The sequence below is a fragment of the Roseateles sp. P5_E8 genome, from assembly GCF_054177665.1.
The window spans coordinates 56,270-112,183 of sequence record NZ_JBGCUM010000008.1; the positions used below are offsets into that span (position 1 = coordinate 56,270).

Sequence of the window (55,914 nt, forward strand, 5' to 3'; positions counted from 1 at the left end):
CAGGCCGGCCTGCTTGCCCTCGCCCTTGATGAGCTGCAGCGTGCGGTCCACGTGCGTGCTGGCGTCGGGGTGGAAGGTCACCAGGTCGGCGCCTGCGCGGCAGAAGGCCTGGGCCAGGCTGTCGACCGGCTGCACCATCAGGTGCACATCCAACAGGGCCGGCGTGCCATCGGGCTTGACCGCATGCTTGCGCAGCGCCTCGCAGATCATGGGCCCGAAGGTCAGGTTGGGCACGTAATGGTTGTCCATCACGTCGAAGTGGATCCAGTCGGCGCCGGCGGCCAGCACGTTCTTCACTTCCTCGCCCAGGCGGGCGAAGTCGGCGGACAGGATGCTGGGGGCGATGCGGTATTGCGTAGCGGCGGGCATAGCCGCCGAGTTTAAGTTCCCGGTCGGTTGAAACTGTCGCGCGCCTGCTGCGCCAAGGCCCAGTGGTGGCAGCCGGGCTGGTGGTCGTTGATCAGGCCCATGGCCTGTATCAGCGCGTGCATGGTGGTGGGGCCGACGAACTTCCAGCCGCGCTTCTTCAGGTCCTTGGACAGCGCCTCGGACGGTGCCGACGTCGCCAGGTTGTGCGCGATGGAATTCTTCGGTGGCTCGAAGCGCCACAGGTAGGCGGCTAGCGAGCCGTTCTCGCCCACCAGTTCCACGCAGCGCCCGGCGTTGTGAATGGCCGCCTCGATCTTGCCGCGGTGGCGGACGATGCCGGCGTCAAGCAGCAGGCGGTTCACGTCCGCCTCGCCGAAGCGGGCAACCTTGTTGTAGTCGAACCCCGCGAAGGCCGCGCGGAAGGCCTCGCGCTTGTTCAGGATGGTCCGCCACGACAGGCCGCTCTGGAAGCCTTCCAGGCAGAGCTTCTCGAACAGGCGGAAGTCGTCGGCCACCGGCCGGCCCCATTCCTCGTCGTGATAGTGCAGATAGGTCGCATCGCCGGGTGCTGCGGCGCACCAGGCACAGCGCGGCCGGCCGTCGGGTGGCAGGTACAAAGGCTTCATCGGTATTTGTCGGCCAGCTGCCGCAGCACGCCATCGCGCTCCAGCTTGCGCAGCGCCTGCGTCAGCTTCTCCTCCACGGCGCCGGGCAGGTCGGCGCGCAGGGCCAGGTATTGCGGTTCTTCCTGGAAGACGGTGCGGCCGATCTTCATCCTGTCGCCCAGCCGGTTGTCGGCAATGTGGTGGCGCAGGTTGATGTCCTGGCCGTAGATGATGTCGGCCCGGCCCATCGTCAGCATCTGAAGGGCCTCACGCTCGGAGCTGACCTCGGCAATGGTCACGTCGGCCTGCAGCAGGTGGCGCGCGATGGCCGTGCCGCGCATGACCAGCACACGCTTGGCGCGACTGGCGGCGGCCAGTTCGGCCAGCGTGTCGAACTGACGCGCATCGTCGGCGCGCTGCACGACGACATGGCGGATGACGTAGAGCGGCACGGGCGAGTAGCGCCACTGCTTCTCCCGCTCGGGCGACTTCAGCAGGCAGAAAAAGGCATCGACCTGGCCCTCGGCCAGCAGGCGCTCGACGCGCTTGAGCGGCACATGCTGCTCAAGCCCCGTGAAGTGCAGCGTCGGCTCGGCCTTCTCGACGGCGCGCAGGATCTCCACGCACAGCCCTGGCTTCTGCGGGCGCCCATCGGGGTCGTACTTGACAGCCGAGCCGGCTTGCTGGACGGTGCGAAGGCTGGCCTCCTGTGCCGGCGCGGCCAGGCTCAGGAGGGCAGCCAACAGCCCGAGCCAACGCTGCATTTGGGGTCCGCGCACCAACATGCAATCAGCATAGCGACAATCACACCATGCCCAACCCCAGTTTCAGCTGCAGCGTCGCCGTGCAGACCCTGCCCGAGCAGACCCATCTCGAGCAAGGCCTCTACGCCTTCAGCTACACCCTCACCATCGAGAACACCGGCGACGTGCTGGCCCAGCTCATCGGGCGGCATTGGGAAATCACCGACGCGCGCGGCCAGGTGCAGATCGTCGACGGCCTCGCCGTCGTCGGCCACCAGCCGGTGCTGGCGCCGGGCCAGAGCTTCCAGTACAGCTCCTGGGCCCAGATCGGCACGCCGCAGGGCACGATGCGCGGCCGCTTCCTGTGCGTGACCGAGGGCTGCGAGATCTTCCACGCCGACGTCGCCGAGTTCCTGCTGGCCGACAGCGCTTCTTTGCATTGACCTGGGACCTCACCGCGCTGCTGAACGCAGCCGACCCGCAGGCGGCGCTGGCCGAGCGCAACCTGTGGCTGGTGCGCCTGCTTGAATGGCTGCGCCACGCGCCGCGTGAAGAAACCGCTGCAGGCACGCCGCTGCCCCTGGTGCGCCTCAAGCACCTGCTCAATGTGCTGGAGCGCCACCCCGAGCACGCACAAGCGTTCGCTGGCGTCATCGCCGGCGTCTGGAACGATGTCGACGCGGTCAGCCTATTCGCCGAGGTTGGTTTCGCGCCGCGCATGGCGCTGTGGGGCGAGTTCCTCGCCCGCCTGCACCGCCGCCTGCTGCCGGCCACGACCGACACGCGCGAACTCGCGGCGCTGTTCGAGCTGCTGTTCGGCGCCGAGACGGACGAGGACTGGATCGCTGCCATCGACGACGAGCTGCTGGGCCGGCTGAGCCTGCTGTTTGCCGCGGCGCCCGATGGCGGCTGGCGCGTCGAGGCGCGCGCGGCCATCACCGTGCTCATCAGCCATGTGCACGCCGCCGGCCTGGCCGGGCCGCTGCGCCTGCGCATGGACGAGCTGCTGCTGCAGGACAAGCCCTTCCACCAGTTGCCCGCTGCCTGGGCGGCCGTCGAGCGAGCCCAGGCCGGCCTGGACGGCCTGGATGGCGGCAGCGCCACGCTGGCATCGGCGATGCAGTACCTGCACGCCCTCCTGGATGGCTGCCGCACGGCGGCATTGACGGTGCCCGAGCACCTCGAAGCCCACGGTGTGTCGGTCGACCTGATGTTCTCGGTGGAGCAGCTCACCGCGCGGCTGGAGCGCATCGAGGCACTGCTGGCCTGCCTGCTGTCGCAGGAGCCCCGGCGTGAGCTGCTGCGCCTCGTGGCCGGCCTAGTGCGCGTGGTGCACGAGCGGCGCAGCCTGCACACGCTGTTCGCGCGCCACTACTCGCTGCTGGCGCGCAAGGTGGCCGAGCGCAGCGCCGAGACCGGCGAGCACTACATCACCCGCACCCGCGCCGAGTACCGCGACATGCTCAGGCGCGCGGCCGGCGGCGGTGCCGTCATCGCCGGCACCACCTTCGCCAAGTTCCTCATCGCCCTGCTGGGCTTCACTGCCTTCTGGGGCGGCTTCTGGGCCGGCGTGAACTACGCGCTGAGCTTCGTCCTCATCCACTTGCTGCACTGGACAGTGGCGACCAAGCAGCCCGCCATGACGGCACCCGTCATGGCCGACAAGCTGCTCTACATCGACAGGGACGACGGCCTGCAGGGCTTCGTCGACGAGGTCACCCACCTCGTGCGCTCGCAGGTGGCCGGCATCATCGGCAATCTCGCGCTGGCCGCCCCCCTGGTGCTGGCCGTGCAGGGCCTGTGCTGGCTGGCCTTCGGGGCGCCGCTGGTGGGTGAGAAGGACGCCCACTACGTGCTGCATTCGCTGAGCCTCTTCGGGCCCTCGCTGCTGTTCGCCGCCTTCACCGGCACGCTGCTGTTCGCCTCCAGCCTGATTGCCGGCTGGGTGGAGAACTGGTTCGTCTTCTACCGCCTGGACAGTGCCATTGCCTGGAACCCGCGCATCGTCGCGACCCTGGGCCAGGCGCGCGCGCAGCGCTGGTCGCACTGGTGGCGGGCCAACATCTCGGGCCTGGCGGCCAACATCAGCCTGGGCCTGATGCTGGGCCTGGCGCCCGCGCTGCTGGCCTTCGTCGGCCTGCCCATCGAGGTGCGCCATGTGACGCTGTCCACCGGCCAGCTCGCCGCTGCCGTCGGCGCGCTGGGCCTGGGCGTCATGGGCAGCTGGGCGTTCTGGTCCTGCGTGATCTGCATCGCCGGCATCGGCGCGCTCAATGTCGGCGTCAGCTTCTTCTGCGCCTTCAAGGTGGCCATGCGCTCACGTGGCGTGCGGCTGGCGGACCGCAAGCGCGTCTACGCGGCCATCCGCACGCGACTGCGGCGCGAGCCGCTCAGTTTCCTTATTCCTCCGCGCTAATCCTCTTTGCGCTCGCCCTTCTTGCGGCCCGAGAACATGGTCCACCAGATGATGAAGACGAAGATCAGCAGCGCGCCGAAGGCTTCGAGGATCAGGAGCAGCATGGGATGGTGGGCGCGTGGGGGTCTGGCCGCGATTCTAGGAATGCTGGCCGCCTGCTCATCCCCACCGCTGCTGCCACCGCCGCCCGTGACGCGGCCGACCCCGCAAGCACCGGCGCCGGCCCCGACCCAACGCTGGGTGGCGGCCGACTGGAAGGACCTGCCCGGCTGGGGCAGCGACGACCTGCTCGCGGCCTGGCCGGCGCTGCTCGGCAACTGCCAGCGCCCGGCCGCCGGCTGGGCCGAGTTCTGCGCCCGCGCCGCGCTGCAGACACCCGCCGACAGCATGGAGGCCGCGCTGCTGCTGATGAAGCACCTGCGGCCCTGGCGCATTGCCACCGACGGCGGCGAGGCGACTGGCCTGCTGACCGGCTACTTCGAGCCCCAGCTCGCCGCCAGCCGCACGCGGCAGGGCGCTTTCCAGTGGCCGCTGCACATGCTGCCGGCCGACCCCACCCTGCGCCGCCTGCCGCGCCGCGACATCGACGCCCACCCGCGCTTCACGGCGCTGGAGCTGGCCTTCGTCGACGACCCCTTTGCGCTGCTGCAGCTGCAGATCCAGGGCTCCGGCCGACTGGTGATGCGCGACGCTGGCGGCACCGAGCGACTCAGCCGCGTCGCCTTTGCCGGCCACAACGACCAGCCCTTCGAGTCCGTCGCCAAGGCGCTATTGGCGCGAGGCGAGGTGCGTGATGCGAGCTGGAAGGGCCTGAGTGATTGGGCGCGCAGCAACCCGGCCAAGGTGCGCGACGCGCTGGCCGTCAACCCGCGCGTCGTCTACTTCCGCGAGGAGCCGCTGGCGGATGCAGGCCAGGGCCCGCGTGGTGCCCAGGGCGTGGCGCTCGTGCCTGGCCGCTCGGTCGCCATCGACCGCTCGTTCATCGCATTAGGCACGCCGCTGTGGCTGGACAGCACCGAGCCGCTGTCCACCACACCGCTGCGCCGCCTCGTGTTGGCGCAGGACACCGGCGGCGCCATCACCGGCGCCGTGCGCGCCGACCTGTTCTGGGGCTGGGGCGAGGACGCCGCGCTGCAGGCCGGCCGCACAAAGCAACCGCTGCGGCTGTGGGCGCTGCTGCCCCAGGGCGTCACTCCGTGACCTTCACGCCCTTCCAGAAGGCATAACGCCCCTTGATCTCGGCCGCAGCGGGCAGCGGGTCGGCGTAATACCAGACCGCATCTGCGTTCATCTCGCCGTTGACGAACAGGCTGAGGTACTGCGCCTGGCCCTTCCAGTGGCAGCCGGTGCGGTGGTTGGAGAAGGTCGTGTACTCCTTCTTCAGCGACTCGGGCGGGAAGTAATGATTGCCCTCGACCACCACCGTGTCGTCGCTCTCGGCGAGGGTCACGCCGTTCCACACTGCCTTCATCGTCTGCTCCGGGAGAATCGAGGGATGCGACGCTACCACTCTCACCTCGGCCGCGACATCGTCCTCACCGGCGGCAGCGCCCGGGATCTCGACCCCGGCCAGTTCGGCGTGCTCGCCATCGACGGCGGCGGGGGCGGTTGGTCGGTCGTGCACAAGGGGCCCGGTGGCGAGGTGGTCGACCTCAACAACGAGATGCATTTCGAGACGCCGGAGGTCGCGCTGGCCTTCGTCAAGGAGTTGATCGGGATGCTCGATGCCTGAGCCTCTGCGGGGCGACGTGTTGACCGGGCGCGTGCGTTACGCGCCAGTCAAGTCGCTCTGGCTGGCAAGCATGGTGCTGGGTGCTGTGGTGGGTGGGGCGCTGACGTTCAGCGTAGCGGCCTTGACGCTGTTTGTCGGGCTCTCGCTGCTGACGCTGCTGCTCGGCCACACGCTGGGCAGCCATCGCAAGCTGATCCACGACAGCTTTGCCTGCCCGCGCTGGATGGAGATCGCGCTCGTCTGGTGGGGCGTGCAGGTCGGCCTCGCCGGGCCGCTGGGCTTGAAGCGCCAACACGATCTCCGCGATCTGGCCCAACGCCGCCCGCGTTGCCACCCGTATCTGCGGCATGGCCAGTCGTTCTGGAAGGACGCCTGGTGGCAGCTGCACTGCGAGCTCACGCTCGATGACTCGCCGCCTCTGCCCGACCCACGCCACCTGGAGCGCGATGCCGTGCTGCGGTGGCTGGAGCGCACCTGGATGCTGCAGGTGCTGTTGACCGCAGGGCCGCTGTGGGCGCTGGGCGGATGGGCTTTCATCTGGTGGGGCGTCTGCGCGCGCGTGGCGGCTTGCGTGACCGGGCATTGGTTGATTGGCTATTTCGCCCACAACCATGGCCACCAGCCGGTGCTGCTGCCGGGTGCGGCGGTGCAGGGGCGCAACCTGCCCTGGCTGTCGCTGCTCACGATGGGCGAGAGCTGGCACAACAACCACCATGCCCACCCGGGTTCGGCGCGTCTGGGCACGCGCCCGGGCGAATGGGACCCGGGCTGGTGGCTGTTGCGCGGGCTGGCGTCGTGCGGGCTGGCCTGGCATCTGCAGCGCCCCGACCTGCATCCGGAGCCAGCGGCTCCATCACCTGAGGAAACGCCCGGCGATGACATGGCCTCCTTTGCCTGAACCTGAATCCACGGAGCGCAAGCTGCCGTTCTCGCGCGCATGGCCCGTCGTGGCGGGCGTCTTGTTCGGGTTGGCGGTGCGTGCCCTGGCCGAGGCGAGGCTGCCATTCGGGCTCTATCCGATGATGTTCAGCTTCATCGTCCTCGTGCCCTTTGCGGTGGGCGCGGTGACGGTCTACGTCGCCGAGCGCAGCGAACCCCGCACGGCGGGCTATCACTTTCGCGCCGGCTTCATGGCCAATGTCTTCCTCGTGCTGGGCACGCTGGTCATCCTGCTGGAAGGCTTGATCTGCGCCATCCTGATCGTGCCGCTGCTGGCCCTGATCGGTGGTGTGGGCGGGTTGGTGATGGGAGGGATTTGTCACGCCACGAACTGGCCCAGGTCGGGCGTCGGCGTGGTGGCGGCCCTGCCCCTGCTGATGGCCGGCGTCGAGGCGCCACTGGCACTGCCGGATCGCTTTGGCAGCCTGCAACGCGAGTGCTTGATCGCGGCGTCACCCGAGCAGGTCTGGGCGCAGCTGATGAGCATGCCGGCGATCCGGCCCGAGGAGATGGAAGACGGCTGGATGTACCGCATCGGCGTGCCGCTGCCGCTCTCCGGCGTGACCCGGCAGGACGGTGCGGCGTTGCTGCGTCACGTGGAAATGGGTCGGGGCATCCAGTTCGATCAGGTGTCGACCGACTGGCAGCCGGCCCGGCGCGTGCGTTGGACTTATCGCTTCACCGCCGAGTCCTTCCCGCCGCGCGCCATGGACGACCACGTCCGCATCGGCGGGCGCCACTTCGACCTGCTCGACACTGTCTACACGCTTCAGCCTGAAGGTGCCGGCACGCGGCTGAAGGTGTCGATGAGTTACCGCGTCAGCACCCAGTTCAACTGGTACGCCGAGCCGCTGGCGCGCTGGCTCATCGGCAATTTCGAGGAGGTCGCCTTGCGGCTGTACGCGCTGCGCGCGGAAGGCGATGCGCGCGGAGACAACGCCGGCCTGACGCGTTAGGCTGGCGGGGGAGCATCAGACCGGACCTGCGTATGACCGCCTCGCCCCACTCGCTGACCCTCTACGGCGCCGAAGCCTCCGGCGCCGTCGCCGTGGAAGCCGCGCTGACCCTGCTGGGCCTGCCCTACACGCTGATCGAAGGCGCCACCTGGGCCGAAGAAGCCGCGCGGGACCGCGTCGCCACCAGCAACCCGATGCGCCAGATCCCGACGCTGGTTATGCCCGACGGCGAGGTCATGACCGAGAGTGCGGCCATCCTGATCTACCTGGCCGACCTGGACCCGGCTGCCACGCTGGCCCCGGCGCCCAACGACCCGAAGCGGCGCCAGTTCCTGCGCTGGATGCTCTATGTGTCGTCGGCCATCTACGCGCTGCACTGGATCAAGCCCGACGTGAAGCGCATCGGCGCGCCCGAGGCTGCGCGCGAGTCGGTCGTCGAGGCCGTGCACGAGCGCATCGCCTTTTGCTGGGCCAATATGGACGAGCAGCTCTCGCCGGGCGACTACCTGCTGGGTGATGAGTTGACGGTGCTGGACCTGTATGTGGCCGTCGTCTCGCGCTTCGGACCCTGGCGCGAGCGCTTCTGCGAGGTGGCGCCGCGCATGGTGCCGGCCGTCCATCGTGTCGACGCCGATCCGCGGCTGGCGGCGTTGTGGCGGGAGAGGTTTCCGGAGGACTGAAAGGAGCGCCAATTGAGCCACGACCCCATGTCCCCATTCGATGTCTTCATCGGTACCTGGAACACCACGGGCGAGGTGTTGGAGACGGCCACCAACCCGGCCTGCCAGCTGGTGGCGACGGACACCTACCGCTGGCTGCCGGGCCGGCACTTCATCGTGCACGACGTGGACGCGCGCTTTGACGGCCAGCCGACGCGGTCCATGGAGGTCATGGGTTATGACGCGGCCAAGCGGCAGCACTTCGCGCGCTCCTTCGACGACCAGGGTGCGACCGAGGTGTTCGTCGTCGAGCTCGACGGGCGGCGCTGGCGTATCCACGGCAAGACGGTGCGCTTCGACGGCAGCTTCAACGCCCGCAAGAGCCGGCTCGGCGGGCAGTGGGAGCTGAAGAGCCCCAGGGTAGGCTGGCAGCCATGGATACGGCTGGAACTGGAGCGCGCCTGACAGGCTGGCCGGCTCTACGCATTGAGGATCGACGCGATGATTTCCGAACGCTTCAACATCTTTGGCGGCCTGTTCGACATTGAGCGCACCGGCGGCGGCTGGTCTGTGCTGGCCGTGGGCAACGATGGCAAGCGGTCACCGGCCCACTTCGTCATCCCGGAGTTCGTGGCCGACGAGGAACTGGAGCAGTTCCTGTTCGACCTGTTCCACGAGCAGGCGGGCTACAAGAAGGGCGGGATCTTTCGCGTCCAGCGCTAGATCAAACCTGCCCACCCGCCTTCGCCCCTTTGCCTTGCAGTACCGGTGCATCCGGCATGCCGAGCAAGTCCGCCGCCAGCGCCTCGGCTACTTCGATGCCGTCGACACCGGCGCTCATGATCCCGCCCGCGTACCCCGCGCCTTCGCCGGCCGGGAAAAGCCCGCGCACGTTGACGCTCTGGTAGTCCCGCCCGCGGTTGATGCGCAGCGGCGATGACGTGCGCGTCTCCACGCCGGTCAGCACTGCGTCCGGCCGGTCATAGCCGCGGATCTGGCGGGAGAAGGCGGGTAATGCTTCGCGGATCGCCTCCAGGCAGTAGGGCGGCAGCGAGCCATTGCCCTTCTGCTGCAGGTCGGTCAGCGTGACGCCCGGCTTGTAGCTGGGCGCCACGTCGCCGAATTCCTTGCTTACCTGGCGCTTGACGAAGTCGCCCACCAGCGAGCCCGGCGCCAGGTAGCCGCCGCCGCCCAGCTCGTAAGCGCGGCTTTCCCAGATGCGCTGGAAGGCCATGCCGTCCAGCGGGTTCACCGCGCTGCCGTCGCGCTTGCCGTCCTGCCGGTAGTCCTCGGGCGTCAGGCCCACGACGATGCCGGCGTTGGCGTTGCGCTCGTTGCGCGAGTACTGGCTCATGCCGTTGGTGACGACGCGGTTCTCTTCGCTCGTTGCAGCCACCACGGTGCCACCCGGGCACATGCAGAAGCTGTAGACCGCGCGACCGTTCTTGGCATGGTGGACGAGCTTGTAGTCGGCCGCGCCGAGGATCTCGTTGCCGGCGTGGGCGCCGAAGCGGGCCGCGTCGATCAGGCTCTGCGGGTGCTCGATGCGGTAGCCGATGGAGAAGGGCTTGGCCTCCATGTGCACGCCGCGCGCATGCAGCATCTGGAAGGTGTCGCGCGCGCTGTGGCCCAGTGCGATGACGACGTGGGTCGTGTCAATCTGCTCGCCGGATTCCAGCGTCACGCCGCGCACCGCGCCGTCCTCGATCAGCAGGTCGCTCATCTTCTGCTGGAAGCGGATCTCGCCGCCCAGCGCCTCGATGTCGGCGCGCATCTTGATGATCATGCTGACCAGCCGGAAGGTGCCGATGTGAGGCTTGCTCACAAACAGGATCTCGTCCGGCGCGCCCGCCTTGACGAACTCGGTCAGCACCTTTCGCGTCAGGTGGCGCGGGTCGGTGATCTGGCTCCACAGCTTGCCGTCGGAGAAGGTGCCCGCGCCGCCCTCGCCGAACTGCACATTGCTCTCGGGGTCGAGCTTCTGCTCGCGCCACAGGCCCCAGGTGTCCTGCGTGCGCTCGCGCACCGCCTTGCCGCGTTCCAGCACGATGGGCTTCAAGCCCATCTGCGCCAGGATCAGCGCGGCGAACAGGCCGCAGGGGCCGAAGCCGACGACGACGGGTCGCAGGCCGGTGTGCTCACCCACCTGGGCCAGGAAGTGGTAGCCGGTGTCGGGCGTGGGGCGGATCTGGTGGTCGCCGGCAAAGCGCGCCAGCACGGCGGCTTCATCGAGGCCGTCGGCCAGCGTGCAGTCCAGCGTGTAGACGAGCTGGATATCGCTGCGCTTGCGCGCGTCGTAGCCGCGCCGGAAGACGTGAATGGCGGCCAGCTCGGCGTCGGCCAGCTTGAGCCGCGCCAGCACGGCGGGGCGCAGGGCCTCCGGGGCATGGGCCAGCGGCAGGCGGAGTTCGGTGATGCGGATCATGGTTTGGTCGATATCTAGCCGACAAAAACAAACAGGCCCCGAGGGGCCTGTGTGGTGGTGAGCGTCAGGCGTGAGCCCGAAAGATCAGCCCGAATGCGGGCGCTTGCCCGGGTTCTTCTTGGAGCGGGTGTGGGCACCGCGCTCCAGGCTGCTCAGCTGGCCCTTGCCGGCGGTGAAGGTCACGCCCTTGGGGGCTTCGGGACGGGGGGAGGCGCGGCGGTCCGCTTCGGTAACGATCTTGTTGCCCATGATGGCTCCAGTAAAACTAGCCCACAACAGGGGCAAAACGACGAAAGGGGCGCATTTTAGCCTTGTCGGCGGGGAGGCGCCTTCTGCTCAGCAAAACTGCGGATGTGCAGGCAGCCCGACTTGGGAAACAGTGGGGTGCTGGAGCTCAGGGAGAAGACCGTGGCGGAATCACAGAACAAGCAGCCGCCGCAGGGGGCCGCCCGCTTGGCTGCCTTTGTCCGCAGCATGGCGCGCGGCCTGGAAACCTGGATGAGCGGCGCTGCCGCCGAGGGCAAGCCGCCCGACGAGGCCAGGCTGCTGCGGGACCGCCGCGCCGCCATAGCTCTGCCGGCCACCGAGCGCTTCGACGCGCTGGCCTTGTCGGGCGGCGGCATCCGCAGCGCGACCTTCTCGCTGGGCGTGCTGCAGGCCCTGGCCGAGACCGGGCGCAAGCGCACGGAGTCGGGGCCGAACCAGCCGCCCGACGACTTCAAGGCGTCGATGCTGGCGCGTTTCGACTACCTGTCCACCGTCAGCGGCGGCGGCTTCATCGGCGCCTTCCTCGTCGGGCTGTTCGTGCCCGGGCGCCTGCGCAAGGCCGCACAGACGCCAGGAGATGCCGAAGCTGCCGCCAACGACGCCCGGGCGGTGCTGGGCAGCGGCCCGCCCGAGCGCATCCGCGCGGCGACCATGGGCGGCGAGAAATCGCTGCTGAAGGCGCCGCTGGCCTGGCTGCGCGAGAACGGCCGCTACCTGACGCCCACCGGCTCGGGCGATCTGGTCTACGCCGCCGGCATGGGCCTGCGCAACTGGATCTCGCTGCACGTCGTCATCGGCGTCGCGCTGCTGCTGGCCCTGACCTTGCTCGCGGCGCTGCGCAGCGTGGTCGCGCAGCCGTGGAGCGGGCCGCTTGCCGATCTGGAGACCCAGTTGCTGGGAGAGGCGCTGAAGGCTGCGGATGCGCTGAGCGAATCAGCCCCGGCCTGCACCGCCAAATGTCCAGCCACGCCGCTGTCCGGCCTCATCTGGTGGAGTTCGCTGTTCGCGCTGGCCCTGGCGCCGCTGCTGTTGTGGGTGCTGCCCATGGGCATCGCCTTCTGGACGACCAGCCGTCGGCCGGACGGCAAGAGCCTGCCCATCAGAAACCGCAGCGTGCTGGGCATGACGCTGGCGGCCGTCGTCTTTGCGGCGCTGGCCTGGTTCGGCGCGGGTGGTTCGCAGGGCCTGCAGTGGGTCTGGTGGGGCCTGGCGGCGTTGACGCTGCTGGGCGTGCTGGTGCATGTGGTGCTGGCCTTCTTCGAGGAGAGTGCGCGCATGCAGGCCGTGCTGCTGACGCGCTGGCTGGGCACGGGCCTGATCGCCACCGGCGCGCTGCTGCTGCTGGGCGTCATCGAGACGCTGGGCCACACGCTCTACCTGCTGACGATCACCCAAAGTGCCTGGCTGCCCAGCGTGCCGGCGGCGCTGGGCGCGGCGCTGGCCTGGATGGCCAAGAAGATCGGTGCCTCGGGCAAGGGCAGCGCTCCGGGCTGGCTGCAGAAGATACCGCTGACGACGCTGGGCGGCTTTGCCGGGCTGGCCGTGTTGCTGCTCATCGCCACCGTGTGGGCCTGCGGCGTGCAGTGGCTGGCCTGGCAGGGCGAGAGGCCGTCCATGGCCGGCATGACCAGCGCCGCGCATCTGCAGCTGCTGCTGATTCACGCGCTGGCCTGGCTGCTGCTGGCCGCCGGCGTGGGCCAGTTCCCGGCGTTCATCAACCTGTCCAGCCTGCAGAGCTTCTACGCCGCGCGGCTGATCCGCACCTATCTCGGCGCCAGCAATGGCGAACGCTTCAACGGCGATGCCAAGCATCTGTCGGCCGCCGAGCCGCTGCCCGGCGACAACCTGCCGTTCGCCGACCTCTATGCCGCAGACAAGTTGAAGACATGGGCGCCGCTGCACCTCGTCAACGTGACGCTCAACAAGACCATCGACCCCGCCGAGCAACTGGTGCAGCGCGACCGCAAGGGCCAGCCCATGGCCGTCATGCCCTATGGCTTCGGCATCGACGGCAGCAAGCCCAACCTCTTCAAGCCCCAGGGCGGCAAGCTGCCGCTGAACCCCGCCATGCACCTGGGCGACTGGGTGGGCACCTCGGGCGCCGCCTTCTCGACCGGCATCGGCCGCGAGACGACGCTGGGCATGTCGCTGCTGATGGGGTCGGCCAATGTGCGCCTGGGCGTCTGGTGGGCCTCGGGCGTTCACGAGCACGAGCCGCCGCCCTGGTGGAATCTGCTGGCCTGGGCGGGCCGTGGCCTGGGCATCGTGTTCCGCACGCAGACCTATCTCGGCTACGAGTTCACGGCCCGCTTCTACGGCCTGCGGCGGCGCTGGCAGTACCTGTCGGACGGCGGGCATTTCGAGAACACGGCGCTGTACGAGCTGCTGCGCCGCGAGCGCAAGGTGGGCTTCATCCTGGCCAGCGACAACGGCGCCGACCCTGGCTACCGCTTCGACGACCTCGCCAACCTGATCCGCCTGGCGCGCATCGACCTGCGCACCGAGGTCAGCGTCGTGAGCGACTTCCGCAGCGCGAAGCTGCTGCCCAGGGTCTTCGGCACGACGGCGCAGTTCAGCGCCGACGGCAGCCAGCCCAACCCGGCCGCGCTGCTGCTGCGCGCCCAGGCCTTGCCGGGCGACGACGGCATCTCGCCGCCGCCCTGCTGGATCGTGCTGCTCAAGCCGAGCAAGCAGTCCGGCGCGGCCGCCGACGTGCTGCAGTACGCCAAGACGCACCCGGACTTTCCGCAGGAGCCCACGGCCGACCAGTTCTTCGACGAGGCGCAGTGGGAGAGCTACCGCAGCCTGGGCCAGCACATCGCCGGGCGCGTGCTGGCGCCGGACGTCTGGGCGGAGCTGGAGCAGCTGATGGCCGGCCAGACGCCGACCGGCGTCAGCCCGTCGCCTTGAGCCAGCTCTCGAAGGCCGCCAGGTCCATGGGCTTGGCCAGCAGATAGCCCTGCAGCAGGTCGCAGCCGCAGGCCTTGACGACGGCCAGCTCGGCCTCGTTCTCGACGCCCTCGGCCGTCACCGTCAGGCCCAGGCCCTGGCCCACACCGACGATGGAGCGCAGCAGCGCCTCGCGGCGCGGGTCGGTGTTGACGTCCTGCACGAAGCTGCGGTCGATCTTCAACTCGTCCACCGGCAGGTGCTGCAGATAGGCGAGCGAGGACTGGCCCGTGCCGAAGTCGTCGATGGCCAGGCGCACGCCCCAGCTCCTCAGCGCATGCAGCACGGCGATGGGGTCGGTGCCGCTGGACATCAGGCCCGTCTCGGTCACCTCCAGCTGCAGCTGGCCGGGGTCGACGCGGTACTCGGCCAACATCGCCGCCAGCCGTGCGGGCAGGGTCTGGTCCTGGAGGTCCAGCGTCGAGATGTTGACGGCGATGTAGATGGGCGGCAGACCGGCGGCCTCGCGTTCGGCCAGCGTGTGCACCGCGCGGTCCAGCATCCAGTCGGTGATCTGGCGGATGCGGCCGCTGCGCTCGGCAAAGGGGATGAAGTCGCCCGGTGGCAGCCAGCCGCGCTGCGGGTGGTGCCAGCGCACCAGGGCCTCGGCGCCGAGGATGCGGCCGGTCTTCAGGCAGCGCTTGGGCTGCAGGAACTGGCGCAGCTGGTTCTGCTGGATGGCGACGGCCAGGTCGGACAGCAGGCTCAGGTGCAGGGCGCGTGCGGCCTCGGCGCCGGGGTTGTAGATGGACACCGGCTGGCGCAGCCGCTTGGCCTCGAACATGGCCTGCTCGGCACGGCGCAGCAGCGTCTCGGTGCCGTCGGCGTGCTCGGGCCAGTGGGCCACGCCCAGCGACACCGACAGGTCCAGCGACTGGCCCTGCCAGCTCAGCTTGTGCTCCACCTCCTCGCGCAGCTGGGCGGCCAGCGCGGCGCCATGGTCCAGCCGCAGCACGGGCGCCAGCGCCGCGAAGGTGCCGCCCGCCAGGCGCCCGTAGGCGGCCACGCCCTCGAACAGCGAGGCCAGCTTGTCGGCGGCGCCGCGCAGCAGCGCGTCGCCGGCGTCGAAGCCCAGCACGCCGTTGACGGCCTTCAGCCGGTCGACGTCGATGCAGATCAGCACCGCCAGCTGCTCGCGCTCGGGCAGGTTGGCCAGCAGGCGGTCGCCGTCGGCGATGAAGCGGGCGCGCTGCGGCAGCCCGGTCAGCAGGTCGATGTCGGCCATGCGGCGCAGCTCGGCCTCGCGCTCGCCCACGGCCATGGCCATGGTGTTCATGGCGCTGGCCATGTGGCCCAGCTCGTCGGCGGAGTCGACCTCGATGCGGTGGCCGTACTGGCCCTGGGCGATCAGCTCGGCGCCGTCCTCGGCGCGCTTGAGCGGGTTGACGATGGAGCGCGTGACGCCCACGGCCAGCCCCGCAGCGGCCACCAGCGCGCCGATGCAGATGGCCAGCACGCCGGTGCGGTCGCTGTCGATCTGCTCGCGCAGCTCACGCGCCTTGGCCGTGCCGGCGCGCTCCTCGCTGGACGCGAGCTGGTAGATGGCGCCGACGAACAGCGACAGCGTCGATTCCGTGTCGCTGCCCAACTTTGCGCGGGCGGCGTGGAAGTCGTCGCTCTCGATGAGGTCGCGCGCGGCGATGTAGCTGGCGCGGTAGTCGGCCAGGCTCTGGCGCACGTCGTCCAGGCGCGCGCTGCGCGGGCCTGGTGGCAACAGCAGGCTCAGGCGCTGCATGGCGTCGTCCAGCCGGGCGTTGGCCGAGTTGATCTCGGGGTAGGCCGCCAGGCGCAGCTCGTCGTCGGGGCTCATCAGCACCAACAGCTTGCGGGCGACGGCCTCGGCGTTGCGGTTGATCTCGTTGACCGAGTCGCGCACGGCGGCCTGCTCGTCGACGATCTGGTTCAGCGCGTCGGACAGGCCCGCGAGCCGCACCACCGTCAGCGCCGCCAGCCCGAGCAGCAACAGCAGCAGCAGCCCGAAGGCCAGGCCCAGCCGCGTGCGGATGCGCAGCCGCCTGGACAGGCTGTGCGCGGGCGGCGGGGCCGGGTCCGGCGTGTTCATGCCAGCGTCAAGCGCTGCTCCAGCGCGTCAGCAGCAGGCGTGCGGTGGCGACATTGGTGGCGCAGGGCACGTCGTGCACGTCGCAGGCGCGCACCAGGGCGTTGATGTCGGGCTCGTGGGGCTGCGGCGTCATCGGATCGCGCAGGAAGATGATGCCGTCCAGCCCGCCCACCGCCAGCCGGGCGCCGATCTGCAGGTCGCCGCCCATCGGGCCGCTGAGCACGCGCTCCACGGTCAGGCCGTGGGCTGCGGCGAGGCGGGTGCCGGTGGTGCCGGTGGCCATCAGCTCGCAGCGGCGCAGCAGCGGCAGAAACTCGGCAGCGAGGGCGATCATGGCGTCCTTCTTGCCGTCATGGGCGATCAAGGCGAGTCTCATCGGGCAGGCTGGCTGTCAAAAACGGGCACGTTACACGCAGTCGGGGCGCCTCGGTGCGAAGAACTTGGCAGTTCCCTGGCTTGATTGGTACCGCTCACTTCGCTGCTGGAATGGCCTGCCTTCATCGACGCCGCTGCCATGCGCTGGCAGCAAGTGCAGGCAGCATGGCGTCCTGTTCACGCTTTCCCTGACCGCCATGAACTTCCGCGAACTTCACCAAGGCTCCGAACTCCTGCAGATCGCCAACGTCTGGGACGCCGGCAGCGCCGTCCTCGTGCAGGCCCTGGGCGTGCCTGCACTGGCCACCACCAGCGCCGGCCTGGCCTGGGCGCTGGGCTATGCCGACGGCAACCACCTGCCCATCGCCGAGCACGCCGCCGCCATCCGCCGCATTGCCCGCGTGGCGCGCGTGCCGCTAAGCGCCGACAGCGAGGCCGGCTACAGCGACGACCCGGCCACGGCGGCCGGCCACGTCATGCAGCTCGTCGAGGCCGGTGCGGTGGGCATCAACCTGGAAGACGGCGCGGGCGAGCCGGCCCTGCTGGCGCGCAAGATCGAGGCCATCAAGGCGGCGGCGGCGCGGGCCGGCGTGGACGTCTTCATCAACGCGCGCTGCGACGTCTACCTGCGCAACCTCGCGCCCGGCCGTGCCGCCGAAGAAGTGCTGCTGCGGGCGCGTGACTACGCGGCGGCCGGTGCTGATGGCCTGTTCGCGGCCGGCGTGACGGCGGTGGCCGACATCGAGGCCCTGGTGGCCGGCCAGCCTTTGCCGCTGAACGTGATGGCGCGGCCGGCGCTGCCGGGGCTGGGCGAGTTGAAGCGCCTGGGCGTGCGGCGCATCTCGGCCGGCAGCGCCATTGCCGAGGCCGCCTGGGGCCGGGCGCAGCGGGCGGCGGCGGGATTTCTGGCCCAGGGTGGCGGCGCCGAGCTGTTCGACGGCGCGGCGCCCTATCCGGAGATCAACAGGCAGTTAGCTCAGGGCTGAACTGACACGCGCAGCTGCAGCTCGCGCTCCGGCTGGCCGGCCGCGTCGCGGCTGTTGACGGTGCCGCGCGGCGGCGGCGAGCTGGTGCCGCCCGTGCGGGCGACGGTCTGCCAGCGCTCCAGCGGCAGGTCCAGCGTGGACTGGAAGGCGCTGTCGCCGTCCTCCACATCGAAGGCCACGCGCACCGGCGCCCGCCCGCCCGGCCAGGTCGGCGTGACGGCGAAGCTCTGCGTGGCGCGGCGTTCGCCCTGGCGCGGCTGCGCGTAGAGGCGGCGCGCGGCGCTGGCGGCTGTCGTGGCGGCGGGGTCCAGCTCGACGACGGTGTCCACCCACTGCAGCGGCTCGCGCGTCGTCAGCCGCAGGCTGGCGCGCTGGCCGTTCAGCACCAGCAGGCGCTGTGCGGGCTGAGGCGCTGCGGGGGCTGTCGAGGTGACGACGCCGGGCCCGCGCGGCGACACGGTGCCCGCCGTGCCGACGACGACGGCGTCATCGCGCACGCCGGCCTGGGCCGATGGCGGCAGTTGGCTGTCCACCCAGCGCAGTTCGACGGTCAGTTGGACCGCAGGCGGCGCGGCCTGGGCCAGGCCGGCCAGCAAGGCGAGGATGGAGAGTGCCAGCGTCCGCATCGGGCCAGCATAGTCCCGTCAGACCCTGCGGTTCTGCAGGCGGCGCCGGCCGACACCGCCCAGCCACAGCAGGCCGCCGGCCATCATCAGCCAGCCACCGGGCTCGGGCACGGCCGTGACCGAGCCTTGCAGATGCAGCTCGACATTGCCGAGCGCGCGGCCCAGCGGGTCGCTAGCGTTGGTGCTCAACGTCGAGAGCGTCAGGACCTGGTCGAAGCTGCCCAGGCTGGCGGTGTCGAAGCGGATCTTCAGGCCGCTCAGGGCCTCGCCGGCCTGCAGGTTGGCGAAGTCCGCCGCGCCGCTCAGCGTGAAGGCGCCACCCGGCACCAGGCTGGAGAACGAACCGGCCAGCGCGTCGGCCGTGCCCTGCGCGGCGTTGGACAGCGACAAGGCCGTGACGATGCCGTTGCTGCCCAGCGTCAGCGTGCCGAAGTTCAGCACGTAGTGGCCATCGACGACACCGAAGCTGCCGCCGCCGCCGGTCTTGGCCAGGGCGGCCACGGCCAGGTTGTTGACCTGGGCGATGAAGGAGACCTCCTCGCCGCTCAGCGCCAGATCGCTCATCTCACCGTTGCGGCTGGCGAGACCCAGTGAGCCGACGCCCGTGAACAGCCCGGCCGTCGCGGTGTCCAGCGTCACGCCGAGATCGGCGCTGGCGCCGGCGGCGACCAGGGCCGTCGTGCCGGTGCTGAAGTGCGCGCCGCCGCCACTCAGCGTGGCGTGGAGTTGGTCCGTCAGCTCGCCCGTAGCCGTGTTGCTGACCGACACCATGCGCGTCGCCGCGTCGCCCACCCGCACGATGCCGAAGTCCAGCTTGGCTGGCGTGTTGAGCTTCGCGACGGCGGGCGCGTAGGCATTGCCCACGATCTCAAAAGCCATGGAGATCTTGTTTTGGAAATTGGTTTGGATCCAGAGCGACTGGCTTTTCATGGCCTGGGAGTACGTTGGGTTGAAGTTGAGGGAGAAGGTCTGCCCGGGCCCATTGAGCGGCAGCGGCGCAATGGCTTGATCCAAGGTGGCGCCGCTGCCCGTCAGTGCGGGATTGGTGAGGCTGCTGGCGCTGAAGTAGGGGCGCTGGGTCGGGCCACTGGTGCCGACGTTCGAGAGTGTGTAGGTGGCGGTGGCAGCGCCATGGCCCACACGCATGGCGGGCAGGACCAGCCTGCCGGATTCCCAGTGGTAGTCATCGCTGGTGATCATCAACTGCGAGTCGCCTGACCCCACGACGCCGTGTGAGGTGCGGGCCCAAGGGTTGCTGCCGCCGGAGTTGGCGTAGATGTAGTCGGTGGACACCTCGATGCTGTGGGTCAGCTGGAGATACCCCGTCGAGTTGATGGTCAGCGTGCCCACCTTGCTGGGGGCGCCCAGGAACAGCGTCGCCCCCGAGTCCACCACGATGGACGCGTTGGCGGCCTGCAGGCCGCCTGGCAGGCTCAGCGTGCCGCCCTTGGCCTGGATGATGCCGCTGCCGATGTTGTTGCTCTGCGCCAGCTGGATCGTGCCGTAGCCACTCAAGGTGCCGGAGTTGTTCAGGCTGTTGGCGATCAGGCTGCCGCCGGACAGCTCCACGGTCCTGGTGGCCGAGTTGGTGAAGACCCTGGCAGAGAAGCTGCTGCCCGTATCCGCGATGGCCAGCGCGCCCGAGTTGGTGAAATCGCCAGCCAACGAGAAGACCGCCCCATTCTTGACGCTGAAGCTGCCCTGGTTCGTTGCGAAATTCTGCAAGGCGCTGGTGACGCTGCTGCTTCGAATGTCGCTACCCAAGCCGTCGAGCGTGACGTTGGCGAGGTTGGTGACGATGCTGGCGCCCGGGATCAGCAGCCGGCCACCGCCGGAAACGACGTAGCGGCCGTAGCTGTTGAGCGTGGTGCCGGAGAGATTGCCCAGCCCACCGGACAGCTCCAACGTGCCGCCGATGGCTTGCAGCAGGCCTGTGCTCGTGTTGTTCACCGGTAGGGCGATGGTGCCGAAGCCGCTCGTCGTGCCCTGATTGCTCAGGGGCCAAAGGAAGGTGGAGTTGAGCTTGCCACCCGCCAACGTCAATTGCCCGGAGACGGCATTCGTGAATCCAAGGGAGGTGGTGAAACTGCTGGCCTCACCGTTGATGGCCATCACACCCTGGTTGCTGAACCCGTTTCCTCCCCCCGCCACGCTGGCCCCACCCGCCAGGGTGAGGCGACCCGAGGCCTGGTTCTGCGACAGGGACCGCAAGTCGATTCCGCCGCCGAAAATGCTCGCCCCCAGGCCATTGAGCTGGATGTCGGCATTGCTCTTGCTGATGGAGCCGCCTGAGCCAAAGACGAGCTTGGCCCCTGCATCAACCACATAGCTGCCGCCGGTCAGGGTGCCGTTGGAGAACTGCATCACGTTGCCCAGCTCCAGCGTGCCGCCGCTGGCCCGCACGGTCCCGCCGCCGTTGTCCAGCGACGAGGCGATCAAGCCGAAACCCAAGATCGTGCCTTGGTTGACCAGGAAGCTGCCGTTCAGGTGCCCACCCGACAACTGCACTTGGGCGCCGGCGAGGTTCTTGAAGCTGCTGGCTGAAAAGCTGGAATTCAGGTCTGCGGTGACCAAGCCCGAGTTGCTGAAGACGGGTGCCGCCGTGCCGAAGATCGCCCCGTCTTTCAGGCTGAAGCTGGCGCCCGCCGCGTTGGTGGCGAGACCTTGCAGCGCGCTGTAGCCGGCGCCGACGGCCTGGATATCCGAACCCGGGCCTGAGAGCGTGATGCTGGCCGCATTGGTGACGATCTTGCTGTTCTGGGGGATGAGCAGCTTGCCGCCGCCGCTGGCGAGATAGCTGCCGCCGGTCAGGGTCAGGGTGGCCAGGGCGCCCGACAGGTTGTTCAGCCCCGCAGTCAGCGTGAGCGTGCCGCCGGCAGTGGCTTGCAGGCTGCCGGTGTTGTTCAGCTTCGGAATGATCGTGCCGAAGCCGCTGACGGTGCCGGCGTTGCTCTGCCAGTTCCCCTTGAAGCTGCCGCCGGCCATGACCACCTGCCCGCTGCCGGTATTGCTGAAGCTGTTGGTGGCGGTGAAGCTGCTGCTGGCACCGCTGATCGAGAGCAGGCCCGAGTTGCTGAAGGTGGACGTGCTGAAGCTGGCGCCGTTCAGCAGCGCGAAGCTGCCGCCCGCCGCGTTCGTGGCGAGGTTGCGCAGCGCGCTCTGCGTAGCGTCGTCGCTGCGAATGGCCGAGGTGCTGCCGTCGAACTGGATGCTGGCGGCGTTGGCGCGGATGTCGGCACCGGGCAGCTTGAGGATGCCCGCGCCGGAGAGCTGGTAGCTGCCGCCGCTGAGGGTATTCGTCGCCGCGTTGTAGTTGCTCAACGCCTTGAGCTCCAGGATGCTGCCATTGGCCAGCACGATGCCGGCATTGCTCACGGGCGCGTTGACCGTTCCGAAGCCGCTCAGCGTGCCGGTGTTGTTCAGGGTCGTGGTGCCGCCGACGCTGCCGCCGGACATTTGCACCTGCCCTGCGACGAGGTTGCTGAAAGAGGAGGTGGCCACGAGGTTGCTGCCCGTTGCGATGCCGACCACACCCGAGTTGCTGAGGGCCTCCACGGTCAGTGTGCCGCTGCCTGGGAGCAGGGTGCCGGTGTTGGTCAGCAGCCCGTTGATCTGGCCGAAGCCGCTCAACTTGCCGGCGTTGCTCAAGCCCGTGGTGCCGGTGAGGCTGCCGCCGGACATTTGCACCAGCCCTAGGGCGGAATTGCTGAAGGAGTTGGCCACGAGGCCGCCGTCCGCCGCGATGCCGACCACACAGGCGTCGACCACCACACATGAGTTGCTCAGCGCATCCAGTGTGAGCGTGCCGCCGCTCGCGACCAGGTTGCTGGCGTTGGTCAGTGGCCCGCTGATCTGGCCGAAGCCGCTGATCGAGCCGGCGTTGTTCAAGCCCGTGGTGCTGGTGAGGCTGCCGCCGTGCATCAGCACTTGGGCGCCGGCCAGATTGCTGATGCGGCCAATGGCCTTGAAGCTGCCACCCGTGCGGAGGTCGGCGATGCCTGCGTTGCTGAAAGTCCCGCTGACCGGCGTGCTGACCAGGGTCGTGTTGCCCAGGCTGAGGTTGCCGGTCGCCGTGTTGCTGGCCAGACTAGCCAGCGCATTGGCGCTGTTGCTGCTGTTGCGGATGAGCGCGTTGGGACCGTCGAGAGTCAGGCTGGTGGCATTCGTCGTGATGGCGCCTGCGAACTGCAGCACGCCGGTGACGCTGTAGCTGCCCTTGTTGAGCAGGGTCAGGGTGGCTGGGTTGTAGTTGGTCGCGTCCAGGCCGCCGGCCAGGATCAGCGTGCCGGCGCTGGCCTGCAGCGCGCCGAAGTTGACGAATTTCCGGTTCACGGTCGTGGTGCCGCTGCCCGACTTGGTGTAGCTGCCGTTGTTGATGAAGTTCCCGCTGCCGCTGGGGATGCTGGCGTTGCCGGTGTTCTGGTCCAGGAAGCTGCCGTTGTTGGTCAGGACGGCGCTGCTGCCGACGGCGAAGCTGCCGCCCGACCAGGTGGTGGTGCCGCCAAGGGTCAGCGTGCCGCCCGAGCTTGCAAGAGTGCTGCCGACGGTGCCGCCGCTCAGCTTCAGATGGTTGGTGGTGAGTGCACCGCCGGCCTTGAAGCTGCCCGCGCTGACCTCCAGCGTGCCGGCCAGCGTCCGTGCGTCGGTGGTGGTGACCCCAGCGCCGGAGACCTTCACGGTCCCCGAGTTGTTGAGCTGCGTGTTGTTCAGTGCAAAGGCCGCGCTGCCGCCGAAGTTCAAGGTGGCGGCAGCACCCACATTGAAGGCGCCGGTCGTGCTCTGGCCGCCGCCGTCCAGGCTCAAGGTACCGGCGCTGAGTTCTAGCGTGCTGGTGCTGCCGCCACCGGTGGTGTTGTCGAAAGCGCCGGTGATGTGGGTGGTGCCGGCACCAGATTTCGCGTAGGCCGTCCCAATGTTGCGAAAGGCGCTGGCGATGAGTGCGTCGCTCGCGTTTTGGTCCTGGAAGCCATTGCCGGCGTTGATCACAGTGCCCGTAGCGCCGGCGACCAAGCTGCCACCCGTCCAGGTGACGCGATTGCTGATGCTCACGTCGCCCGTGCTGCTGAGCGTGCCGCCGCTCAGGATCAAGTTCCCCAGCGTCAGGCCATTGCCGGCATTGAAGCTGCCGCTGCTCACGCTCAAGGTGCCGTCCGCGAAGACAGTCGGTTCAAGCTTGTTGACCGTGGCACCCGTCACCTGGACAACCCCGCCGTTGACGACGTTGAACGTGCTGGAGGTCATCGTATAGATGCCGCCGCTGAAGTTCAGCGTCGCACCGGAGGCCACGTTGAAGCTGGCATGGTCGCTGCTGCCGCCTGCGGCCAGCTTCAGCGTCCCGGCGCTGACGTTGAGCACGCCGCCGGTACCGACCGGCTTGTCGTTCTGCATGAACACGCCGATGGTCGTGGTTGTCGCACCCGACTTGGTGAACGTGCCCGTGTTGACGAACTTGCTGAGCGCGCCGCCCTGGCCGTTGTTGATGCTGGCGGCGGCGGCTGTCTGGTCCAGGAAGCTGCCGCTGTTGGTCAGCGTGGCCCCGCCGCCCATCGAGAAGTCACCGGCGGTCCATGTGCTGGTGCCGGCAAGGCCGATGCTGCGCTGGGTGACGACGCGCGTGCCGCTGCCGTTCAGCGTCAGTGCGCCATTGAAAACCGTCGAGCCCGTCGATGTCATGCCGCTGCCGGCCCACGTGCTGGCGCCATTGGCGATCAGCGCGCCCGTACCGCCGATGGTGCCGCCGTTCAAGGACAGGGCACTGCCCACGGCAACCGTGCCGGTGATATCGGCAGAGGAGATTTGCGTCAGCCCCGCGCCCGTGAAGCTGGCGCTGTTCAACGCAAAGCCGCCGTTGAGGTTCAGCGTTGTGCCGCTGGCGACGTTGAAATGGCCGTTCGTGCTGCTGCCACCGCCTGCCAGGGTCAGCGTGCCGGCATCGACGTAGACCCAGCCGCTGTTGTTGAAGACGGCGTCCAGGTTGGTGGTGGTCGCGCTCGACTTGCGGAACGTGCCGTTGTTGTTGAACGTGGCACGAGCGCCATGCGTAGAGTTGTAGGTGATGCCGGCGCTGGAGGACGTCTGGTCCAGGAACGCGCCCGTGTTGTTCAGCGTGGCGCCGTACTCCGCTACGAGTGCGCCGCCACCGCCCACATTGGTCCAGGTGGTGACGCCGTTCAGGTTGAGGGTGCCCGTGCTCAGCGAGTGACTGGCGCTGCCGCTCAGCGTCAGGTCGTCCTCGAAGGTGACCGAACCGCTGCCGGTGATCAATGTGCTCGTCCAGCTGCTGGGCCCTTTGGCGCTCAGGCTGCCCGCCACGACCAGTTGGGCTCCTTTCAGCTGCAGGCCGCCGATCGATGAGATGCCGCCGACATTCAGCACGCCAAACGGGCTGCCTGACAGCGTCAGCGTCCCGCTCCCGGACATCGACGCCAGAGTCCAGTAGCCCGACCTCAGCTCCGTATTGAAGCCGCCCAGGTCCAGGACGCTCCCGGAAGCAAGGGGCGCGCTCCAGTTGCTGCCGATGTCCCAGTAGCCGTTGTTCGCGCCCACCCAGGTCACCGGCACGGGCCGTGCCGGGCCGGCGAAAGCCGCCATGGCCGCGGCGAGGGCGATGACGCGCAGCGTCGGACGGGTGGAGCGAAAGTTCTGGCGCATGGAAATCCCCCTGGCACGCCAGTCGGCTGGCGATATGAATCGCCGCATGTTCCGGATTCCGCGCCGGCCCACCTTTGCTCAACTGCAGAAAACTTGTGCTGGTTCGCAGCCCCCCCTTGAAGCGGGGGGGCGAAAGATCCATCCTTAGCGGCGCATTCGCCGTCGCAGCAGCAGCAACTGCGGCCCGAACAGGTTGATCGCCAGACCGGCCAGCACCAGCGCGGCGGCGACGAGCTTCCAGCCCGGCAGCGGCTCGGCCAGCAGGAGGCTGCTGGCGCCCATGCCGAAGACGGGCACCAGCAAGGCCATGGGCACGATGCGCCCGGCCGGGTGGCGCGCCAGCAGCCAGGCCCAGCAGCCATAGCCGAACAGCGTGTTGGCAAAGCTCTGCCACAGCACGGCGGCCCAGGGGCCGACGTCGGTGATGGTCAAGGCGGCGGCAATGCGCTCCGGCCCATCCACCACCACGGCCAGCACCAGCAGCGGCGGCACCGCCAGGCCGCTGCTCCAGACGACGTAGGCCAGCATGTTCACCCGGCCGGCGCGCTTGCCGACGATGTTGCCGCAGGCCCAGGAGAAGGCCGCGCCCAGCATCATCGCCAGGCCCAGCGGCGTGGTCGTGCCGTCGGTGTGGGCGACGATGACCGCGATGCCGGCCGCTGCGAGCGCCAGGCCCAGCCACTGCGCGGCCAGCACGCGCTCGCCCGCCAGGCGCACGGCCAGCAGCAGCGTGAAGAAGACCTGGGTCTGGATGACCAGCGAGGCCAGGCCGGGCGAGATCTCGCTGCGCATGGCGAGATACAGCAGCGTGAACTGCCCCACCAGCACGAACAGGCCGTAGCCCGCGATGTAGCGCCAGGCCACCCGCGGCCGCGGCAGGAAGAAGCAGGCCGGCACGAAGGCGATGGCAAAGCGCAGCACGGCCAGCGTCATGGGCGGCATCACGTCCAGCGCGTACTTGGTGACGACGAAATTGGTGCCCCAGATGGCGACGATGGCGAGGGCGAGCAGGAAGTGCCGCAGTGGCAGTGACTGCGGGGAGGGCGAGGACATGCGCCCAGTCTAGGTTGCAGGCCCTCCTACAATTTTTCGCATGGAATTCCTTGTCACCGCCTCAGCGCTGACCGACCTCGAAGCGGCCGCGCTGGGCGGAGCGGCTGCGGCGCTCACCGAGCTGGCCTGGCAGCTGCGCCAGCGCGAGAGCGCCCGCGCGGCGCGGCTGTGTGCCCAGGTGCAGGCGCTGCCCCCACAGCCGCCCGCGTTGCAGGCGCGGCTGGCGCTGACGCTTTGCGAGATCGCCGCGCTCGAGGGGCGCGTCGACGCTGCCGAGACGCTGCTCGCCTCGGCCCGCCGTCACGCGGCCGACGCGTTGCTGGAGGGCGACGCGCTGCTCGCGGAGGCCATCGTCGCCAAGGCCAGCGGCCAGCGCGAGCGTGAGCTGGAGGCCTATGTGCGCGCGGCGGCCAGCCACGCGCGCGGGCCGGACCCCCGCCGTCGGGCCGTCGCGCAGGCCTGGCTGGCCTATGAGCAGAGCTTTGCCGCCCCGGCCGACACCGTCAACGCGGCGGACCCGGCCGCTGCCACCTTTGCCGATGCGGCACAGGCGCTGCTGCTGTCGCGCCGCGACCCGGCGCGTGCGGCCGAACTGTTCCTGCGGGCGGCCGACACGGCCCGGCACTGGGGCCTGCTGCGCCATGCGCTGGTCTGCACGATCAATGCCGGCACGGCGCTGCAGGGCCTGGGCGAGTTCGATCGCGCCGCCGCCTGCTACGACCAGGCCACGCTGGACTCGCGCGCGGCCTGCTGGCCGGCGCTGATCGGTGCCTGCGAGACGCGGCTGGGCGCCTTCCTGAAGGAGATCGGCCGGCTCGACGAAGCGCTGGTGCTACTGGGCGACGCGCTGTCCTCGCTGGCGGTCGTGCCGTCCGGTATCAACAAGGCCAATGCCTGCGCGGAGCTGGCGCAGACGCTGCTGATGTTGGGCCGCGGCGTGGAGGCCGTGGGGCCGATGGCCGAGGCGGTCGCGATGTACCGCGCGGTGCGCTCCACCGACAACCTGACCGTCAACCTGCTGGGCCTGGCGCGGGCCTTGTCGGCGGCGGGGCAGGTCGAGGCGGCGCAGGCGGCGCTGGCCGAGGCCCAGGTGTTGATCGCGCAGCATGGCTTCAGCGCGCTGGTGGTGGGCGTGCACGAGGTGTTGACCGAGATGCACCGCCGCCATCCGCGCCTGCCGCCGCCGGCCGGGCTGGCACTGCCCAACGCGGCGCTGCATCACGGCGAGGCGATGCTCGCCGAGGGGCTGAAGATCGTTGGCTGGAAGGCGCCCGCGTCGCTGTACGTGGCCTTGGCCGAGGACTGGGCCGCCGTGGGTGACATGGGGCGGGCCTATGCGCATGCACGCAGCGCGCTGGCCGTGAAGGAGCAGGAGGCTCAGCGCATGCGGCTCAGCCATCCGCTGGCAGCGCTGCGCCGCGGGCCGGCGTCAATGAGCGCCGGCACGACGGTGGCCGAGCGGCTGCTGAGCCCCAAGGAGCGCGAGGTGCTGGTGCTGGTGGCACGCAGCTACTCCAACAAGGAGATCGCCACGGCGCTGGCGGTCAGCGACGAGACGGTCAAGTCGCACCTGAAGAAGATTTACGCCAAGCTGGAAGCGGGTTCGCGCAAGCATGCGGTGACGCGGGCGCGGGCTTTGGGCGTCATCGGCGTGTCCTTTTGATCCCTGGCTGAGGGAAACCCCCGCCGGGGTTTGTGCTCCCCGCAGTCGCGGCTCCCCCGCCGCGGGGGATGGGCGGGCGCGGGAGCGCGCCGCACAGTGCCCTCACCCCGGACGAGACCACCACTCAGCGCGGGCCGGCGGCACAACCGCAGGCTCTGGGCTGGCGGAGCGCTGCCCGGCCCACCAACCCAACCCCTTCCGCCATGAACCGAGAACCTTTCTCCGCGCTGCGGCGCCTGGCCCTGCTGGGCGGCCTGGCCGCGCTGCTGGCCCCTTCCGCCCAGGCCTCGCAGCTGGTGCCGCAGAACCTGAAGCAGATGATCCAGGCCTCCGACCTGATCGTGACCGGAGAGGTCACGAAGCTGACCGACGGCATCGAGAACGGCCTGCCCTTCACCGAGGTCACGCTGAAGGTCAAGGAAAGCGTCAAGCGCGACCTGGCGCTCAACAGCAGCTACAAGTTTCGCCAGTACGGTCTGCTGAAGACCCGCAGGATGGGCGACGGCCGCTACATGCTGCCCGCCAAGATCGAGGGCATGGCGAGCTGGAAGGTGGGCGAGAAGGTCACCACCTTCATGAACAAGCCGGCGCTGCGCACCGGCATGGTCACGCCGGTCGGCCTGGCCCAAGGCAAGTTCACGTCCAACGGTGCCAGGCTGGCCAACAGCTTCAACAACCGCGACCTGTTCAAGGGCATGACGGTTGACCCCAGCGTGCTGAACGCCAACGAGGCCGCCATGCTGGCCAACAAGTCTGGCGGCGCCGTCGAGGGCGGGGTGCTGAACCGCTTCGTCAAGCGGGCCATCTCGGAACAATGGATTGAAAAGGGAGTGATGCGCTGATGAGCACGCTCAAGACTTCGCTGGCCGCCGCTCTGCTGGCCACCCTCTCGGTCGTACTGACGGCGGCAAACGCTGCCGGTCCCCTGCTGCTGACCGACCATCCGAAAAACCCGCAACCGCAGCGCTGGGACACCAGCAAGCCCATCCAGGTCTACACCGACATCGGACCGCTGACCTACAGGAACGACGGCTCGGTGTTCCTGAACAACTCGCAGGCCGACAAGATCACCGCCTTCGCGGTCAGCCAGTGGAGCAATGTGGCCACCTCGACCTGGAAGGCCACCACCGACCCGAAGAAGTTCAAGAAGTTCAACCAGGTGCCCAGCATCGGCGTGGACGTGATGGACGGCGAGACCGCCATGAAGGTCTACGGCCAGTACAACGAAGGCGGCCTGTACGTCATCTACGACCAGACCGGCGCCGTGATCGAAGAAGTCTTCGGCGCGCCCAAGGACCAGGTGCTGGGCATCGCCTTCGCCGAGATTGCCGAGGACCGCGACGGCGACGGCTACCCGGAAACCATCGTCAAGGCCACGGCCGTGATGAATGGCTATGTCGTGGCGCACGAGGCGCTCGACCCCGAGCAACCCTGGATGCCGCCGCCCGACATCGACGGCAAGCGCATCGCCGGCGTGTTCACGCACGAGTTCGGCCACGCGATCAACATGTCGCACTCGCAGGTCAATGGGCAGATGGCCTATTTCAGCGACCTGGACTTTTACCCTTTGCACCCTGGCGTGCCCGGCTGCGTGAAGCCGCTCGCGTCCTGGAACTACTACGACCCGAGCGCGAACAAGATCGATCCGAAGTACATCGAGACGATGTTCCCCTTCATCAATCCGGACACGGTGAACGCGCAAGGCAAGAACGCCGGGCTGGAAATGAGCACGGTCGACCGTCCCGATGACATCGCGGCCATCTCCGACCTCTACCCGACCGCGGCCTATTCGAAGACGCGCGGCTCGATTGCCGGCACGCTCTATCTGAAGGATGGCCGCACGCCCTATGGCGGCATCAACATCATTGCCCGCAACGTCAGTGACCCGCTCGGCGACGCCATCTCGGCGCAGAGCGGCGACAAGACCCAGGGCAAGATCGGACCGGACGGGCGCTTCCGCATCAACAACCTGAAGCCTGGCGCCAAGTACAAGCTCTACACCGAGGAGATCGTGGCCGGCGGCTATCCGACCGAGCCCACGGCCCTGGTGTCCGAGGCCGAATACTGGAACACCAACGAGCAGTCGATGGCAGCCAATGACCTGGCCTGCACGGCCAGCGCCATCACCGCAGAAGCCGGCGTCACCAAGACCGCCAACTTCTACTTCAATGGCTACAAGGACGGCGTGCAGTACACCCCGGTGACCTACGGCTACCTGGGCAGCCTGTCCAAGGACGGCGAGCGCGCCGCCGGCACCATCGACAGCATCCCCTTCGTATGGGACTCGAAGAAGGGCATCGAGTGGTCACCCGAGGGCGTGCTGGGCGTGAACGCCAGCATCACCCGCGATGGCCGCCAAATGATCGTGCAGGCCGATCTGAACAAGAACGTGATCGGCTACTACGACGACGGCACGCCGGTGACGACCAACTCGGCAGCGATCTGGGACACCCGGACCGGCCGCCTCACCGACCTGGGCAACCTGAATGGCGACACCTGCGGCGGCGGTAGCCAGATCGGCTACTCGGCCAGCTATGGCTGGGCACTGGACGCGACCGGCAAGACCGCTGTGGGCACCGCCTATCTCGACAAGAACGGCGACGGCTTCTGCGAGGGCGGCTGGTTCGGTGACACCTACGTCGGTGGCGAGATCGTGCCCTTCATCTGGACCGAGAAGGGCGGCATCAAAGCCCTGAGCATGGCGGGCATCGACACGGCCAATGAACCCTGGCATCGTGCCCATGCGGTGTCCGGCAATGGCCGTGTCGTGCTGGGCAACAGCAACTTCATGAAGGCCTATGCCTGGATTGACCAGGGCAAGCCCATCGATCTGTACAAGGTCGCCGGGGCCATCGATGCCTATGCGATGACGCCCGACGGCAGCCGCGTGGCGCTGCAGACCGAGAAGGACGGCCTGGTGTTCTGGGATGCGACCAAGGGCACCGGCAAGAACGCCTTCATGAAGACCAAGCTGTTGAAGTGGTGCGAGGACTTCCCGCTGCTGGGCATGGACGTCAGCTGCGAGACCGAGGGTGCGGCCTACATCCAGGAGAACTTCGGGCCTATTCCCGTCACGTCCAGCGACATCAGCGACGACGGCAAGGTGCTCATCGCCCAGGCCGGCGTCTGGTTCAGCGGCATCCACGGCATGCTGTGGATCGAGGACATCGGCTGGATCAAGCTGAGCGACTTCTTCCGCACCCAGGGCGTGGCCGAGGCCTATCGCTACGGCATGGACGGCACCGCCTCGATCAACGGCAAGGGCAACGAGATGGTCGGCGGCATTCCGGGCGTCCCGATGACCTGGTATGTGGACATGAAGAAGGCCTTCGTCTGCAAGCACGGCAACTCGACCGAGGTCAGCTTCCCGGGCGAGTTCGTCGACGAGGTGAAGCGCGGCGCGCGCATGGGCCGCTGCGAGCACCTGCGGGCTTCAGGCCACTGAGACCGGGTCTGTACAGACCCGGTTGCGCCCCTCCGCCTTGGCCTGGTACAGCAGGCGGTCGGCGCGCTCCAGGGTCTGGGCCAGCGCGTCGCCGAGGCGGTGGCCGGTCAGGCCGATGGAGACGGTGATCGTGACCGCGACGCCGTCGCCAACGTCGATGCTCAGCGCCTCCACCCGCTGGCGCAGCCGCTCCATGCCGGCAAGCGCCGGTGGCATGGCGGTATCGGCCAGCAGCACGAGGAACTCCTCGCCGCCCCAGCGGGCGATGACGTCTGTCGCACGCAGGGCGCCCTGGCCGGCCTGGGCGAAGGCGCGCAGCACGAGGTCGCCGGCCGCGTGGCCGTGCGCGTCGTTGACGCGCTTGAAGTGGTCCAGGTCGGCGATGGCGACGCAGAACTGGTAGCCGTGGCGCAGCGAACGCAGCAGTTCCTGGTCCATCAGCGCCTGCATCTGGCGGCGGTTGGGCAGGCCGGTGAGGTCGTCGCGCGTGGCGATGGCGTGCAGTTGGGCCAGGGCGCGGGCCAGTTCCTCGCGCTGGTCGGACAGCCGGCGGCGGATGCGGCTCAGCCGCGCCGTCAGCACGGCCACGGCGGGCAGCATGCAGGCCAGCATCAGGAAGTGGCCAATCTCGACGGCTGGTGGGTAGGCGGCCGGCCTGTGCCACGCCATGACGGCCATGGCCAGGCCGAACAGCGTCAGCGCGAAGAAGCTGAGCGCGTAGGCGCTGCGGGCGCGCAGCTGGAACATGCCGAACATCAGGATCAGCGTCAGCACCGGGAAGACGCCGCCGCGCAGCAGCCCGGCCTGGGCATAGCCCGTGGCGGCGGCGCAGATCGCGAAGGCGATCTGCGGGCTGGTCAGCGAGGGGTCGGGAAAGCGCAGCGACCACCCGCTGCGGATGGCCACGTAGATGAGGGCCATGCCGCCCAGCGAGCAGGCCGTCCAGACCCACAGCAGCAGCACTTGCTCGCCGCCGTCCACGCCGACGGCGTAGTGCAGCATGGGCACGCACACGCCCATCAGTGCCATGGCCAGCGAGGTCTGGCGCAGCCGCAGCCGCTGGGCGGGCTCGGTGCCCAGCCAGAGATCGCCGAGCCATCGGAGGTGCGACTTCGCCATGGCCGCAAGCCTAACGCTGGCGTGGTGCCGGGCCTTGCCGTTTGGCGGGCAGATGGTGGTGCTTGTTCACGTGCAGGCGCTGTCTCAGCTCACATAGCCGCTCAGCAAGGCCTGTTCCCAGTCGGGGCGGCCGCGCTGCCTTGCCAACGCCGCCACCGCGCGGTGGTCATAGGGCACGGCGTGCTGGCCGCCATGCCAGGCGCCGGCTATGCGTTCGACGATGGCGTAGGTCGCGTCCGGCGTGCCGCGCTCGACGACGTAGCGCTCGGGCTCGTCGTCGACATAGGCCTGCAGACCGACGCTGCCGGGGTTGACGAGGCATTGGCCCGCAGCGGTGCGCAGGAAGCGCGGCAGATGGCTGTGGCCGCAGGCGATCAGCGCGCTGGCCTGGCCGGCCAGCCGCTCGGCGATCTCGGCGGCGGTGGCCAGGCCGAGGACGCCATCACGCGGGGTTTCCAGGAAGTGCTCGCAGTCGCTGCGCGGCGTGCCGTGGCACAGGAAGATGTCGGGCGCCCACTGCCATTCAAATTGAAGGCTGCGCACCCAATCCAGCTCGGCAGCGCCCAGCGTGGACAGCGCGTAGCCGTCCGACGCGCCGCCCGTTTCCGGCCGCCATTCGAGGATCTGCCGCTCGTGGTTGCCGGCCAGGCAGGGCCAGCCCGAGGCCATCAGCCACTGCGCCGTCTCGCGCGGCAGCAGTGGGCCGGAGAGGTTGTCGCCCAGGCACAGCACGGTGTCCACGCCACGGCGGCGGATGTCGGCGGCGACGGCTTCGAGGGCGGGCAGGTTGCCGTGGATGTCGGAGACGAGGGCGAGGCGCATGGGTCAGGACTCTAGATGCCCCAGTGGCAGCACGCCGCTGGCTTTGACCTCGCCCAGCGAGAAGCTGGTGTGGATGTCCTTCACGTTGGGCAGCTTGAGCAGCGTGTTGATGGAGAAGCGCGAGAAGGCGTCGAGGTCGGTCACCATGACCTGCAGCTCGAAGGTGCCGGTGCCGGAGATGTAGTGGCAGGCAATGACCTCGGGCAGCTGGCGGATCGCGTCCTCCAGCGCCTTGGTGGCCGTGGCCGCGCTGCGCTCGGCGTCCACGCGCACGAAGGCCAGCACGCCCAGGCCGATCTTGCGGCGGTCGATCTCGGCGCGGTAACCGGTGATGTAGCCCTGCTCCTCCAGCCACTTGACGCGCCGCCAGGTGGGCGCCGCCGACAGGCCGATGCGCTGGGCCAGTTCGGCGTTGGACTGGCGCGCGTCGCGCTGCAGTTCGGCCAGGATGGCGATGTGATAACGGTCGAGGTCGGCGGAACTCATGGTTTGCCCTTAAGGCGAATTGGCGATGTGAATTTGATTGAATTCTCGTTGATTGAGCAAGGATTTTGCTGAGCGGGTCGGTTTTGAGCGTAAACGGGAAAGCACCCATCGCCCCCGTTTCCCTACACTGACCGGTCCGGCCATACTGGCCACACGCCCGCGCGCCAGGCCCCACAAGGGCCGCCACGCCAGGCCGCCAATCAGGAGCTCCATCCGATGAATGCACCGCTGCCCGAACACATCCTGAAGGCCCTACAGACGGTCTCTCTGGACGACAAGTACGCGCTGGATTCCGGCCGAGCCTTCATGAGCGGCGTGCAGGCGCTGGTGCGGCTGCCCATGCTGCAACGCACGCGCGACGCGCTGGCCGGCCTGAACACCGCTGGCTTCATCAGCGGCTACCGCGGCTCGCCGCTGGGTACCTATGACCAGGCGCTGTGGGCGGCCAAGAAGCACCTGGCCAAGCAGAACATCGTCTTCCAGCCCGGCGTGAACGAGGAGCTGGGCGCGACGGCCGTGTGGGGCACGCAGCAGCTGGATCTCTTCCCAGAGAAGGCCAAGTTCGACGGCGTGTTCGGCCTCTGGTACGGCAAGGGTCCGGGCGTGGACCGCTGCATCGACGTGTTCAAGCACGCCAACATGGCGGGCACGAGCAAACACGGCGGCGTCATCGCCATCGCCGGTGACGACCACATCGCCAAGAGCTCGACGGCGGCGCACCAGAGCGACCACGTCTTCAAGGCCGTGGGCTTCCCGACCTTCTTCCCCAGCAGCGTGCAGGACATCCTCGACATGGGCTTGCACGCCTTTGCGATGAGCCGCTTCTCGGGGCTGTGGGCGGGCATGAAGACCATCCAGGAGATCGTCGAATCGTCGTCTTCGGTCAGCGTCGACCCCGACCGCGTCAACATCATCCTGCCGGAAGACTTCCAGATGCCGGTCGGTGGCCTGCACATCCGCTGGCCGGACCCGCCGCTCGAGCAAGAGTCGCGGATGATGAATTACAAGTGGTACGCGGCGCTCGCCTACATCCGCGCGAACAAGCTGAACTACAACGTCATCGAAGGTGCCAACGACCGCTTCGGCCTCATCACCAGCGGCAAGGCCTTCAACGACACGCGCCAGGCGCTGCACGACCTGGGCCTGGACGAAGAGACCTGCCGCCGCGTCGGCATCCGCCTGCACAAGGTCAACGTGGTGTGGCCGCTGGAGGCACAGATCACGCGCGACTTCGCCAAGGGCTTGCAGGAGATCCTGGTCGTCGAGGAGAAGCGCCAGATCATCGAATACCAAGTCAAGGAAGAGCTCTACAACTGGCGCGCCGACGTGCGCCCCAATGTGCTCGGCAAGTTCGACGCCGGTGACGGCGGCGAGGGCGGCGAGTGGAGCGTTCCCAACCCCAGTGACCACTGGCTGCTGCGCCCGCAGGCCGATCTGACGCCGGCCATCATTGCCCGCGCCATTGCCAAGCGCCTGAAGAAGCTCGGCGTGGACAGCGACATCGCCGCCCGCCTGGATGCGCGCCTGGCCGTCATCGACGCCAAGGAAAACGCGCTGAAGTCCGAGGAACAGACCGCCGGCGGCGCGGACCGCACGCCCTGGTTCTGCTCCGGCTGCCCGCACAACACGTCAACGCGCGTGCCCGAAGGCAGCCGCGCCGTCGGCGGCATTGGCTGCCACTACATGGTGACCTGGATGCCAGGCCGCAAGACGGCCACCTTCACGCAGATGGGCGGCGAGGGCGTGCCCTGGACGGGCCAGGCGCCGTTCACGAACGAGAAGCACATCTTCTCCAACCTGGGCGACGGCACGTACTTCCACAGCGGCAGCCTGGCCATCCGCCAGAGCATCGCCTCGGGCGTGAACATCACCTACAAGATCCTCTACAACGACGCCGTCGCGATGACCGGCGGCCAGGCCGTGGGCGAGCGCCCCGAGGGCCACACCGTCCTCCAGATCATGAACAGCGTGATCTCGGAAGGCGTGAAGAAGCTGGTCATCGTCACCGACGAGCCAGCCAAATACGAAGGCGTGGCGCTCGCTCCCGGCGTGACGGTGCACCACCGCGACGAGCTGGACGACATCCAGCGCCAGTTCCGCGAGCTGGAAGGCACGACGGTCATCATCTACGACCAGACCTGCGCCACCGAGAAGCGCCGCCGCAGGAAGCGCGGCAAGCTGGTGGACCCGGCCAAGCGCGTCGTCATCAACGAGCTGGTCTGCGAGGGTTGTGGCGACTGCTCGGTGCAGTCCAACTGCCTGTCGGTCGAGCCGCTGGAGACTGACTTCGGCCGCAAGCGCCAGATCAACCAGAACAGCTGCAACAAGGACTATTCCTGCGTGAAGGGCTTCTGCCCCAGCTTTGTCACCGTCGAGGGCGGCGAGCTGAAGAAGCCCAAGAAGGAAGGCCGCAAGAGCCCGTTCGATGCGGCGCTGCCGATGCTGCCGATGCCGGTGGTGCCCAACCCCGAAAAGGCCTGGGGCATCGTCGTCGGCGGCGTGGGCGGCACGGGCGTCATCACCATCGGCCAGTTGCTGGGCATGGCGGCCCATCTGGAAGGCAAGGGCGTCATCACGCAGGACGCCGCGGGCCTGGCACAGAAGGGCGGGGCGACCTGGAGCCATATCCAGATCGCCAACGAGCCCGAGGCGATCTTCTGCACCAAGGTCGGCACCGCAGAGGCCGACCTCGTCATCGCCTGCGACGCCATCGTGGCGGCCAACAAGGCGACGCTGGCCGTCATGCGCGAAGGCCGCACCTACGTCGCACTGAACACCCACGGCTCGCCGACGGCCACGCTGGTCAACGACGCGAACTGGAGCTTCCCCGGCGCGGCCTGCGAGGCGGCGGTGGGCAATGCGGTGGGCCGTGACCACCTCGGTTCGTTCGATGCGGAAGAGGTTGCCGTCAAGCTGGTGGGCGATTCGCTCTACACCAACCCGCTGATGCTGGGCTACGCCTGGCAGCAGGGCCGCATCCCGCTGAGCTACGACGCGCTGATGCGCGCCATCGAGCTGAACGGCGTGCAGGTCGACAACAACAAGGTCGCCTTCGAGTGGGGTCGGCGCTGCGCGCACGACCTCCCGGCCGTGCAGGCGCTGTACGCGGCGCAACAGGTCATCCAGTTCGTCAAGCGCCAGGGCGTGGACGAGATCGTCGCCAAGCGCGTGGACTTCTTGACCGGCTATCAGAACGCCGCCTACGCGGCCGAGTACAAGGCCTTCGTCGACAAGGTGCGCGCTGCCGAAGCGAAGCTGGGCGGCAAGACCACGCTGACCGAAGCCGTGGCGCGCTACCTGTTCAAGCTGATGGCCTACAAGGACGAGTACGAGGTGGCCCGCCTGCACACCGACGCGGCGTTCACCAGCAAGATCGCCGGCATGTTCGAGGGCGACTACAAGGTCGTCCACCACCTGGCGCCGCCGTTGCTGGCAAAGAAGAACTCGCACGGTGAACTGGTGAAGCGGCCTTTTGGCCCATGGATTCGCCCAGCCTTCGGTGTGCTGGCCAAGCTGAAGGGCTTGCGCGGCACGGCCTTCGACGTCTTTGGCTACACCGAGGAGCGCCGCATGGAGCGCCGCTGGATTGCCGACTACCGCGCCGGCGTTGACAAAGCGCTGGCTGGGCTGACGGCCGAGTCGCTGGCCACGGCCGTCGAGCTGGCCCGCGTGCCGGAAGACATTCGCGGCTACGGCCATGTGAAGGCCCGCCACGAGCACGCCGCCAGGGCCAAGTGGGACGCGCTGATCGCGAAGCTCTGACCGTCGCGCCGACGGCGCCCCGCATGACGGTCTCAGGCCGGCATGCGGGGTTCGTCTTTCAGGGCCTTGCCGTGGAGTGCTGGAGCACGATCAGCCAGCGGCCCTCGATGCGCTGGTAGGCAAAGCTGTAGCGCGCCGGCCGCGTCTTCGTCTGGCCGTCGATCTGCTCGGTGAACTCGTATTCGCCCGAACGCACGGCCGTGTCGCCGAACAGCTTCAGGTTGCCGATCATCCAGCGCATGCGTGCCGTCGGCCGCTGCGCCATCTGGTCGAAGAACGACGGCAGTGCCGCGCCTTCTAGCGGCACGGCCGTGTATTCGTCGTCGGTGATCAGCGCGCCCGGGGCGTACAGCTGCTGGAGCCGCCGCGGGTCGCGGCTGTTGTAGGCGTCCTTCCAGTCCTCCAGCGCCCGCATCAGCTCGGGGACGCAGCTGCTGCGTGGGTCGTCACAGCGCAGCGGTGCCGACACGACCACCCTGGGCCCTGTCGTGCAGCCGCTGCCCAGCATGAGCAGCAGCAGGAAGGCCGCAGCGGTGAGCGGTCTGGGCGCCTTGTTGATCATTGCCATGTCGTCTCCGGTGTTCGGTGGGTTGATTGTGAATCTGCCCATCGCGGGGCATTCCCTGAACAGCGCCTCGGCTGGGTTTGCCTAGACTTCGGCCCTTTGCGTCAGGGAGAACCTATGAAAAACATCGTGCGCGGCTTGCTGGCCGCTGTCGGCTTGTGCGTCGGCTTTGTCGCTCATGCGGCCGACGCACCGCCTGCCAAGCCAGCGGAAGACCCCGCCTGGACCGAGGCCAAGGCAGCCGCCAAGACCGGCCCGGCCGACATCGCCATCGCCGGCCAGGCCACGCTGCATCTGCCGGCAGGCCGCGTCTTCATCCCCCAGCCCCAGGCCGGCAAGCTGCTGCGCGCCATGGGCAACCCGGGTGAGCACAACGAGCTGTCGGGCGTCATCTTCCCGGCGGGTCAGGAGCAATGGTTTGCCACGCTGCGCTACATCGCCTCCGGCTATGTGAAGGACGGCGACGCCAAGGAGTGGAAGGCCGACGACATGCTGGCCAGCTTCAAGGAAGGCACCGAGGGCGCCAACGAGGAGCGCAAGAAGATGGGCGTGCCGGCGCTGGAAATCACCGGCTGGGCCGAGGTCCCGGCCTACGAGGCGACGACGCATCGCCTCGTATGGGCCATGAGCTCCAAGGAAAAGGGCGCCCCGGCCGAGGCCGGCCAAGGCGTCAACTACAACACCTACGCGCTGGGCCGCGAGGGCTACCTGAGCCTGAACTTCGTCACCGACCTGAAGGACCTGCCGGCCGAGAAGCCCCAGGCCAAGGCGCTGCTCGGCGCGCTGGAGTTCGACAGCGGCAAGCGCTACGAGGACTTCAACGAGTCCACCGACCACGTTGCCGAATACGGCCTCGCGGCGCTGGTTCTCGGCGTCGGCGCCAAGAAGCTGGGCCTGCTCGCGGTCGCCTTTGCCTTCCTCGCCAAGTTCGCCAAGGTCATCTTTATCGCCGTCATCGGCGGCGGCGCGCTCATCACCAAGTTCTTCAAGCGCGACAAGCCCAGCGAGCCCGCAGCCTGATGCTCAAGCTCCTCGCCCTGCTGTTCACGGGCGCCAAGTTCGGCAAGCTGCTCACCACGGGTGGCAGCATGCTGATCTCGCTGGTGGTCTACGCCTGGATCTACGGCTGGCGCTGAGGAGCCTGGGCGGCAGTGGGCATGGCCCGCGTTGGGGCTGGCAGGGGCGCAGGCAAGGCGCGAGGAGGCCGCGGGCTCGCGCCCGCAACGACGAGCAACGCCGCATGCGCCCCTGCCAGCCCCAACCCGGAGGGCCGGGGCGATTTGCGGCGCCCGGCGGCGTTGCCGGTTCCTTGCGTGGCGCCCGCCACGCCGCGTCACCCGCGCCTTGCCGGGCACCGCAACTCGCCCCGGCGCGGGCCATGCCCACTGCCGCCCAGGCTCCTTGGCCGGCTTCATCGCGCTGCTGTTCGTGCACGAGATGGGCCACTTCATTGCCGCGCGCTACAAGGGACTCAATGTCGGCGCGCCGACCTTCATTCCCTTTGTCGGCGCCTGGGTCGAGCTGAAGGACATGCCGCACGACGCGCAGACCGAGGCCTTCGTCGGTCTCGCGGGCCCGCTGCTGGGCACGGTGGGCGCGACGCTGACCTACCTGCTGGCGCGTAGCTGGGATGCGGATTGGCTTTTGGCCGTGGCCTACAGCGGCTTCTTCCTGAACCTGTTCAACCTGATCCCGATCTCTCCCTTCGACGGCGGCCGCATCACGGCCGTGCTGTCGCCGCGCATCTGGCTGCTGGGCGCCCCCATGCTGGTGGCGCTGTTCTTCTGGCGCCCCAGCCCCATGCTCATCCTGATGGCGCTGCTTGCCTGGCCCCAGCTCATCAAGGCCTGGAAGCACCGCGCCGACAGCGCCGAGGCGCAGACCTACTACGCCGTGCCGGCGGCCGTGAAGTGGGAGTACGCGACCTACTACCTGGTGCTGGCGGCCTACCTCGCCGTCATGTGCCATGACGTGCACGAGATGCTTGCCGTCATGCGGGGCTGACACGAGCATTGCGCGCGAGGGCGCACTACGATCCAGACGCGCCCTGTGCTCGGAGTTCCCCTCATGAACCGCTCCTGCCTGCTGCTGGCCTTGTGCCTGTCCGCCCTGCTGGCGGCGCCGGCCAGCGCTGAGCGGCGCCTTCGCGCCTGTGCCCATCCGGCCGCCCAGCCGATGAGCTGGGAACAGCAGGGCCGCATGCACGGTGTTTGCGTCGAGATGGCACGGCGGGCCTTTGCGGCAGCGGGCTGGACGTTGGAGGTCGAGGCGGTCGGCCCCTGGGCGCGCTGCCAGGCGCTGGTCGAGCGCGGCGACGTGGACGCGATGGTCTGTGCCTTCGACAACCCCAAGCGCCGCGAGTACGCGCTGGTTGTCGAACCCGCCCTGGCGCGCAACGAGGCGGCCCTGTTCGTGCGGCGCGACAGCCCGTTGCGCTTCGACACCTGGACCGATCTGGCCGGCCTGCGGGTCGGCGTCGGCCGAGGTGTCAGCTTTGGCACCGAAATCGACCGGCAGCTGGCTCAACAGGCCCAGGTGGACAACGCGCTCAGCGAAGACCTGAACCTGCGCAAGCTGTTGCTGGGCCGTCTGGACGCGGTGGTGACCGCGCGCGAGGCGGGTGTGCAATTGCTGCGTGCGATGGGTTGCGAGCAGGAGGTGCGCATGCTGCCTCGCGGGCTGGGCGCTGACGGGCTGCATCTGCAGATCTCGCGTCGCTCGCCCGCCGCTGCGGCCACGCCGCAGATCCGCGACTATCTGCAGCAGGCCGACTATCCAGCTGCGCTGCAGCTGCTGCACCGCCAGCAGGCCGAGCTTTATCGTGTGCAGAACCCGCCGCCCGAAGCGGGCCGGTGCGCACGCTGAGGGCGCGTCAAGTCAGGCTTCACCAGACAAGAGCGGCGCCGGCTGCCGTCGCGCCTAGACTGCGCTGCCCATGAGCCCAGCTTCGCACGCACCGAACCGTCAGCGCTGGATGGGCCTGCTGCTGGCGATGCTCGGCGCCATCGGCTTCTCGGGCAAGGCCATCATCGTCAAGCTGGCCTATCGCCATGGCGTGGATGCCATCACGCTGCTGATGTGGCGCATGCTGCTGGCGCTGCCCTTCTTCCTCGCCATGGCCTGGTGGGCCGGCCGGGGCAAGCCGGCGCTGACGCGTCGCGACTGGCGCGACATCGCCGTGCTGGGCTTCACCGGCTACTACCTCGCCAGCTACCTCGACTTCGCCGGCCTGGCCTACATCACGGCCAGCCTTGAGCGGCTCATCCTCTATCTCAACCCGACGTTGGTGCTGCTGCTGTCGGTCGTCTTCTTCCACCACCGGCTGCACGCGCGGCAAGTGATTGCGCTGGGCATCAGCTATGCCGGCGTCGTGGCGGTGTTTGCGCATGAACTCAGCTTCCAGGGTGTCGACACGGCGCTCGGCGCGGCGCTGGTGTTCGCCAGTGCGGTGAGTTATGCGGTCTACCTCTCGCTGAGCGGCAAGGTCGTGCAGCGCCTGGGATCGCTGCGGCTGGCGGGGCTGGCCAGCACGGTGGCCTGCTTGCTGTGCATCGCGCAGTTCGCGTTGCTCAAGCCCTTGTCGACCGCCGCCGTGCCCGAGCCGGTGATGTGGCTGTCGCTGCTGAACGCCACGGCCTGCACGGTGGCGCCGGTGCTGATGGTGATGCTGGCCATCGCCCGCATCGGCGCGCCGCTGTCGTCGCAGGTCGGCATGGTCGGGCCGATGAGCACCATCCTGATGGGCGTCTTTATCCTCGGCGAGCCGATGAACGCGTGGATCGTGTTCGGCACGGCGCTCGTGATGGCCGGTGTGTTCCTCGTCAGTGCATCGAAGCGTTAGCGACCATACAGGTAGCCAGGCAACCAAAGCGTCATCTCCGGCCACACGTACATGAACACCATGCACAGGATGACGATGAGCATGTAGGGCATCATGCCCGCGAAGATCTGGTTCAGCGTCACGTGCGGCGGGCACACGCCCTTCAGGTAGAAGGCCGACATGGCCACCGGCGGGCTCAGGAAGGCGGCCTGCAGGTTCACGAACACCAGCACGCCCCACAGCATGGGGTCGATCTGGAAGTGCGCCAGCAGCGGCAGGAAGATGGGCACGAAGATGACGATGATCTCCGTCCACTCCAGCGGCCAGCCCAGCACGAAGATGATGGCCTGCGACAGCAGCATGAACTGCAGCGGCGTCAGGTCCATGGACATCACCCACTGCTCCACCAGCGCCTGACCGCCSAGCAGCGCGAACACSGCCGAGAACAGCGCCGAGCCGACGAACAGCCARCASACCATGGCCGTCGTCTTGGCGGTCAGGAACACCGCTTCGCGGGTCTTCTTCAGCGTCAGCGCGCCGGCCTGCCAGGCCATCAGGAAGGCGCCCGCCGCGCCGACGGCGGCCGACTCGGTGGCAGTGGTGATGCCGAACAGGATGACGCCCAGCACGACCAGCGTCAGGATGCCCAGCGGCATCACCGACGACACCAGCATGGTGAGGATCTCGTACTGCTCGGCGTCAAAGCGCCAGTAGTACCAGGCCAGCAGCACGGCCGTCAGCACGCAGACGATGGCGAAGCCGGTGTAGAAACCCTGGGGCACGGCCTCGGGGCCGGGCGCCGCGCTGACCGCGCCGCCCATGCGTTGCAGCGGCTCGTCTGCGGCGGGCTTGGCCGCGCCGGGTTCGGCGAGGGCGCCGGGCGGCTCGCTGAGGCTGGTGGACGCACCGGGGGGTTCTTGCAGGCCGCCGCTGGCGCCTGGGGGCTCGGCCAGGCCGCCTGATGGGCTGAGTGGCTCCTGCAAGCCGCCCGACGCGGCGGGCGCGTCCAGCTTCTGCATCACCGCCGCAGGCGCGGCGGCCTCGGTCTTCTGCGAGTAGATGGTGACGTACCACCACGTCGTGCCCAGGCAGACCAGCGCCAGCCATAACGGCACCAGTGCGCGCAGCAGGTTGCCGGCCAGGCGCGGCCAGCTCAAGGGTGCGGCGGCCGGTGCCAGCACGGCCTTGCACAGTGCCCAGAGCATGCGCGGCGAATAGCGTTCCGCCAGCGCCGCGATGGCCGGCGAGATCGGCGCGCGCTGCTGCTCCAGCGGCAGTTGCGGCGCGATCTTGGGGTTGAGCATGGCCCAGCCGATCACGTAGACCAGATACAGAAAGGCCAGGAAGAAGCCGGGGAACATCGCTGCCGCATAAAGCTTGACGACCGACTGCCCGGCCACCGCCGCGTAGACGATGATCATCACGGACGGCGGGATCAGGATGCCCAGCGTGCCACCGGCCGTGATGACGCCCGCAGCCAGCCGCGTGTCGTAGCCGGCCTTGAGCATGGGCCGCATCGCGATGACGCCCATCAGCACGACGACGGCGCCGACCAGCCCGCTGGCAATGCCCCAGAAGGTGCAGATGACCAGCGTCGTCACGGCCAGCGAACCGGGCAGGCGGCGGAAGGCCAGCTGCACGCTGTGGAACATTTTGTCCACCAGCGCGCCGCGCTCCATCACATAGCCCATCAGCACGAACAGCGGTATCGACAGCAGCGTGTCGTTGTTCATGGCCCCGTAGGCGCGCTGCACCATCAGGTCGAAGATGCGGTTGTCCAGCCAGGGCTGGCCGGGGTCGTAGAAGGCGACGAAGCCGAACATCATGCCCAGACCCATCAGCGTGAACGCCGTCGGGAAGCCCAGCAGGATGACGACGACGATGAGGCTGAGCATGGTCAGGCCAAGGGCGGCGTTACTCATGCTGGGAGCCTCCGGTGGCGCGCGAGCGCGCGGCGTCGTCGATGGTTTTGGTGCGCTCGATGGCCTCGCGGGCGGCGTCGGCATCCACATGCGTGCTGGCCGCCAGCTGCTGCTCGACGACGTCGATCTCCTCGGCGTCCTTGAGGCGCGGCGTCCACTCGCCGGTGCGGATGCAGACGATGCAGCGCAGTATCTCGGACAGGCCCTGCATCATGACCATCGCCCCGGCCAGCGGGATGATGGCCTTGAAGGGGTAGACCGGCAGCGGCGTGGCGTTGAACGTCGTCTCGTGGATGCGCAGCGAGTCGCCGAAGTAGGTCCAGCCGCTCCAGGTCAGCGCGCCGATGCCGGGCAGGAAGAAGAGGATGTAGAGCAGCAGGTCCAGCCAGGCCTGGGTGCGCGGCTGCATGCGGCCGTAGAGGAAGTCGCCGCGCACATGGCCGTCATGCGCCAGCGCATAGGCGCCGCCCATCATGAACAGCGTGCCGTAGAGCATGTTGCTGGCGTCGAAGATCCAGGCCGTCGGCATGTTCAGGATGTAGCGCTTGAACACCTCGGCCACCACCAGCAGCATCAGCACGACGATCAGCCAGGCGAAGGCCTTGCCGACCCAGGTGCTGATGCCGTCCACCCGGTGCAACAGCTTTTGCACTTCCATCGCGTCACCCTCACGAAGGACAGGCCCCGCAGGGCCCGTCGAATCACATGGTCAGCCTGCCTTCAGCCCTTGCGGCCAAAGTAGTGGTTCCAGGCCATCTTGAAGTCGACGAGATAGTCGTTCTGCCATTGCCCGGCACGCTGGGCGAAGGCGCGCTGGCTGTCCAGCACCTTCTTGAACAGCGCGTTGTCGGCCGACTTCTTGGCGACCACCTTGTCCCAGGACTCGAGCTGGTTGCGCAGGATGGCGTCGGGCGTCTTGTAGAAGGCCACGCCGGCCTTTTTCATGTCGGCGTAGTCCTTGGAGTTGCGGTCGATGGCCTTCCAGCTCATGTCGGCGCTGGACGCCTGCACCGCGTAGTCGATGATCTTCTTCAGCTCGGCGGGCAGCGCGTTGTACTTGCCTTTGTTGAAGAGGATCTCGAACTGCTCGGTGCTCTGGTGGAAGCTCTGCAACATGCAGTTCTTGGCCACGTCCGGGAAGCCCAGGATGCGGTCGCTCGACGCGTTGTTGAACTCGGCCGCGTCGATGAGGCCGCGGTCCAGTGCCGCCACGATCTCGCCGCCCGGCAGCGGGTTCACGGCCGCGCCTTGCTCGGTGTAGAGGTCCACCGCCAGGCCCACGGTGCGGAACTTGACGCCCTTCATCTGCTCCAGGTTGGCCACCGGCTTCTTGAACCAGCCATAGGGCTGAGTCGGCATCGGGCCGTAGAGGAAGGACACCACGTCCATGTTGATGGACTTGTAGATCTCCTCCAGCAGCGCCTCGCCGCCGCCGTAGTTGTGCCATGACAGCAGCATGTTCGGGTCCATGCCGAAGCCGGGGCCCGAGCCCCACAGCGCCAGCGCCGAGTTCTTGCCGTAGTGGTAGGCCACCACGCCGTGGCCGCCGTCCAGCGTGCCCTTGTTGACGGCCTCCAGCAGCTGGAAGGCCGGCACCACGGAGCCCGCCGGCAGCACCTCGATCTTGAGGCGCCCGCCCGCCATGTCGTTGACCTTCTTGGCGAAGTCCTGGGCGTACTCGTGGAAGATGTCTTTCGCCGGCCAGGTCGACTGGAAGCGCAGGCTGACGGTCTGCGCGGTCGAGATCATCGGTGCCGCCAGGGCGCCTGCCCCGACGGTGGTGGCAGCGGCGCGCTTGATGAAGCGGCGGCGCGCGGTGGGTTTCTGGGTCATGGGCTTGTCTCCAAATGGATGTGTTTTGACTGCGCCTCAAACAGAACCTGCGGCCGGGCGCGCTGGCCGCCGTGCCCGACTGTCTGGCCGCGCCCTTGCTGCGCGCAACTGGGTCAAACCCAGTGGTGGCGCGGGTCATCTCAAGAGTCCGCGTCGCAGCGATTCAAATTCGCTGAACAATGGCGACAAGGTCGGTGAACCGCCTGCCACTCAGCGAGGAACACACTGCGAGCCATGATGAGCACTGCCACCCGCTACACCCCCGTCGCCGTCGTGCTGCACTGGCTGATGGCCCTGGCCATCATCGGCAGCTTCTGCGTCGGCCTCTACATGGCCGACCTGCCGTTCTCGCTGACTCGGCTCAAGCTCTACAACTGGCACAAGTGGGCCGGCGTGACCATCCTCGCCCTGGCCGCCGTGCGCCTGCTGTGGCGCCTGACGCACCGCCCGCCGGCCGACCTGCCCATGCCCGCCTGGCAGGCCTTTGCTGCGCATGCCACGCACAACCTGCTCTACGTCGCTTTCTTCGCCGTGCCGCTGCTGGGCTGGGCCTACAGTTCGGCCGCAGGCTTCCCCATCGTCTGGTTCGGCGTGCTGCCGCTGCCGGACTTCGTGCCCAAGGACAAGGCGCTGGCCGATACCTTGAAGGAACTCCACAAGTTCGCCGCCTACGGCCTGGCCTTGCTCGTGCTGGCCCATGTCGCCGGCGCCCTCAAGCACCGCTTCATCGACCGCGACGGGCTGCTCGCCCGCATGTCGCTGCGCCGCTCCTGAACAGGAATCCCACATGACCAAACTCCTCTCCGCGCTGCTGCTCGCCGCGGCTCTCGTTCCGGCCCACGCCGCCACGCTGCAGGCCGACAAGAGCGACCTCAGCTTCACCTTCAAGCAGATGGGCGTGCCGGTGGACGGCAAGTTCAAGAAGTTCGAAGCCCAGCTGGACTTCGACCCCAAGAAGCCCGAGACCGGCAAGATCGCCTTCACGGTCGACCTGGGCAGCGTGTCGCTCGGCGACGCCAGCTTCGACGCCGAGCTGGCCAAGACGCCCTGGTTCGACACCAAGCGCAACGGCAAGGCCACATTTGTGTCCAGCGGCATCAAGGCCACCGGCGCCGGCAAGTACGACGTGGCCGGCAAGCTGACCATCAAGGGGGCCGTGCGCGATGTCGTCGTGCCCATCACGCTCAATGGCGGCGTGGCGCAGGGCAGCCTGCCCATCAAGCGCCTGGACTTCAAGATCGGCGACGGCGAATGGGCCGACACCTCGGTCGTTGCCAACGATGTAACCGTCAAATTCAAGCTTGCCTTTGCTGGCATCTAACCTCTTTCTTTCCCCACCCCCGGAGCCTTACCAATGAAGAACGCCCTGCTGCTCACCGCCCTGCTTGCCGCCGCTGGCGCCGCTCAAGCCCAAAGCGCCACCTATGCCATCGACCCGACCCACACCGCGGTCACCTTCGAGGCCAAGCACTTCGGCACCAGCACGCTGCGCGGCCGCTGGGACAAGAAGGAAGGCAGCGTCACGCTGGACAAGGCCGCCAAGACCGGCAAGGTCGAGTTCACGATCGACATGGCCTCCATCACCACCGGCACGCTGCCCTTCGACGGCCACCTGAAGAGCAAGGACTTCTTCGCCGTCGAGGAGTTCCCGACGGCCAAGTTCGTCGGTGACAAGTTCACCTTCAACGGCGACAAGGTCACCAGCGTTGCCGGCGAGCTGACGATCCGCGGCAAGACCAACCCGGTCACGCTGACGGCCAATGGCTTTGGCTGCTACGACAACCCGCGCCTGAAGCGCGAGGTCTGCGGCGGCGACTTCGAGACCACCATCATGCGCAGCCAGTTCGGCATCAACTACGCACTGCCCGCCGTCACGCCGGACGCCATCCGCCTGCTGATCCAGGTCGAGGCCATCAAGCAGTAAGCGCTGCTGGCCCCCGCATGAGCCCGCTTCGGCGGGCTTTTTGCTGGGCGGTTGACGCCTGTCCGTGGCGTATTCACGGGGCCGTCACCAGGGCGTCACGCCGGGCCGGACGGCCTGTCGCGCACCCATGCAGTTCGTCACCCGTACCGGCCGGCGCGTCGCTCTGACGCAACGCGCCCCAAGGCCCCTGCTTACAGTGGCCCCAACGACGACAAAACGGCCATGACTCCCTCCTTCACCCCCAGCCCCCAGCAAAAGCTCTGGCTTGAGCGCTGGCAGCGCCTTTCGGCCACCGTGCTGCGCTACTTCCACGCCTACGCCGGCTGGCTGGTCGGCATCAGCTGGAAGCGCTTCGTGCTGCTGGCGCTGGCGCTGCTGATCGGTGTCAACGTGCTGAAAAACCTGCCGCCCTTCACCTGGCGCATCAGCGAGCAGGTCGAGGAGCAGGACCAGGGCGACGCGCGCCGCCAGCTCAAGAAGGCCGCCGAGAAGGCCAAGCATGCCGCCGAGCAGGCCAAGAAGGCCGCCAAGAACGTGCCCTACGAGCTGAAGGTCGACGAGCGCGGCGTGCACATCCGCCCCGTGCCGGCGGCCTCCGGTGCCAGCGCCGCTGACGGGGACGCGCCCGCCATCGAGATCGATTTCCCCAAGAGCGCCAAGCCCGAGGACATCAGCGCCGCGCTGGACGAGGCCAAGGACAAGCTGAAGCAGCTCAAGAACGACGCCGACGAGGTGCGCCAAGCGCAGGAGCAGGCCGCCGACGCCCAGCGGGCGCTGGAGGAGGCGACGGCTGACGTCAACGAGGCCAAGTCCGAGTCCCGCCGCAGGGTCACCGTCATCCGCATGGGCGACTCGATGGTCGACCTGGCCATCCTGTGGGTGCTGGCTTCCGCCGTCATCAAGGCCATGTACAAGGGCCGCATCCAGGCCGAGGTGAAGGCGGCCCAGGCCACCGAGAACGCCGAGAGCGAGGCGCTGAAGCGCCAGGTCATCGAGGCCCGCATGGCCGCGATGCAGGCGCAGGTCGAGCCGCACTTCCTGTTCAACACGCTGGCCAGCATCGACCACCTCATCGAGACCGACCCGCCCACTGCCAGCAAGATGCAGAAGAACCTCATCGCGCTGCTGCGGGCCTCCATGCCCACCATGCGCGAGGCCAACGCCAACGGCGCGGTGCGCGACCTCGGCCGAGAGCTCGCCGTCATCAAGCCCTACCTTGAGATCCTGAAGATGCGCATGGAAGAGCGCCTGCAGACCGAGATCGCCGTGCCCGACGGCCTGATGTCTGCCGAGTTCCCGCCCATGATGATCCAGGGCCTGGTGGAAAACGCCATCAAGCACGGCCTGGAGCCCAAGGCCGAGGGCGGCAAGCTCACCGTCAAGGCCGAGATCCTGCACGGCAAGCTCGCCGTCACCGTGGCCGACACCGGCCTGGGCTTCGGCCGCGCCGCCACCAGCGGCACCGGTGTGGGTCTGGCCAACATCCGCGAACGCCTGCAGCTGCTGCACGGCAACCGCGCCAGCGTCACCGTCACCGAGAACCAACCCAGCGGCACGGTCGTCACGATCACCGTGCCCTATCGCAGCCGCAACGACGAAGGAGTCGCATCATGAAGACCTTGTTCAAGATCCTGTTCATCGGCACCGCGCTGATGGTCCTGATGGCGATGTTCGGCGGCTTCGCGCTGCTCAACCACCACGGCCCCGACATGCACATCGTGCTGGACGACGGCGAGTTCTTCTTCGGCGGCAGCGACTTCGGCGACTGGCTGGGCGCCAGCATCGGCCTCTTCGTCGCCGGCCTCGTCTGCGTCATCGTGCTGCCGCTGGTGCTGCTGCTGGGCGTAGCCTTGCCGCTGCTCATCGTCGGCGGTGTGCTGACGGTGGTCGTCGCCAGCCTGCTGGGCGTCGGCGCGCTGCTGGGCTCGCCGGTCATCCTGCTGGGCCTGCTGCTCTTCGTCGTGCTGCGCAACCGCCGCCGTGCGAACGCCGCAGCGGCGCGGACCGAGCCGGTCTGATCTAGCATCGCGGCCATGAGCAATGCACCCATCCGCGCCGTTCTGGCCGACGACGAACGACTGATGCGCGAACAGCTGCGCAGCCGCCTCACCGAGGTCTGGCCCGAGCTGGAGATCGTCGCCGAGGCCAAGAACGGTCTCGAAGCCGTGGAACTGACGAAGGAGCACAAGCCCGACCTCGTCTTCCTCGACATCCGCATGCCCGGCCTGACGGGCGTGGACGCCGCCCGCCAGATCGCCCAGCTGCCGGAAGATGACGACTGGCTCGTGCCCGAGATCGTCTTCATCACCGCCTACGACCAATACGCCGTCGAGGCCTTCGAGCAGGGCGTGGCCGATTACGTGCTCAAGCCCGCCGAGCGCGAGCGCCTGCAGCTGACGGTGGCGCGCATCAAGAAGCGGCTGGCTCAGCGTGAAGGCGCCGAAGCGGTCGAGACCTCATCCGCGCCGCTGCAGCAGCTGCTGCACAAGCTCAGCGCCCAGGTCAGCGGTGGCGGAGGCAAGCCGAGCTATCTGCAATGGATTCAGGCGACGGTCGGCCAGGCCATCCAGATGATCCCGGTCGACGACGTGCTGTTCTTCATCAGCGACGAGAAGTACACCCGCGTGCAGACGGCCAAGGTCGAGGCGCTGATCCGCAAGCCCATCAAGGAGCTGGTGGACGAACTGGACCCGCAGGTGTTCTGGCAGGTGCACCGCTCAACGCTCGTCAACGCGCGGGCCATCGACGGCATCACGCGCGATTTCCGCGGCCGCCAGCTGGTGGGCGTGAAGGGGCTGACGGAGAAGCTGGAAGTGAGCCGGAGCTACACGCACTTGTTCAAGGGCATGTAGTCCGTTCTGGGTGGACGCAGAAGCGCGGGCAGGCCTGATGCTTCGTGTCCCCCGGCCCGCTGCGCGAGCCTCCTCCTTTACCTTCGCATCAGGCCTACCCGCACTCCTGCTTGGCGCTGCATTTGTCTATCGCCGCGAAGCACCGCTGGTGGATAAGCCGGGATGCGGCTGCGCAATTGCGCAGGTAAAGGAGGAGGTCGCGCAGCGGCCGGGGGACACGGAGCAATTGCGTGCAGCCGCGTCCCGGCTACAGCACACCCGTCAAACCTCACATTCAGGCGCCAGACAGCGTTGGGGTTGCCGCCTCAACCTACTGAGGTTGACGGCCGGTGTCAGCGAGGGTCAGAGCCTCAGTCCTTCATCCGGGCCACCATGTCGGTGAAAACCAGTTGTCGCTCTCCGTCCACCAACTTGCTCCTTGTGCCAATTGGGTAGTCGACAAGATTCGCGCGCTTGACGGTCCACGCATCTCTGCGCATTGGCTCGCCAATGCTTGACGTCACTTCCATTGCTCCGCGCCATATGCCAGCCAATGCCAAGCCAGGCAGCGCGCTCTTGCAGCGTCGCTGAAACTCAGGAATGCGCTCAAGCGGAACGTTCGTGTAGTCATCGAGAAGAACGAAGTACCTCGAGCCGATCTTCAAAGAAGTTGCAAACCCAAACTCAATGAGCTGGCCAGCCGTCGCGCTCTTGATGCCCTCGATCACTCGGCCTTTGTATCGTGCACCGCAGCTTTCTCGCCCAGCTTCCACGACTCGGCCGTCCAGCACCTCAACGACAGCGACAACACTGGAACGTCTATAGAGCTCCCGCAACGGGATCGAAGTCTCAATAGAAGCCGCAGCGCCGGTTGCGATGACCAGTGCAAGTAATGCTCCCAAGATCCGAGAAGGCATAAGGCTCGATCTTAGGTAAGGCCCAGAGCATCTCAGCGGCCACGCAAGGCGTTCAAAGCTTCACCGGCCCCGCCACATCCCCACCCGACACCGCCGCCCGCGCCAGCTGCTGACGCACGCGGTCCACATAGCCATCCGCGCGCTGCAACTGCGCCTCGATGAGCTTGTTGTTCGCGCCCATGGTCGCGATCGCCTTGGAGCGGAAGTTGTCCATCGCGTCCATGGCCTGGAAGGTCTGGTCGAACATGGACTGGATCTGCTCGATGCCCAGCATCGGGTTGGACGCGAACTCGGCTGTCTGGTCGACGTGCTGGTTCAGCGCCTGGCCAGTCTGGTTGATGAGGTTGCCGATGGTCGAGTTGACGCCTTGCAGCATTTTCATGACCTCGATCTGGTTGCCGGTGGCGCGCGCCACGGTCTGGGCCACGGCCAGGGCGCTCATGCCGGTGGTGGCGACGCGGTCGCAGCCGATCATCATTTCGCGGCCGGTCTTCTTCAGCACGTCCAGCGCCAGGTAGCCGTTCACGCAGACGGCCTGCTGGGTCTGGATGTCGGCCAGGTTCTGGCGCGCGTAGAACAGCACTTCCTGCTCCAGCGCCTTGGCCTTGATCGGGTCGGTCGATTGCAGCGCCTGCACGCGTTCGGCCAGCCGCGTGTCCAGCGTGCGGGCAAAGCGCGCCGCTGCGGCGAGGGACTGCATCGCCTCCCACAGCTTGCCGCGCGTGGACTCGATGTCGATGACGTCCTTCTGGATGCCGTCCTTGGCCGCGTAGAGCTGGGTCATGCTCGTCTGCAGCTGGCCGGCGGCGCTCTCAAACTTGCGGAAGTAGGCTTCCAGCTTGTTGCCGAAGGGGATCAACCCGAGCAGCTTGCGCGGCTGCAGCAGGTCGCCGTCCTTGCCGGGGTTGAGGTCGTCGAGCTGACCGCGGATGGCGGCGATGGCCTGGTAGGCCGGCGTGTCCGTCGCGCCGACGAAGTTGCGCTGCATCAGGCTGCCCTGCATCAGGCTGGCGGCCAGGCTGATCTCCTGGCGGCCGAGCTGGAAGGCGCTGTCCAGCTTGGCCTTGAAGGGCTCGCTGTGCAGGTCTTCCTTCTCCAGCGCGTCGATGAAGCGCTGCACCTGTTGGTCAACCTGGGTGGCCACCTCGGGCTTGAGCGGCACGGCCTCGACGGCCTGCGGCGGTTCGATGGGCGTGATGACCTCGGGCGCGGTCAGCGTGAAGGCGGGCTTGGTGATGGTGTCGCTCATGGTGTCTTGGCTCCGAACTTTTGCTTCAGGAATTCGCTGTGCCGCAGGAAGGCCTGGGCGTCCTGCCCGGCCAGGTCATCGCCCAGCTGCTCGACCTTGCCCTCCAGCTCGGCCAGCACGCCTTCGAAGGTGGCCTGCGCCGTCATGCCGTTGCTGAGCAGCTTCTTGGTGGCGAACTGCGGCGGGATGCTGAGATAAGTGTTGAGCGCATCGGGCAGATAGCTGATGGCGATGTGGCGCGCATGGAAGCTCTCCTGCAAAGGCAACTGGCCCTTGCTGCGCTCCCACTGGTCGAGCAGGGCTTCGAGCTTGCTGCACAGGTGCTGGATGCGCGTGGCCAGCGGGCCGGGAATGCGTTGGCCTGGGTTGTGCTCGGTGAGCCGCCGCACGCCGCCGAGCGCCCGGCTCATGGCCTCGCGGGCATCGCCCTCGTCCTTGAACTCCAGTGCCTCCCACTCGGCCTCCTTGAAGCTGGGCCAGCCCCACCACATGGCACCCACGACGAGGCCGCCGGCATAGCCCAGCGCTGCCACGCCCAGCCCCAGGCCGCCGAGCAGGCCCAGCGCCTTCAGCACCAGCACGGCGGTTGCAGCGAGCAGGCCGCACCAGTTGGCCGGTGCATTGAGCCATCTGAACAAGGCTGTCATTGGTAGGAACGGATGTCCTTGAACACCGCATACAAAGGCGTCTTGCGCGCATCGAACACGCGGCCGCCGGTGACGGCGACGAGCTGTTTCAGGTCGGCCTCGGCCGCGTCGCCGTACAGCACCATGAAGACGGGGATGCCGCGCACGTCCTCGGGCATCTGCTCATAGGCTTGCTTGAAGGCGTCCAGGTTGCGGCCCACGGTGTTCTTGCCATCGGTGAAGGCGATGACCGAGTATTGATAGTCCGGCTTGAGCTTGCGCTGCTCCAGCATGTGGCTCAGCGCCGCCAGCACCGAGTCGTACAGCGCCGTGCCGCCGGCCATGCGCAGGTTGTCGGCGGCGTCGCGCACGCGCTGCAGCTCGGCCTTCTTGGCGTCGGTGTCGGCCTGCGGCGCCACGCCCTTCTTCACCGGGCTACCGGCCGGGATCTCGAACAGCACGGGCTCGCGCGGCCGGTCGCTGAAGGGCAGGAACCACAGCTTCTCGCGGTTGGTCAGCTTGGCGACGCGACCGGTCAGCGACACGTCGGCGCCGGCCAGGTAGTGGATGGCCTCGACGAGCTGCTCGCGCCGCTGGCCCTGCATGCTGCCGCTGGTGTCCAGCACGAAGGTGGAGGCGATGGGCTTGCGGAACTCGTTCAGGTAGGCGTCGATGAGGCCGTCCGCCAGCTGGCGGTCGGGCGAGAAGGGCAGCTCGACCTGGAAGCCGCGCGCGGGAAGGATGTCTGCCACCTGTTGTGCCAGCTCGGCCTTCATCGGCCGGCGCAGCGTCTGGCGCGCCAGCCACAGCTGGGCGGTGTCGCCCTTCAGGTAGTCGACCACCTTGAGGTAGTCCGCGCGCTTGGCGTCGTTGAGCAGCATGAAGGGGTAGTCGGCCGTGGACACGCCCTCGAAGGGATAGATGAGATGCAGCTTCTCGCGCAGCTTGCCGCTGGCGTTCAGCGTCAGCAGCCAGCTCTCGTAGTTGATGAAGGCGTTGGCGCGCGTGCCTTGCTGCTTGGTGAACTGCTCGGCCAGGTACGTGGAGTTGTCGCCGACGATCTTGTAGCCGGTCAGGAAATCGGCAATCGCCTGCCGGTCCACGTCGGCCGCCGTCAGCGCCTCGCCCTTGCCGCCAGCGGCCGCGACGACGCCCAGCAGCGCCATGAAGCCCTGGTTGCTGGTGGCTGGGTTGGACAGCGCATAGCGCAGCTGGCCCTGTTTGGCCGCCTTCGCGATGTCGGCCCAGGTGAGCTTGGCATCGGCCTTGTTCCAGCCAAAGCGGGCCGCGTCGCTCTCGCTGACGCCCACGGCGATGGGCGACAGCATGATCTTTTCCTGCATCTTCACGCGCCCCTGGCCGGCGGCGTCGCTGAGCAGGTATTTGGCGTTGGCGAACCAGGCCACGTCGGCGTTGGGCGTGCCGCTCAGCACTTCCTGCGTGCTCTCCATCGTGCCGCCGAAGCGGAACTGCACGGCCACGCCGGTGGCGGCCTCGATCTGCGCTGCCAGCGGCTCGATGTCCTTCAGGTCGCTGGTGGCCAGCACGCGCAGCGTGGCCTCGGCGGCGGCCGGCGCCTGCTGCGCGACGGGCGCGTCCTCTTTCTTGCCGCAGGCAGACAGCGCCACGGCGAGAACGACAAGGGCAAGGCGTCGCATCATTGGTTCATCTCCCGGCTGACGGTGTCGATCATGTCGAACATCAAATCGAAGCCCGGTGGGTCGACGACCTGGCGCAACTGCGTGTCCACGGCCAGCCCGGCCTGCTTGGCCGTGGCGGCAAACGCGGCCGGGTCGCCGGTGCGGAAGCCCTGCTCGAGCGCAATGGCCTGCAGCTCCTTGCTGCTCGCCAGCAACTCGGCCAGCTTGCGACCGCGCTCGTTCATCGCCACGATGACCAGCTTGTTGACGATGGTGGGCTGTGGGTACATCAGCACCATCTCTGCCCGCAGGCCGCCGCCGCCGTTCTTCTGCGCCTGGGCCAGCATCTGGCTCTCGTAGATGAAGGCCAGCGGCGTCTTGCCCATGCCGATGGACAGGTAGTCGTCGAAGGCGCCGTTGACGTAGTTCTCCTGGAATCCCTGGCGCTTGAACAGCTCGGCCAGCTTCAGCGCCAGCTGATTGCCGCGCGCGCGGTCGCTGACAACCTCGCCGTTCAGCGCCTGCGAGGTCAGCGCCAGATACATCGCTGCCGAGTTGCTGCGCCGGATGTCGGTGGTGGACACCAGCACGCTGCGCGACACGGCGTAGTCACCGCTGTCCTTCAGGTCGCGCCAGCGTTTCTTGGCCAGCATGGCCTCGGTCAGCTTCTCCATGTCCAGGCCGTAGACCTTGGGGCCCAGCGGTTTGGCGATCTGGTTGGCGACCAGGATCTTGGCGACCGGCTCCCACGACGCCACCACCAGCGGCGTGTGGAAGGGCGAGCTCTGCGTGGCCGGCTTGTTGGCTTTGCGCGCCGCGTCCAGGATCATGTTGGCGGCGACAACGCCGCTGGCCAGGAAGAAGTCCGGCGCCTCGTCCAGCTTGCCCGCCATGTCGCGGCTGCCCACGCGCACCGCCTGCACCGGCAGGCGCTGGGCCGCCAGCAGCTTGGCGACGCGCTCGTCCTTGAAGAAGGGCTCCACGTCGACGGCGATCAGGCCCTTGAGCGGTGCCGTCTGTGCGACGACCGCCTGCTCATGCTCGATGGCCTGGGTCTGCTGGTTGTTGCGCAGTGCCCAGAACAGGGCGCTGCCGAACACGGCCAGCACGATGAGGGTGCCGGCGATGCGCTTGGGGTTGTTCATCTGGCTTATCTGCGTCCTGCCTTGTTGACAGGTGCGCAGTGTGCCCGGTCTGCGGGCCGGGCTGAAAGTCACAAATCACCGCGCGGGGCAGACCCTCGGCGCCGCCCGGGCCCCTTGGCGCGTCAGCGGGGCGCCGGATCGCCAGCCAGTTGCAGCGCATCCGCGCAGTCGGCGCGGAATCGCTGCAGACGCACCTCGGCCTGGGCTCGCTGCCGCGGCGGCAGTTCGCGCAGGCGAATTTCCTGGGCCTTGACCATGGCCTGCAACGCGGTCTGCATCATCAGCAGCGCGGCGGCGCGCGTGCCTGAGGCGTCGCTGCCCGGCTTGCTGCC

49 protein-coding genes (2 of these 49 only partly in view) are annotated in these 55,914 nt (G+C 68.2%); 25 read left to right on the forward strand and 24 right to left on the reverse strand.

Annotated elements, in window-relative coordinates:
• The 3 genes in view from rpe to ACXRVZ_RS06760 are tightly spaced (at most 11 nt apart) and all read right to left on the reverse strand, a layout consistent with a single transcriptional unit that may run on beyond the window.
• Positions 1-369, reverse strand: the 5' portion of a protein-coding gene (gene rpe, locus ACXRVZ_RS06750) for a ribulose-phosphate 3-epimerase (protein WP_457420289.1). It extends 324 nt beyond the left edge of the window; only the first 369 of its 693 coding nucleotides appear in the window; it begins with the start codon at positions 367-369; its stop codon lies off the left edge, out of view.
• Between the two features lie 11 nt (positions 370-380).
• Positions 381-995 (reverse strand): DNA-3-methyladenine glycosylase I, encoded by a 615-nt coding sequence (locus tag ACXRVZ_RS06755; RefSeq protein ID WP_457420291.1) that lies wholly within the window; start codon positions 993-995, stop codon positions 381-383.
• Positions 992-1,717 (reverse strand): substrate-binding periplasmic protein, encoded by a 726-nt coding sequence (locus ACXRVZ_RS06760; RefSeq protein WP_457420293.1) that lies wholly within the window; start codon positions 1,715-1,717, stop codon positions 992-994. The genes ACXRVZ_RS06755 and ACXRVZ_RS06760 overlap by 4 nt, the downstream gene beginning before the upstream one ends.
• A gap of 68 nt (positions 1,718-1,785) precedes the next feature.
• Here ACXRVZ_RS06760 and apaG point away from each other — a divergent pair, with 68 nt between their 5' ends.
• From apaG to mltA, 3 genes are all read left to right on the forward strand, one after another.
• The gene (gene apaG, locus ACXRVZ_RS06765; RefSeq protein WP_457420295.1) at positions 1,786-2,160 is read left to right on the forward strand and encodes a Co2+/Mg2+ efflux protein ApaG; all 375 of its coding nucleotides are present in this window, start codon (positions 1,786-1,788) and stop codon (positions 2,158-2,160) included.
• Entirely contained in the window at positions 2,157-4,133 is a 1,977-nt protein-coding gene (locus tag ACXRVZ_RS06770) for a site-specific recombinase (protein WP_457420297.1), read from the forward strand. Before apaG ends, ACXRVZ_RS06770 begins: the two co-directional genes overlap by 4 nt.
• Positions 4,134-4,322: 189 nt before the next feature.
• Positions 4,323-5,333, forward strand: coding sequence for a murein transglycosylase A (gene mltA, locus ACXRVZ_RS06775; protein WP_457420299.1), 1,011 nt, complete (start codon positions 4,323-4,325; stop codon positions 5,331-5,333).
• Here the strand turns inward: mltA and ACXRVZ_RS06780 are convergent.
• Positions 5,323-5,604: a DUF427 domain-containing protein gene (locus ACXRVZ_RS06780; protein ID WP_457420301.1), complete on the reverse strand. Its 282-nt coding sequence runs from the start codon at positions 5,602-5,604 to the stop codon at positions 5,323-5,325. The genes mltA and ACXRVZ_RS06780 overlap by 11 nt on opposite strands.
• 24 nt (positions 5,605-5,628) lie before the next feature.
• Here ACXRVZ_RS06780 and ACXRVZ_RS06785 point away from each other — a divergent pair, with 24 nt between their 5' ends.
• The 6 genes from ACXRVZ_RS06785 to ACXRVZ_RS06810 are packed head-to-tail and all read left to right on the forward strand — an operon-like array spanning position 5,629 to position 9,142.
• Positions 5,629-5,865 (forward strand): hypothetical protein, encoded by a 237-nt coding sequence (locus ACXRVZ_RS06785; RefSeq protein ID WP_457420303.1) that lies wholly within the window; start codon positions 5,629-5,631, stop codon positions 5,863-5,865.
• Complete coding sequence (locus ACXRVZ_RS06790) at positions 5,858-6,763, forward strand: acyl-CoA desaturase (RefSeq protein ID WP_457420305.1); 906 nt, start codon at positions 5,858-5,860, stop codon at positions 6,761-6,763. The genes ACXRVZ_RS06785 and ACXRVZ_RS06790 overlap by 8 nt, the downstream gene beginning before the upstream one ends.
• Positions 6,741-7,760 carry an SRPBCC domain-containing protein gene (locus ACXRVZ_RS06795; protein ID WP_458232269.1) on the forward strand — a complete coding sequence of 340 codons (1,020 nt, stop codon included), beginning with the start codon at positions 6,741-6,743 and terminating at the stop codon, positions 7,758-7,760. Before ACXRVZ_RS06790 ends, ACXRVZ_RS06795 begins: the two co-directional genes overlap by 23 nt.
• A gap of 32 nt (positions 7,761-7,792) precedes the next feature.
• Entirely contained in the window at positions 7,793-8,440 is a 648-nt protein-coding gene (locus ACXRVZ_RS06800) for a glutathione S-transferase family protein (RefSeq protein WP_457420309.1), read from the forward strand.
• A gap of 27 nt (positions 8,441-8,467) precedes the next feature.
• Positions 8,468-8,884 (forward strand): DUF1579 family protein, encoded by a 417-nt coding sequence (locus ACXRVZ_RS06805; RefSeq protein ID WP_457420311.1) that lies wholly within the window; start codon positions 8,468-8,470, stop codon positions 8,882-8,884.
• 36 nt (positions 8,885-8,920) lie between these two features.
• Entirely contained in the window at positions 8,921-9,142 is a 222-nt protein-coding gene (locus ACXRVZ_RS06810) for a DUF7661 family protein (protein WP_457420313.1), read from the forward strand.
• Between the two features lies 1 nt (position 9,143).
• On the opposite strand, the gene ACXRVZ_RS06815 is transcribed toward ACXRVZ_RS06810, so the two are convergent.
• Both ACXRVZ_RS06815 and ACXRVZ_RS06820 read right to left on the reverse strand, forming a co-directional pair.
• Positions 9,144-10,844: an NAD(P)/FAD-dependent oxidoreductase gene (locus ACXRVZ_RS06815; protein ID WP_457420315.1), complete on the reverse strand. Its 1,701-nt coding sequence runs from the start codon at positions 10,842-10,844 to the stop codon at positions 9,144-9,146.
• An 84-nt stretch (positions 10,845-10,928) separates the two neighbouring features.
• Positions 10,929-11,093, reverse strand: coding sequence for a hypothetical protein (locus ACXRVZ_RS06820; protein ID WP_457420317.1), 165 nt, complete (start codon positions 11,091-11,093; stop codon positions 10,929-10,931).
• Between the two features lie 159 nt (positions 11,094-11,252).
• On the opposite strand from ACXRVZ_RS06820, the gene ACXRVZ_RS06825 reads away from it, so the two are divergent.
• On the forward strand, positions 11,253-14,021 hold the full coding sequence (locus ACXRVZ_RS06825; RefSeq protein ID WP_458232270.1) for a patatin-like phospholipase family protein: 2,769 nt from the start codon (positions 11,253-11,255) through the stop codon (positions 14,019-14,021).
• Here ACXRVZ_RS06825 and ACXRVZ_RS06830 read toward each other — a convergent pair.
• The gene (locus ACXRVZ_RS06830; RefSeq protein WP_457420321.1) at positions 14,005-16,122 is read right to left on the reverse strand and encodes a putative bifunctional diguanylate cyclase/phosphodiesterase; all 2,118 of its coding nucleotides are present in this window, start codon (positions 16,120-16,122) and stop codon (positions 14,005-14,007) included. The two genes, ACXRVZ_RS06825 and ACXRVZ_RS06830, sit on opposite strands and share 17 nt — an antisense overlap.
• Positions 16,123-16,129: 7 nt before the next feature.
• Positions 16,130-16,498 carry a methylglyoxal synthase gene (locus tag ACXRVZ_RS06835; RefSeq protein ID WP_457420323.1) on the reverse strand — a complete coding sequence of 123 codons (369 nt, stop codon included), beginning with the start codon at positions 16,496-16,498 and terminating at the stop codon, positions 16,130-16,132.
• Between the two features lie 196 nt (positions 16,499-16,694).
• Here ACXRVZ_RS06835 and ACXRVZ_RS06840 point away from each other — a divergent pair, with 196 nt between their 5' ends.
• Entirely contained in the window at positions 16,695-17,483 is a 789-nt protein-coding gene (locus tag ACXRVZ_RS06840; RefSeq protein WP_457420325.1) for an isocitrate lyase/PEP mutase family protein, read from the forward strand.
• On the opposite strand, the gene ACXRVZ_RS06845 is transcribed toward ACXRVZ_RS06840, so the two are convergent.
• From ACXRVZ_RS06845 to ACXRVZ_RS06855, 3 genes are all read right to left on the reverse strand, one after another.
• A complete protein-coding gene (locus tag ACXRVZ_RS06845; protein ID WP_457420327.1) occupies positions 17,474-18,109 on the reverse strand; it encodes a hypothetical protein in 636 nt (211 codons plus the stop codon). The two genes, ACXRVZ_RS06840 and ACXRVZ_RS06845, sit on opposite strands and share 10 nt — an antisense overlap.
• Before the next feature lie 18 nt (positions 18,110-18,127).
• A complete protein-coding gene (locus ACXRVZ_RS06850; protein WP_457420329.1) occupies positions 18,128-24,760 on the reverse strand; it encodes a choice-of-anchor D domain-containing protein in 6,633 nt (2,210 codons plus the stop codon).
• Between the two features lie 144 nt (positions 24,761-24,904).
• Complete coding sequence (locus ACXRVZ_RS06855; protein ID WP_457420331.1) at positions 24,905-25,813, reverse strand: EamA family transporter; 909 nt, start codon at positions 25,811-25,813, stop codon at positions 24,905-24,907.
• A gap of 40 nt (positions 25,814-25,853) precedes the next feature.
• Between ACXRVZ_RS06855 and ACXRVZ_RS06860 the strand changes: the two genes are divergently transcribed.
• From ACXRVZ_RS06860 to ACXRVZ_RS06870, 3 genes are all read left to right on the forward strand, one after another.
• Positions 25,854-27,476: a LuxR C-terminal-related transcriptional regulator gene (locus ACXRVZ_RS06860; protein ID WP_457420333.1), complete on the forward strand. Its 1,623-nt coding sequence runs from the start codon at positions 25,854-25,856 to the stop codon at positions 27,474-27,476.
• A gap of 203 nt (positions 27,477-27,679) precedes the next feature.
• Complete coding sequence (locus tag ACXRVZ_RS06865; RefSeq protein ID WP_457420335.1) at positions 27,680-28,318, forward strand: hypothetical protein; 639 nt, start codon at positions 27,680-27,682, stop codon at positions 28,316-28,318.
• Complete coding sequence (locus tag ACXRVZ_RS06870; protein WP_457420337.1) at positions 28,318-30,921, forward strand: hypothetical protein; 2,604 nt, start codon at positions 28,318-28,320, stop codon at positions 30,919-30,921. Before ACXRVZ_RS06865 ends, ACXRVZ_RS06870 begins: the two co-directional genes overlap by 1 nt.
• Here the strand turns inward: ACXRVZ_RS06870 and ACXRVZ_RS06875 are convergent.
• From ACXRVZ_RS06875 to ACXRVZ_RS06885, 3 genes are all read right to left on the reverse strand, one after another.
• The gene (locus ACXRVZ_RS06875; protein WP_457420340.1) at positions 30,910-32,040 is read right to left on the reverse strand and encodes a diguanylate cyclase; all 1,131 of its coding nucleotides are present in this window, start codon (positions 32,038-32,040) and stop codon (positions 30,910-30,912) included. The genes ACXRVZ_RS06870 and ACXRVZ_RS06875 overlap by 12 nt on opposite strands.
• A gap of 84 nt (positions 32,041-32,124) precedes the next feature.
• The gene (locus ACXRVZ_RS06880; protein ID WP_457420342.1) at positions 32,125-32,862 is read right to left on the reverse strand and encodes a metallophosphoesterase family protein; all 738 of its coding nucleotides are present in this window, start codon (positions 32,860-32,862) and stop codon (positions 32,125-32,127) included.
• A gap of 3 nt (positions 32,863-32,865) precedes the next feature.
• Positions 32,866-33,348, reverse strand: coding sequence for an Lrp/AsnC family transcriptional regulator (locus ACXRVZ_RS06885; RefSeq protein ID WP_457420344.1), 483 nt, complete (start codon positions 33,346-33,348; stop codon positions 32,866-32,868).
• Positions 33,349-33,564: 216 nt separating this feature from the next.
• Between ACXRVZ_RS06885 and ACXRVZ_RS06890 the strand changes: the two genes are divergently transcribed.
• Positions 33,565-37,110, forward strand: a complete 3,546-nt coding sequence (locus ACXRVZ_RS06890) for an indolepyruvate ferredoxin oxidoreductase family protein (protein ID WP_457420346.1) — start codon at positions 33,565-33,567, stop codon at positions 37,108-37,110.
• A gap of 58 nt (positions 37,111-37,168) precedes the next feature.
• Here ACXRVZ_RS06890 and ACXRVZ_RS06895 read toward each other — a convergent pair whose 3' ends face one another.
• Positions 37,169-37,678 carry a DUF4440 domain-containing protein gene (locus ACXRVZ_RS06895; RefSeq protein ID WP_457420348.1) on the reverse strand — a complete coding sequence of 170 codons (510 nt, stop codon included), beginning with the start codon at positions 37,676-37,678 and terminating at the stop codon, positions 37,169-37,171.
• A gap of 114 nt (positions 37,679-37,792) precedes the next feature.
• Between ACXRVZ_RS06895 and ACXRVZ_RS06900 the strand changes: the two genes are divergently transcribed.
• The 4 genes from ACXRVZ_RS06900 (at position 37,793) to ACXRVZ_RS06915 (ending at position 41,516) form a co-directional block, all read left to right on the forward strand.
• A complete protein-coding gene (locus tag ACXRVZ_RS06900; RefSeq protein WP_457420350.1) occupies positions 37,793-38,695 on the forward strand; it encodes a DUF2167 domain-containing protein in 903 nt (300 codons plus the stop codon).
• Between the two features lie 381 nt (positions 38,696-39,076).
• Complete coding sequence (locus ACXRVZ_RS06905; RefSeq protein ID WP_458232271.1) at positions 39,077-39,679, forward strand: metalloprotease; 603 nt, start codon at positions 39,077-39,079, stop codon at positions 39,677-39,679.
• A 63-nt stretch (positions 39,680-39,742) separates the two neighbouring features.
• Positions 39,743-40,540, forward strand: coding sequence for a substrate-binding periplasmic protein (locus tag ACXRVZ_RS06910; RefSeq protein WP_457420352.1), 798 nt, complete (start codon positions 39,743-39,745; stop codon positions 40,538-40,540).
• 70 nt (positions 40,541-40,610) lie between these two features.
• Positions 40,611-41,516 (forward strand): DMT family transporter, encoded by a 906-nt coding sequence (locus tag ACXRVZ_RS06915; RefSeq protein ID WP_457420354.1) that lies wholly within the window; start codon positions 40,611-40,613, stop codon positions 41,514-41,516.
• Here ACXRVZ_RS06915 and ACXRVZ_RS06920 read toward each other — a convergent pair.
• The 3 genes from ACXRVZ_RS06920 to ACXRVZ_RS06930 all read right to left on the reverse strand — a co-directional run bounded on the left by ACXRVZ_RS06920 (position 41,513) and on the right by ACXRVZ_RS06930 (position 45,250).
• Positions 41,513-43,417, reverse strand: a complete 1,905-nt coding sequence (locus tag ACXRVZ_RS06920; protein ID WP_457420356.1) for a TRAP transporter large permease subunit — start codon at positions 43,415-43,417, stop codon at positions 41,513-41,515. The two genes, ACXRVZ_RS06915 and ACXRVZ_RS06920, sit on opposite strands and share 4 nt — an antisense overlap.
• Entirely contained in the window at positions 43,410-44,075 is a 666-nt protein-coding gene (locus tag ACXRVZ_RS06925; RefSeq protein WP_457420358.1) for a TRAP transporter small permease subunit, read from the reverse strand. Before ACXRVZ_RS06925 ends, ACXRVZ_RS06920 begins: the two co-directional genes overlap by 8 nt.
• Before the next feature lie 62 nt (positions 44,076-44,137).
• The gene (locus ACXRVZ_RS06930; protein ID WP_457420360.1) at positions 44,138-45,250 is read right to left on the reverse strand and encodes a TRAP transporter substrate-binding protein; all 1,113 of its coding nucleotides are present in this window, start codon (positions 45,248-45,250) and stop codon (positions 44,138-44,140) included.
• Between the two features lie 237 nt (positions 45,251-45,487).
• On the opposite strand from ACXRVZ_RS06930, the gene ACXRVZ_RS06935 reads away from it, so the two are divergent.
• The 6 genes from ACXRVZ_RS06935 to ACXRVZ_RS06960 all read left to right on the forward strand — a co-directional run bounded on the left by ACXRVZ_RS06935 (position 45,488) and on the right by ACXRVZ_RS06960 (position 50,026).
• Positions 45,488-46,024, forward strand: a complete 537-nt coding sequence (locus ACXRVZ_RS06935; RefSeq protein WP_457420362.1) for a cytochrome b — start codon at positions 45,488-45,490, stop codon at positions 46,022-46,024.
• A gap of 13 nt (positions 46,025-46,037) precedes the next feature.
• On the forward strand, positions 46,038-46,571 hold the full coding sequence (locus ACXRVZ_RS06940) for a YceI family protein (RefSeq protein ID WP_457420364.1): 534 nt from the start codon (positions 46,038-46,040) through the stop codon (positions 46,569-46,571).
• 33 nt (positions 46,572-46,604) lie between these two features.
• Complete coding sequence (locus ACXRVZ_RS06945; protein ID WP_457420366.1) at positions 46,605-47,174, forward strand: YceI family protein; 570 nt, start codon at positions 46,605-46,607, stop codon at positions 47,172-47,174.
• A gap of 222 nt (positions 47,175-47,396) precedes the next feature.
• Entirely contained in the window at positions 47,397-48,788 is a 1,392-nt protein-coding gene (locus ACXRVZ_RS06950; RefSeq protein WP_457420368.1) for a sensor histidine kinase, read from the forward strand.
• Positions 48,785-49,192: a hypothetical protein gene (locus ACXRVZ_RS06955; protein WP_457420370.1), complete on the forward strand. Its 408-nt coding sequence runs from the start codon at positions 48,785-48,787 to the stop codon at positions 49,190-49,192. Before ACXRVZ_RS06950 ends, ACXRVZ_RS06955 begins: the two co-directional genes overlap by 4 nt.
• Positions 49,193-49,207: 15 nt before the next feature.
• Positions 49,208-50,026: a LytR/AlgR family response regulator transcription factor gene (locus ACXRVZ_RS06960; RefSeq protein ID WP_457420372.1), complete on the forward strand. Its 819-nt coding sequence runs from the start codon at positions 49,208-49,210 to the stop codon at positions 50,024-50,026.
• Between the two features lie 350 nt (positions 50,027-50,376).
• On the opposite strand, the gene ACXRVZ_RS06965 is transcribed toward ACXRVZ_RS06960, so the two are convergent.
• The 6 genes from ACXRVZ_RS06965 to ACXRVZ_RS06990 all read right to left on the reverse strand — a co-directional run.
• The gene (locus ACXRVZ_RS06965; RefSeq protein WP_458232272.1) at positions 50,377-50,922 is read right to left on the reverse strand and encodes a hypothetical protein; all 546 of its coding nucleotides are present in this window, start codon (positions 50,920-50,922) and stop codon (positions 50,377-50,379) included.
• A 52-nt stretch (positions 50,923-50,974) separates the two neighbouring features.
• On the reverse strand, positions 50,975-52,171 hold the full coding sequence (locus tag ACXRVZ_RS06970) for a toxic anion resistance protein (protein WP_457420376.1): 1,197 nt from the start codon (positions 52,169-52,171) through the stop codon (positions 50,975-50,977).
• Positions 52,168-52,809: a hypothetical protein gene (locus ACXRVZ_RS06975; RefSeq protein ID WP_457420378.1), complete on the reverse strand. Its 642-nt coding sequence runs from the start codon at positions 52,807-52,809 to the stop codon at positions 52,168-52,170. Before ACXRVZ_RS06975 ends, ACXRVZ_RS06970 begins: the two co-directional genes overlap by 4 nt.
• 5 nt (positions 52,810-52,814) lie before the next feature.
• Positions 52,815-54,455 carry a substrate-binding and vWA domain-containing protein gene (locus tag ACXRVZ_RS06980; protein ID WP_458232273.1) on the reverse strand — a complete coding sequence of 547 codons (1,641 nt, stop codon included), beginning with the start codon at positions 54,453-54,455 and terminating at the stop codon, positions 52,815-52,817.
• On the reverse strand, positions 54,455-55,582 hold the full coding sequence (locus ACXRVZ_RS06985; RefSeq protein WP_457420382.1) for a hypothetical protein: 1,128 nt from the start codon (positions 55,580-55,582) through the stop codon (positions 54,455-54,457). The genes ACXRVZ_RS06980 and ACXRVZ_RS06985 overlap by 1 nt, the downstream gene beginning before the upstream one ends.
• A gap of 122 nt (positions 55,583-55,704) precedes the next feature.
• A protein-coding gene (locus ACXRVZ_RS06990) for a hypothetical protein (protein ID WP_457420384.1) crosses the window boundary here: on the reverse strand, positions 55,705-55,914 show its end. The gene runs 1,392 nt beyond the window's last position; only the last 210 of its 1,602 coding nucleotides appear in the window; the start codon falls outside the window, past its right edge; it ends in the stop codon at positions 55,705-55,707.

What these genes read in the sequence shown, in the direction of transcription:
- ACXRVZ_RS06820 (WP_457420317.1), bottom strand. Translation starts at nt 11,093, where the DNA reads ATGGGCAACAAGATCGTTACCGAAGCGGACCGCCGCGCCTCCCCCCGT.
- ACXRVZ_RS06960 (WP_457420372.1), top strand. Translation starts at nt 49,208, where the DNA reads ATGAGCAATGCACCCATCCGCGCCGTTCTGGCCGACGACGAACGACTG.
- apaG (WP_457420295.1), top strand. Translation starts at nt 1,786, where the DNA reads ATGCCCAACCCCAGTTTCAGCTGCAGCGTCGCCGTGCAGACCCTGCCC.
- ACXRVZ_RS06755 (WP_457420291.1), bottom strand. Translation starts at nt 995, where the DNA reads ATGAAGCCTTTGTACCTGCCACCCGACGGCCGGCCGCGCTGTGCCTGG.
- ACXRVZ_RS06890 (WP_457420346.1), top strand. Translation starts at nt 33,565, where the DNA reads ATGAATGCACCGCTGCCCGAACACATCCTGAAGGCCCTACAGACGGTC.
- ACXRVZ_RS06805 (WP_457420311.1), top strand. Translation starts at nt 8,468, where the DNA reads ATGTCCCCATTCGATGTCTTCATCGGTACCTGGAACACCACGGGCGAG.
- ACXRVZ_RS06980 (WP_458232273.1), bottom strand. Translation starts at nt 54,455, where the DNA reads ATGCGACGCCTTGCCCTTGTCGTTCTCGCCGTGGCGCTGTCTGCCTGC.
- ACXRVZ_RS06925 (WP_457420358.1), bottom strand. Translation starts at nt 44,075, where the DNA reads ATGGAAGTGCAAAAGCTGTTGCACCGGGTGGACGGCATCAGCACCTGG.
- ACXRVZ_RS06970 (WP_457420376.1), bottom strand. Translation starts at nt 52,171, where the DNA reads ATGAGCGACACCATCACCAAGCCCGCCTTCACGCTGACCGCGCCCGAG.
- ACXRVZ_RS06915 (WP_457420354.1), top strand. Translation starts at nt 40,611, where the DNA reads ATGAGCCCAGCTTCGCACGCACCGAACCGTCAGCGCTGGATGGGCCTG.
- ACXRVZ_RS06855 (WP_457420331.1), bottom strand. Translation starts at nt 25,813, where the DNA reads ATGTCCTCGCCCTCCCCGCAGTCACTGCCACTGCGGCACTTCCTGCTC.
- ACXRVZ_RS06955 (WP_457420370.1), top strand. Translation starts at nt 48,785, where the DNA reads ATGAAGACCTTGTTCAAGATCCTGTTCATCGGCACCGCGCTGATGGTC.
- ACXRVZ_RS06930 (WP_457420360.1), bottom strand. Translation starts at nt 45,250, where the DNA reads ATGACCCAGAAACCCACCGCGCGCCGCCGCTTCATCAAGCGCGCCGCT.
- ACXRVZ_RS06850 (WP_457420329.1), bottom strand. Translation starts at nt 24,760, where the DNA reads ATGCGCCAGAACTTTCGCTCCACCCGTCCGACGCTGCGCGTCATCGCC.
- ACXRVZ_RS06965 (WP_458232272.1), bottom strand. Translation starts at nt 50,922, where the DNA reads ATGCCTTCTCGGATCTTGGGAGCATTACTTGCACTGGTCATCGCAACC.
- ACXRVZ_RS06835 (WP_457420323.1), bottom strand. Translation starts at nt 16,498, where the DNA reads ATGAGACTCGCCTTGATCGCCCATGACGGCAAGAAGGACGCCATGATC.
- ACXRVZ_RS06935 (WP_457420362.1), top strand. Translation starts at nt 45,488, where the DNA reads ATGAGCACTGCCACCCGCTACACCCCCGTCGCCGTCGTGCTGCACTGG.
- ACXRVZ_RS06940 (WP_457420364.1), top strand. Translation starts at nt 46,038, where the DNA reads ATGACCAAACTCCTCTCCGCGCTGCTGCTCGCCGCGGCTCTCGTTCCG.
- ACXRVZ_RS06895 (WP_457420348.1), bottom strand. Translation starts at nt 37,678, where the DNA reads ATGGCAATGATCAACAAGGCGCCCAGACCGCTCACCGCTGCGGCCTTC.
- ACXRVZ_RS06900 (WP_457420350.1), top strand. Translation starts at nt 37,793, where the DNA reads ATGAAAAACATCGTGCGCGGCTTGCTGGCCGCTGTCGGCTTGTGCGTC.
- ACXRVZ_RS06840 (WP_457420325.1), top strand. Translation starts at nt 16,695, where the DNA reads ATGAACTTCCGCGAACTTCACCAAGGCTCCGAACTCCTGCAGATCGCC.
- ACXRVZ_RS06860 (WP_457420333.1), top strand. Translation starts at nt 25,854, where the DNA reads ATGGAATTCCTTGTCACCGCCTCAGCGCTGACCGACCTCGAAGCGGCC.
- ACXRVZ_RS06945 (WP_457420366.1), top strand. Translation starts at nt 46,605, where the DNA reads ATGAAGAACGCCCTGCTGCTCACCGCCCTGCTTGCCGCCGCTGGCGCC.
- ACXRVZ_RS06875 (WP_457420340.1), bottom strand. Translation starts at nt 32,040, where the DNA reads ATGGCGAAGTCGCACCTCCGATGGCTCGGCGATCTCTGGCTGGGCACC.
- ACXRVZ_RS06865 (WP_457420335.1), top strand. Translation starts at nt 27,680, where the DNA reads ATGAACCGAGAACCTTTCTCCGCGCTGCGGCGCCTGGCCCTGCTGGGC.
- ACXRVZ_RS06880 (WP_457420342.1), bottom strand. Translation starts at nt 32,862, where the DNA reads ATGCGCCTCGCCCTCGTCTCCGACATCCACGGCAACCTGCCCGCCCTC.
- ACXRVZ_RS06795 (WP_458232269.1), top strand. Translation starts at nt 6,741, where the DNA reads ATGACATGGCCTCCTTTGCCTGAACCTGAATCCACGGAGCGCAAGCTG.
- ACXRVZ_RS06790 (WP_457420305.1), top strand. Translation starts at nt 5,858, where the DNA reads ATGCCTGAGCCTCTGCGGGGCGACGTGTTGACCGGGCGCGTGCGTTAC.
- ACXRVZ_RS06800 (WP_457420309.1), top strand. Translation starts at nt 7,793, where the DNA reads ATGACCGCCTCGCCCCACTCGCTGACCCTCTACGGCGCCGAAGCCTCC.
- ACXRVZ_RS06810 (WP_457420313.1), top strand. Translation starts at nt 8,921, where the DNA reads ATGATTTCCGAACGCTTCAACATCTTTGGCGGCCTGTTCGACATTGAG.
- ACXRVZ_RS06785 (WP_457420303.1), top strand. Translation starts at nt 5,629, where the DNA reads ATGCGACGCTACCACTCTCACCTCGGCCGCGACATCGTCCTCACCGGC.
- ACXRVZ_RS06985 (WP_457420382.1), bottom strand. Translation starts at nt 55,582, where the DNA reads ATGAACAACCCCAAGCGCATCGCCGGCACCCTCATCGTGCTGGCCGTG.
- ACXRVZ_RS06845 (WP_457420327.1), bottom strand. Translation starts at nt 18,109, where the DNA reads ATGCGGACGCTGGCACTCTCCATCCTCGCCTTGCTGGCCGGCCTGGCC.
- ACXRVZ_RS06780 (WP_457420301.1), bottom strand. Translation starts at nt 5,604, where the DNA reads ATGAAGGCAGTGTGGAACGGCGTGACCCTCGCCGAGAGCGACGACACG.
- ACXRVZ_RS06910 (WP_457420352.1), top strand. Translation starts at nt 39,743, where the DNA reads ATGAACCGCTCCTGCCTGCTGCTGGCCTTGTGCCTGTCCGCCCTGCTG.
- ACXRVZ_RS06830 (WP_457420321.1), bottom strand. Translation starts at nt 16,122, where the DNA reads ATGAACACGCCGGACCCGGCCCCGCCGCCCGCGCACAGCCTGTCCAGG.
- ACXRVZ_RS06950 (WP_457420368.1), top strand. Translation starts at nt 47,397, where the DNA reads ATGACTCCCTCCTTCACCCCCAGCCCCCAGCAAAAGCTCTGGCTTGAG.
- ACXRVZ_RS06870 (WP_457420337.1), top strand. Translation starts at nt 28,318, where the DNA reads ATGAGCACGCTCAAGACTTCGCTGGCCGCCGCTCTGCTGGCCACCCTC.
- ACXRVZ_RS06885 (WP_457420344.1), bottom strand. Translation starts at nt 33,348, where the DNA reads ATGAGTTCCGCCGACCTCGACCGTTATCACATCGCCATCCTGGCCGAA.
- ACXRVZ_RS06815 (WP_457420315.1), bottom strand. Translation starts at nt 10,844, where the DNA reads ATGATCCGCATCACCGAACTCCGCCTGCCGCTGGCCCATGCCCCGGAG.